Source organism: Roseateles sp. P5_E1, assembly GCF_054049335.1.
Window position 1 is genome coordinate 1 of sequence record NZ_JBFUMN010000033.1, and the last position, 54,503, is coordinate 54,503.

The following is a 54,503-nucleotide window of genomic DNA, read 5'->3' on the forward strand; positions in this document are numbered from 1 at the left end:
GCGCAGCTCGTGCATGTGGTGCTGGTGTGCGGTTCAGGGCCTCTTCTTTGGTGACTTTCTTCTGGCCCCGCAGAAGAAAGTTACCCGGCCGCCGGGACGGACTCCCGGCAATGCARCGAGCAACCACGCTCTCAGCCAAGCAACCAACAACAGCGCGCAGCAGCACCATCAATGCGCCCCCTGCAACTCGGCAGCATCCGTACCCATATAAGCCTCCAACACCGCCGGATGCTTCGACACCGTCGCGTAATCACCTTCGGCCAGAACAGCGCCACGAGCCAACACCGTAATCCGGTCCGCGATGCTCGCCACCACCTTCATGTTGTGCTCCACCATCAGCACGGTCCGGCCCTCCGCCACGCGCTTGATCAACGCCGTCACACGGTCCACGTCCTCGTGCCCCATGCCCTGCGTCGGTTCGTCCAGCAGCATCAGCTGCGGCTCCATCGCCATCGTCGTGGCGATCTCCAACGCACGCTTGCGGCCATAAGGCAGGTCGGCGGCCTTCACCGCGGCCATGTCGCGCAGGTCCACCAGCTCCAGCAACGACAGCACCTTGGCGTCCAGCATCTTCAGGCCCGTCAGCCCTTTCCAAAAATGGAAGCTCGTGCCGGTGAAGCGCTGCAGGCCGATGCGCACGTTCTCCAGCACCGTGAGATGCGGGAAGACGGCGGAGATCTGGAACGACCGGATGACACCGCGCCGCGCGATCTGCGCCGAGGTCTCGCCAGTGATGTCGGTGCCGGCGAAGACGATGCGCCCACGCGTCGGCGTCAGGAACTTGGTCAGCAAGTTGAAGCAGGTCGTCTTGCCCGCGCCGTTGGGGCCTAGCAGCGCATGAATGTGGCCACGATGCACCTGCAGGTTCACGGCGTCCACGGCCGTGAAGCCTTTGAACTCCTTGGTCAGGTCCTGGGTCTCGAGGATGTATTCGCTCATGGACTTCCGGGTTAGCTGCGCGACTCTAGGCCTTCAAGCATGACGCTGGCTTACGGGCATTCACGGGGTCTGGTCCGCGGAGAGGAAACGCTCGATCAAGCCAATCTGCTCGGGTGTGTTCAAGGCCGGTGCATGGCCGCAGCCGGGGATCAGCGCGACCGCAGCACGCGGGCCGCGCTCGCGCATGGCCTGCGCCGTTTCCGCGGTCAACAGCGTCGAGTCCTCGCCGCGCAGGCAGAGCACGGGCAGGTCGAGCTGGTCCCAAGCAGCCCACAGCTCGTAGTCGTCGGGATGGTGATCGAACTGCTGCACCAGGGCTGGGTCGTAGTGCGTTGTCACGCGGCCATCGGGCAGGCGGCGCAGCGAGGTTTCGGTGAGATGGCGCCATTGCGTGTCGGACAGATCACCAAAGCTCGCGTAGATCTCTCTGAAATAGACCTCCAGCTCAGTCACCGTTGCAAAGCTGGGCGGCTGCCCGGCGTAGGCTTTGATGCGTGTCAGCGCCGAGGCTGCCAGCTCGGGGCCGTTGTCGTTCAGCACAAGGCGCTTGATGCGGCCGCGCAGCTGGGTGGCTGCGCCGAGCGTGCCGATGGCGCCACCCATGGACGTGCCCACCCAATGCACCTTCTGCAAGCCCAACTGATCCAGCAGCGCTTCGGCTTGTTCGACATAGAACTCCAGGCAGTATTCGCGGGCCGGGTCCACCGCCCATTGCGAAAGACCACGACCCAGGGTGTCGGGGCAAACGACGTGCCAGCGGGCGCTCAGGGCGGCGGCGAGGTCGTCGAAGTCGCGACTGCTGCGCGCGAGGCCGTGCCAGGCAACGACGGTGTGCGAGCTTGCGTCACCCCACTCGGTGACGTGCATCTCGCGACCCAGGCAGTTGACGTAGCGCGATCTCATTTTTTGGCTCTCCCATGCGTCCACGCCGCCAGCCGCAGCCGCCCGACGATGCCGCCGGGGAAGTGGTAGACGGCCAGTACGAAGAGCAGGCCCAGCCACAGCAGCCAGCGGTCGGGCGAAATCAGCGTGCTCAAGACCGGCACGCCGTCGACCAGCGAGCCTGCTGCCTTCAGCAGCGCCTGCAGATAGTTCTGCGCGACGATGAAGAGCACGCTGCCGATGACCGCACCGTAGACCGTGCCCATGCCGCCGATGACGACGATGAGCAGCAGGTCCAGCATGATCTCCATGCTCATGGCCGTCTCGGGGCCGGTGTAGCGCAGCCACAGCGCCAGCAACGCGCCGCCGCAGCAGGCCAGCAGCGCGGCGATGACGTTGGCGCCGGTGCGGTAGACGACCGTGCGGTAGCCGATCGCCTCGGCGCGGAACTCGTTCTCGCGGATGGCCTGCAGCACGCGGCCGAAGGGCGAGTTGACGATGCGCAGCAGCAGCGCGATGAGGGCGGCGACGGCGACGAAGAGCAGGTAGTAGGTCAGCAGGCGGCCGTCGAGCATGACGCCCAGCACGGGCTCTTCCATGAACTCGGTCGAGGGCCGCAGCGCTGAAGGCAGTTGGAAGTTCAGGCCGTCCTCGCCGCCGGTGAAGTCGCTCAGCTGCGAGGCCAGCGTCATGAAGGCCGAGGCGACGGCCAGCGTGATCATGGCGAAGAAGATGGCCTTCACGCGCAGGCTGGCCAGTCCCATCGCCAGCGCCAGCACGGTGCTCAATACGAGCGCAGCGAGGAAGCCGATGCCTAGCGACGTCCAATCCGCACCCAGCCGCGCTGATGCGATGGCGATGCCATAGGCGCCGATGCCGACGAACATCGTGTGCGCGAAGCTGACGATGCCGGTGTAGCCCAGCAGCAGGTCGTAGCTGGCGACAAGCAGCACGAATACGAGGATCTTGGCCGCGACGTTGAGCGCCTGCGTGCCCGGGAAGATGAAGGGCGCACCGAGCAGGCCGACGAAGCAGGCGATCAACAGCGCGCCGAGGATGCGGCTGCGCGGCAGGTCGTGTGAAAGCAGAGAACGAAAAACGGATGTCATCGGAAACCCCTCGCTTCGTTGCGCGTGATCAACGATGCGAACGCCGAATGAAAAACCAAGCGACTGCCGTGGAACTGGCTTCGCCAGGCCACTGGCAGTGCCCCCTTGAGGGGGAGCGCGAAGCGCAACGGGGGTGGGCTCATTTCGCTCCCACGGGGTAGAGGCCCTGCGGGCGCCACAGCAGGATGGCCACCATCAGCCCGATGTTGGAGAACAGGGCCGCCTTGGGAGCGATGAAGCCAACGTAGTTGGCGACGAGCCCGACGAGCAGCGCGCCGATCAGGCAGCCCACCGTGGACCCCAGGCCGCCGATGATGATGACGATGAAGATGAGCAGGTTGACCTGCGCGCCGATCTGCGGCGTGACGCCCTGCTGCACCAGGCCCCACAGCACGCCGCCCAGGCCCGCGAGCGCGGAGCCGGCGACGAACACGCCGACGAAGAGGCGTTTGATGCGATAGCCCAGCGCCTCGACCATCTCGCGGTCCTGCACGCCGGCGCGGATCAGCAGGCCGATCTTGGTGCGGTTCAGCACGAGCAGCAGCGCGATGAGCACGGCGAGGCCGATGAGCATGGACAGCACGCGGAACTTCTCGACCGCCACATCACCGAACAGGAAGATGCCGCGCAGTGCGTCGGGCATGGGCAGCGGGATCAGCTGGGCGCCCCAGGTCGCCTTGATCAGCTCCTCGCCAATGATCATGCCGCCCATGGTGATGAGGATCTGCTTCAGGTGCTGGCCATAGACCGGCCGCACCAGCACGCGCTCGAAGACGATACCCACCGCTGCCGCGATGGCCATGCCGGCTGCGCATGCAGCTGCGAGGGCAGCGAGGTTGGCGAGTACGTCGGGGCTGGTGGCCCAAGGAGCCATTGCGGCGAGCACGGTGGTGGCCGTGAAGGCGCCCAGCGCGATGAAGACACCGTGGCCGAAGTTGAGGACGTCCATCAGGCCGAAGACCAGGGTCAGGCCGGAGGCGATGACGAAGATGATGAGGCCCATGGCGATGCCGGCCAGGGTCAGGTTGAGCCAGGTGCTGGGGCTGCCGGTGAGTGGTAGGGCGAGCAGCATGATGGCTGCGAGGAGCGCGAGGGGTCGGGGGTCGAGCTTCATGCTTGTGGGTTGCTCTTGCGGAGAGCGGCACCGCTCGCTGCATTGCCGGGAGTCCGTCCCGGCGGCCGGGTAACTTTCTTCTGCGGGGCCAGAAGAAAGTCACCAAAGAAGAGGCCCTGAACCGCACACGGGCGCGGCGCCGCCATGAGCGGCGCGCGAAAACGCGCACTTTCATTTCGGGCAGACGCGACCCGCTGCGCTCTCGCTGCTGTCCCTGTGACGAGCACCATCCATCGCCCCTTCACGCCGGTTAACGCCGGCTGCACGCCGGGCTCATCAACAAATGCGAATGCAACGTCGCTGGGGCGACGCCGAAGCGGGTGAGTGGCGGGGCGTTGGGGTTCGCTGCGCTCACCCCAACCTACGCAAGACGACCGAGTCGTCCCGCCATCGCGTCGCCCSAGCGACGCTGTATTCGGTATTTCTGGTGAGCACGGCGTGCAGCCGCGCGTTAGGCGGCCCGTCGTGGCGATGGATGGTTCTGGTGACAAGGACAGCAGCGAGAGCGCAGCGGTTCGCGTCTTCCCACTCACCAAGCGGCTGTTGCACGGCGCAGCTCGTGCATGTGGTGCTGGTGTGCGGTTCAGGGCCTCTTCTTTGGTGACTTTCTTCTGGCCCCGCAGAAGAAAGTTACCCGGCCGCCGGGACGGACTCCCGGCAATGCAGCGAGCAGGCGCGCTCTCCGCAATAGCAACCAAAAAGGAAGCCGCACTCATTGATGCGCCCCCAACGACAACCCCAGCAACCTTTGCTGCAGCGCCGAATCCTCGATCAACTCCCGCATCAAACCGCGATGCACGATCCTTCCGTCATCCATCACCGCGACCGAATCGCCCAACTCAGCGGCGACTCGAAAGTTCTGCTCCACCAGCAACACCGTCGTCTGCGAGCTCTTCTTCAGCTCCCGCAACGCCGTGATCAGGTTCTGCACGATGGCCGGCGCCAGCCCCTTGCTGGGCTCGTCGATGACGAGCAACTCGCGCGGCTCGATCATGGCGCGGGCAATCGCCAGCATCTGCTTCTGCCCACCCGACAACTTGCCCGCCGGGTGCTGCCAGAACGTCTTCAGCGCCGGGAACAAGCCAAACAGCCAGTCCAGCCGTTGAGCATCCAAATCCGCCAACCGCTTGGCCGAACGGGCCGCCAGCAGCAGGTTCTCCGCCACGCTCAGCTCGCCAAAGATGCCCATCGTCTCCGGCACATAGGCGATGCCGCGCGACGCAATGTCCGGCGTCGCCAGCTTGGTGATGTCCTCGCCCTTGAAGTGCACCGAGCCCGCGCTCGCCGTCCACAGCCCCATCAAGGTCCGCAGCGTGCTCGTCTTGCCGGCGCCGTTGCGACCTAACAGCATGGTCACCTGACCAGCCGGCACGGCGAGATCCACGCCATGCAGGATGTGATACGCCCCGACGTGGGTATGAACCCCGTGCAACTCCAGAAGGTTCATGCCGCCACCCCGAGGTAAGCCTCTTGCACGATGGGCGAGGCAATCACTGTCGCCGGGTCGCCATCGGCCACCAGCTTGCCCTGGTGCAACACGATGATGCGGTCGGCCAGCTCGCGCACGACGTCCATCTTGTGCTCCACCAGCAGCAGCGTGTGCTTCTTCTCGGCCTTCAGCGCGCGGATCAGATCGAGCACCACGGGCACCTCGTCCACGCTCATGCCGGCGGTCGGTTCGTCGAAGAGATAGACCTTGGGGTCCAGCGCGATCAGCATGGCCACCTCGAGCTTGCGCTGGTCGCCATGCGGCAGGCTGGCGGCGAGGTCGTCCGCACGTGAACCCAGCCGCACGCGGTCGAGGATGGCGCGCGCCTCGGCTATCAACTCCTTGTGCGACAGCCACACCGACAGCATGTGCAAGCCTTTGCCATGTCGCGCCTGCACAGCCAGGCGCACGTTCTCCAGCACGGTCAAGTGCGCGAACAGCTGTGTCAGCTGGAACGCCCGGCCCAGGCCGCGCCGCGTGCGCACCGGCGCCGGCAGCTTGGTCAGGTTCTCGCCATCCAGCCAGACCTCGCCACTGCTCGCGGGCAGCTGACCCGAGATCAGATTGAAGTAGGTCGTCTTGCCCGCACCGTTCGGTCCGACGATGGCCGTCAATGTGCCGGGCTGGAAGGCGCACGACACGCCGTCGACGGCCACGTGGCCACCGAAGCGGATCGTCAGGTTCTTGGTTTCGAGCACAGGCCGTCCGCGTTCAACGCTTGTTGCGGATGGGCACGGCCATTTCTTCGGGTTTGATTTCCCTGACCAGCTCCGGCACGCCCCACGGGAACGCCGGGTCCACCTTGATCTTGAAGTGGTACATCGACTGCATCGCCTGGTGGTCTTCGGCGCGGAAGGTCATCTTGCCCTTGGGCGTCTCGAAGCTCATGCCTTCCATCGTCTTGATGAGCTTGTTGGTCGCCGTGTCGCCGCCCGTCTTCTTCAGCGCTTCCACCAGCGCAATCGCCGCGCTCATGCCGCCGGCCGTGAAGAAGTCGGGCGGGTTCTTGAACTGCTTGTAGTGGTTGGCCACCAGCCACTCGTTGACCGGGTTCTTCGGGATGCCGAAGTAGTAGTACGTCGCGCCCTCCATGCCCGGGAACTGCTTGTAGGCGGTCATGGCCGGCAGGATGTTGCCGCCCGAGCCCACGCCAATGCCGTAGCGCTTTTGCAGGTCCAGGGCCGCCAGCGCGCCGAAGGGCGGCGTGGCGCCGGCCCACACGACGGCAATGACCTTGGGGCCTTGCTTGTCCTTCAGTGCGTCCACCAGGCGCTGGATACCGGCGGTGAAGTCGGTCGTCGCCGTGGGCAGGTATTCCTCGTGGACGATCTTGGCCTTCTTCAGCGCTTCCTTGTAGGCCTTCACGGCGTCGCGGCCGAAGGCGTAGTCCTGGGCCAGGATGCCGATGTTGAGACCCTGGATGTCCGAGGCGACGGCGTTGCCGATGGCGTCTTGCGACGAGTTGCGGCCGGTACGGAAGATGTACTTGTTCCACTTGTCGCCGGTGATGGAGTCGGCCACGGCCGGCTCCACCAGCAGGATCTTCTTGTATTCCTCGGCGACGGGCAGCATGGCCAGGGCCACGCCGCTGGACGAGGGCCCGACGGCGATGTCGGCCTTGTCGTCGCCATAGGCCGCGGCCAGCAGGCTCTTGCCCACGTCGGGCTTGCCCTGGTCGTCCTTCTCAATGACGACGAGCTTCTTGCCTGCGACGGTCATGGTGCCGCCGGTGGCGTAGTCCAGGCCCATCATGAAGCCGGTCTGCGTCTGCTTGCCGTAGGCCTCGAGCGGGCCGGTCTTGCTGTAGACGTGGGCGATGCGGATTTCGTTGCCGGCCGCGAGAGTGATGCCGGGCAGGGCGACCGCGAGGGCGGCGGCGGTGAGGGCAAAGCGGCGCGTGGTGTGACGCATGGGGCTTGTCTCCTGAAGTTCGGGTCTGCTCTGTCGGCAGACGGTGTCTTCCCTTTTTGCAAGGGCCGTGCCCGGCGGGGAAGGGGTCGCCGGCGGCGGATTTCGTGCGGGTTGTCCCGAGGTTTTTCGCCTCGGACGTGGTGCTGAGTGTCCGGGAGTTAGGCGATGCCTGAAATATGGACGAACGCCACCCTAGCGTGGCGCGCGTTGCCACCGCCTCGCGACCTTTTGAGCAAGCGTCRAAAGCACGACCACGACCAGCGCAGTGGGGAAATAGAGGATCCAGGCCAGGCCGCTTTCACGCGCGGGCACCCACCACAGTACCCACGCCTGGACGGCGAACAGCAGTGTCGTCAACAGCGACAAAGGCAGCCATGCGGCGCGGCGGTACGGCGGGTACGACGCTGCGACTGCCACTACGAGAAGCTGCGGAGCGGCCATGTAAAGCCAATTCATAGGCAGCAACGGCCACAATTCGGCATGGCCGCTCCAGATCGCACGTCCCAGGACGAGTGCCAGCGGAGCAAGCAGCGCGGCCGTGGCGCTCTTGATGAAGCCGGGCGTGTTCATTCGGCCTCGCGATGCTGCTCCAGCTCCGGCCACCTCGCCAGCCTTTCGTACAGCGACGCCCGCGAGATCTGCAGCAGCCGGGCCGCCGCCATGCGGTTGCCGCCAGTGGCCTGCAGCGCGCGGGCGATGGCGTCGCGTTCCAGGGCTTCGATCAGCTCGGGCAGAGGCGCAACGGCCTGGGCCGTGGTCATGACCGGGGCGGCGGGCTGAGGTACCGGCGCGGGCGCGGAGGTCGGCAACGCCGAGCCGCCCTGGAAAGTGGCCGCCGTCAGCTGCATGTCGTCGCTCATGAGGCTGACCTGCTCCAGCGTGTTGCGCAGCTCGCGGATGTTGCCGGGCCAAGCCTGCTGCATCAGCCATTCGATGGCGTCGGGGCTCAACAGCTTCTGTGGCATGCCGCTGCGGCGGGCGATGTCCTCACCCAGGGCTTCGGCCAGCGCCTCGATGTCATCCAGGCGCTCCCTCAACGCCGGCACGCGGATGGGCAGCACGTTGAGGCGGTAGTAAAGGTCGGCACGGAACTGCCCGGTGGCGACCATGGTCGCGAGGTCGCGGCTGGTGGCGGCAATCACTCTCACGTCCACACGCAGCACCGTGTTGCTACCCAGAGGCTCCACCTCCTGCTCCTGCAGCACGCGCAGCAGCTTCGATTGAAGTGCCAGCGGCATGTCGCCGATCTCGTCGAGGAACAGCGTGCCGCCGTCGGCGAGCTTGAACTTGCCGTCGCGGCCCTTGCGGTCGGCGCCCGTGTAGGCACCGGGCGCGACGCCGAAGAACTCGGCCTCCAGCAGCGTCTCGGGCACGGCGGCGATGTTGACGCCCACCAGCGGCCGGTGCGCGCGGCGCGACGCCGAGTGGATGGCGTGGGCCATCAGCTCCTTGCCGGTGCCGGTCTCGCCGAGCAGCAGCACCGTCGAGTCGGTCTGCGCCACGCGGCGGGCCTGGCGCTTGACCTCCAGCGCTGCGGGGCTGGTGCCGATGAAGCTGGCAATCGTGTACTTGGGCCGGCGCTGCGCGGCGAGCTGGCGGCGCGTGTCCTCCAGTTCCTGCTGCATCCGCGCGAACTTCTGGATCAGCGGCTGCATGGTCGTCTCGGGGTGATCCAGCAGCACCAGGCCCAGCGCGCCGATGACCTCGCCGGCGTCGTTGCGCAGCGGCAGGCGGCTGACGAGGAAGGTGCCGGCCTTGTTGGTCAGCAGATCCACTAGCACCGGTTTGCCGGTCTCCAGCACCTGCAGCATCTGCGTGTTGGGGACCACGTCCTCCACGCGCTTGCCGACGAACTCGTGTTCGTCGTTGAACCCCAGCGCCGGCAGGAAGCGCTTGTAGCCGTCGCTGATCCAGACGACGCGATGGTTGCGGTCGACAACCATCATCCCTTCGGTCGACCGGGCCAGCACGTCGAACATCGACTGCGCGGCCAGGCGCAACAGCCCGTCGACGTCCTGCGGGATGCCAGCGGGCGCGGGTGTCTGGTTTTTGGACAGGGGCATGACGGCGGGAATGTAGCGCGGTGGCGCTGGTAGGTGCCATGACATGCTGGGTGCGGTCTGATGCGGTGGGTTGCGTTTGCGAAGCGTGCCGCTGATCGCTGCATTGCCGGGAGTCCGTCCCGGCGGCCGGGTAACTTTCTTCTGCGGGGCCAGAAGAAAGTCACCAAAGAAGAGGCCCTGAACCGCACACGAGCGCGACGCCGCCATCAGTGGCGCGCGAAAACAACCACCGACATTGCGACAAGAAGCGAGCCGCTGCGCTCTCGCACACGACTTGTCACCCGCGCAGCTCATCGCATCAGCGGCCCGTTCGACGCGCGGCTGCACGCCGGGCTCATCAAAACAGCCCAATGCAGCGTCGCTCGGGCGACGCGGCTGTTCGGTATKTYYTGATGAGCCCGGCGTGCAGCCGGCGTTAACTGGCTTGACGGTCCGATCGCTGGCGCTCTTCACAAGTCGTGTGCGAGAGCGCAGCGGCTCGCTTCGTGGTGTGGCCCGGTTCGAGCAAAGCGAGCGCCTGATCCCGCTCGAGTGCGGATTGCATTGAGCGCTCCTCTTTTGGTGACTTTGCTCTGGCGCGTCAGAGAAAAGTTACCCGCCCTCGCGGGGCGGACTCCCGCGGCACTGCAACGAGTCGAAAGGCTCGTCGCAAGAGCAACCCAGCCCACCCCCTTCAGAACTTCAAGGTGCCACCCAACGTGAACGTGCGCGGCGGGCCGTAGTAGGCGTTCAGCACGCTGAGCGCGGCGATGTTGTAGCCGTCGGTCTTGTAGGCCTTGTTGGTCAGGTTGCTGCCTTGCAGGAAGAAGCTCAGCTTGGTGTCCTTCTCCCAGATCAGGCCGGCGTTGACCAACGTGTAGGCATCCTGTGCGAGCGCTTCGGACAGGTCGGTCGTCGGGTAGACCTTGCTGCGGTGGGTGACGCCCAGCCGCGAGCGCAGCGTGCCCATGGCCAGCTTTGCGTTGTGCTCGATGTTCAGGCCCGCTTGGTATTTGGGCGTGTTGGTGAACTTCTTCTGGTCGGCCACGTTGACGCCGCGGTCGATGTATTCGTCGTACTTGGCGTCCAGCGTGGCCAGGTTGCCGCTGATGCGCCAGGCGGGGGTCGGCATCCACAGGAACTCGACCTCGGCGCCCTGCACGGTCGCCTTGCCGGCATTGGTGAAGTCGCCGAAGAAGCCGGGCTGGCCGTTGGCCTGGGTGTAGCTCGTGAACACCGAGAGCTGCACGTTCTTGTACTTGTTGTGGAACAGGGCCGTGTTCAGCTCCAGGCGGCCGCCGTCCAGGATCATCTTGGCGCCCAGTTCCAGCGAGTCGAGCTTCTCGTCGGCGAAGGGCCTGCCCGAAGACGGGAAGGCCACGGTGTTGGCGCGGATGTTGTAGCCGCCGCTCTTGAAGCCGCGCGAGGCTGTCGTGTAGAGCTTGATCTCCTTGCTGGCCCTGTATTCAAGGGACAGGCGCGGTGAGGTGTTGCTGACCGAGAGGCTCTTGTCGAAATTGGCCGGCACGGCGATGGGCGTGCCGCTGAACTGATCGTTGGCGAAGGCCTGGTTCAGCACGACGGCGCGCTTGTCCTCCTTGGTGTAGCGCAGTCCCGTGCTGACGCTGAAGGCCGGGCTCAGGCGCCAGCTCCAGTCGCCGAAGACGGCCTTGCCCTCGGTGTAGACCAGGCCGTTGGTCGTACCGAATGAGAGGTTGAAGAAATTGTTGCGCACCGTGCCGCCGGCGCGTCCGTCGAAGTAGTAGACACCGACAACGCCCGAGCTGTTCTGGCCTTCGTAGATGGCCTGCAGCTCATGGCTCTGCGAGCTGTCGTGGTACTCGGCGCGCACGTCGGCTGTTCTGTTGGGCAGGCCGTCGAAGTCGATGGAGGTGTTGGTGTCGGACGCGCGATGCGCCAGGATGTACTTCAGGCTCCAGGCCTCGCTGGCGCCCCAGTTCAACGTCAGTGATTCGCCCTCGCTGCTGGTGCCGTTGGCATTGGGCATGCCTGTCGCGATGTCGTAGCGGCCCGGGGTGGGCGGTGTCTTGGCGGGGTCGAAGGCGCTGACGTTCAGGCGCTGGAAGCCGCGCATGTGCGAGTCGTCGCGTGTGCGGTCCACCGAAACCTGGGCGTTGAAGCTCGAGCCGGTCGGGAACCACCCGGCCGAGATGCGGCCGCTCGTCGTGTTCTGGTCGCTGACCGGGCTGCCATCGGTCAGGTTCTTGCCGTAGCCGTCGCGGTTCAGGCTGGCGCCGGCGACACGGAAACGGATCTGGCCGTCATTGACGGCCGTGCCCACGCCGCCCTTGGCCGTCACCTGGCCATAGTTGCCGACCGCCAGCGTCACCGAGCCCTCGGTCGTCGTGGGGAGCGGCTTGGACACGTACTTCACCGCGCCGCCAATCGTGTTCTTGCCGTACAGCGTGCCCTGCGGGCCGCGCAGCACCTCCACGCGCTGCACGTCGTACACATCCAGCAGCGCGCCCTGCGGTCGGGCGATGTAGACGTCGTCGAAATAGATGCCCACGCCGGGGTCCACACCCCACAGCGGGTCGGCCTGGCCGACGCCGCGGATGAAGGTCGTGATGGTCGTGTTGCTGCCGCGTGCGGCGTAGATGGTCAGGTTGGGCACCTGGCCCTGCAGGTCGCCGAGATCCTTGATGGCCAGCTTGTCGAGTTGGTCGGCGGTCAGCGCCGTGACCGCCACCGGCACGTCCTGCAGCGACTCCTCCCGCTTGCGCGCCGTGACCTTGACGACCTCCAGCGTCGTCACCGCCGGCTCGGCTGCGCTTTGTGCGGCTGCCGGCAGAGCGATCGTGGCGCCGAGTGTGGCGAGGATGGCGAAATGCAGCGGCGAGGGCGCCGGCAGGCGTCGGGTCATGGCTTGTCTCCTGGTTGTTGTGTTCGGAACCAGGAGAGAAAGCGCAAAAGCCATGCCCGCGCCAAGTCGGGGCGAGTTACAGGCAAACCCTTGCGAGCTAACCCGCGAATTTGCCGTCCGTGGCGCTGAGGCCGTCCGGATTCCAGTCGTTTGCCGGCGCGGACGGTGTCCAGTTTGCAGACAACGACCCTTGGGGCTGCAAGGGACGAAACCCGCAGCTATCCTGCGCCGCTTGCCCCAAATCCCTCGGAGACGACCCATGCTCAAACGCCTGCTTCCCGCCGCCATCGCCATTGGTTTCAGTGCCACCACAGCCTTCGCCGCCGGCCCGCAGCTCAAGGGCCAGGCGCCGGGCTGGTACCGCATGCAGCTTGGCGATTTCGAGGTCACGGCCCTGTCCGACGGCACGCTGGACCTGCCCGTCGACAAGCTGCTGCAGCAGCCCGTGCCCAACACGGTCAAGGCCCTGCAGCACGCCTACCTCGGCGTGCCGCTGGAGACATCCTTCAACGCCTACCTGATCAACACCGGGGCCAAGATCGTCCTCGTCGATACCGGCGCCGCTGGCCTGTACGGCCCGACGTTGGGCCGCGTACTGGCCAATCTCAAGGCTGCGGGCTATGCGCCTGAGCAGGTCGACGAAGTGGTCATCACGCATATGCACGGCGACCACATCGGCGGCACGGCTGTCGACGGCAAGGCCAACTTTCCCAACGCGACGCTGCGCGTGGACAAGCGCGACGCCGACTTCTGGCTGGCACCCGAACAGGTCGCCAAGGGCGACGGTGCCAAGGCCATCGCGGCCAACGTGAAGGCGTATGCCGACGCGGGCCGCTTCAAGCCCTTCGACGGCAGTGCCGGTGGCGTCGAGATCGTCCCCGGCGTGAAGGCCTACCCGGCCTACGGCCACACGCCCGGCCACAGCAACTATGTCGCCGAGAGCAAGGGCCAGAAGATCATGTTCTGGGGCGACCTGATGCACGTCGCCGCGGTGCAGTTCCCGGAGCCGGCCGTGACCATGAGCTTCGACTCCGACCCCAAGGCCGCCGCGCCCGCCCGCGAGAAGGCCTATGCGGCTGCGGCCAAAGACGGCTACTACGTGGCGGTCACGCACGTGTCATTCCCCGGCATCGGCAAGCTGCGCGCCGACGGCAAGGGCTACGACTGGCTGCCGGTGAACTACTCGGCAAATCGTTAGAGCCTGCACCAGCACCGGCGCGCGGGTCAGGTAGTTCTCGCGCCAGCCGGCGGCCCCTCGATCGCGAGCCAGGCCAGCCGCGCCGCATCTCTGGCGGCCAGCGGCTGCTGCAACCCGCCCAACTCCACGCGCGCGCCGCGTCGGCCAGACGCAGCAGGACTCGATCAGGGCAGGCGCGCGACATGAGCCGCATGGTGCCCCAAATGAAACGGCTTGCGGCCTCAGCGAGGGTGGCGGCGCTTCCCAACGAAGCCCGCCAGCACCAGCAGGCCGGCCGCCATCAGCGCAGGCGACGGCAGCTCGGGCACCGGGGCCGACCAGGCGCTCAGGTAATTGAAGCCCGACGATGACATGACCTGCAGGTCGGCCAGCGCGAGCGGGTTGCCGGCGGCATCGAGGGCCCCTTGGATACCGTTCCAGGCGAAGGTGTGACTGAAGTCGGCGTAGGAGTTTCCCTCGGCATATAGCGCGGCGAAGCCACAACCGCGGCAACTCACGCCACCCTGCGCCGAGGCGCCCACCGAGGCCTCCATGGTCAGCACCGTCGGCACGCCGTTGCCGACCGTCGCCACGAAGCTCCTGAGGCCAGTAGCCACCGCGCTGCGGTCGATCAGGCCGTTGCTGTTGTATTCGCTTTCGCTGCGGCCGTCGGAGAGGTTGCCCAGCGAGACATGCCAGCGCATGTCGGTGACCGTGCCGTAGCCCGACAGGCCCTGGGCGAACTGGCCCATGCTGGAGATGCTGCCGGTGACATTGATCCCGAAGGTCAAGGTCAGCGGTGCGCCGACCGCCAGCCCGGGCACGGAGAAGGTCAGGCCGTCGCTGAAGCTGGCACCGGCGTAAGCGGTGCCGCGGCCGAGGATGCGCGCAAACCAGGCGTCGCCGGGCGACAGGAACAGCCCGTTGCCGGTGCCGGTGGCCTGCAGTTGAATGCCCCCCGCCACCACCTGCGCCCAGCTGCTGGCGCCCCCGCCGGCATCGGCCGTACCCACCTGGGCATGTCTGCCGACGCCGACGCTGGCAGTGGCCGTTCCGCTGGCCCGCGTGTCGCGCTGCTGGTCGCTCGACCCCAACACGACCGGGGCGAGTTCGTTGACCGAGGCCTGGCCCAGCGCTTGGGCGTTGACCTCGGCGGTGGCGGTGTAGGCGGCCAGGCAGGCCGGTGCGAGTCCGATGCTCAACGTGAGCGCGGCAACCCAGGGCAGGACACGGTTCATGAGGGGCTCCAGCCAGGTGAGGAGAAAGCCAGTCTAGCCGCGGCAGCGTCAGCGGAGCGTTATGCGGCGCGGCCGGCGGCCACCCGTTCAGGTACCCAGCAGCTCGCCGATGGGCTGCAGCCCCTCCACCCGGTCGCACACCGCCTTGACGCTGGCCAGGATGGGCACGGCGAGCAGCAGGCCCCACACGCCCCACAGCCAGCCGAAGGCCAGCACGCCGATGAACACGACGACCGCGTTCATGCGGCTGCTGCGGCTGCTCAAATACGGCATCAGCAGATTGCCCGACAGCGTGTGCACGCCCAGCGCGATGCCCGACACCAGCAGCGCCATGTCCACGTTGCCGAACTGCACGAAGCTCATCAGGCCCGCGCTGGTGGTCAGCACGGCGGCGCCGAGGTAGGGCACGAAGTCCAGCACGAAGGCCACCACGCCCCAGACGGCCGCGTGCTCCAGGCCCACGAGCAGGAAGGCCAGCCAGATGGTCAGGCCCACCACGGCGCTGGTGAACACCTGCACCAGCAGGTAGCGCTGGATCTGCGCACCGATCTCGTCCAGGGTCTGGACCGTCAGGCGCCGTTTGGCGAATGTCGGGCCGGCCAGGTGCACCAGCTTGCGCCGGAAGGTGTCGCCCGATGCCAGCAGGAAGAAGGCGATGAACACCACCACCATCACCGCGCCCACCGAGGCCAGCAGGCCCAGCGTGCCGGTCCAGAGATAGTCATGCAGGTTGAAACGCGGCCGCTCGACGACGACGCGTGTGACGCCGCGCGAGCTTGCTGTTGCCGGTCCCGGCGCGCCGGCCTCGGCCGCCTGCTCCAGCTGGGTGGCCGCCTTCTGCATCTGGACCAGGGCACTGCTCGATCCGGGCCGGTGGGCCGCCACGGCCGCGCGCACTTTCTCGGTGGCCGCGGGCAGTGATTCGAGCAGCTTGCCGGCGTCGTCGGAGAGCGCATACCCCGTCCAACCAACAGCGCCCACCAGGCTCAGCAGCAGCATGGCTGCGGCCACCGCGCGCGGCAGCCGCAGCCGCTGGAGCTGTTCGACCACCGGTGCCAGTGCATAACTCAGCATCAGGCCGAGCAACAACGGCACGAAGACCGCAGCGGCCACATGCAGGGTGAACAGCACGGCCACCAGCGCCAGCAGCGCCAGCGAGAAGCTGCGCACGTCCACCGGCATGTGCAGGCGCAACGGTTCGCTGGTGGGCGGTGCAGGGTCGGTGCTGTTGGGAAGGGCGCTCATGACGGAGCAGCGTACGCGCTGTTACACCCACCCGTGCTCGCTCTTGCACGCTTCACGGCGCCGTCCGACACGGGGGCGTTGTGGCGGCCGACAAGGCGTTGCGGCGCTGGTGGCCGACCCTGTGACATGCGCCTTTTTACCCAACAGTTTGCGCGCCAGACCGCCCGCGTGCTGCACAACCCCTGGGGCTTCGCCTGGCAGACGCTCAAATCCTTCCGCGCCAACCAGGGCCTGCTGCTGGCCGGTGCGGTGGCCTATTACGCGCTGCTGTCCATCGTGCCGCTGATGATCCTCAGCGTCATCGCGCTGTCGCACTGGGTCGACCCCGCGCGGCTGCTGCAGACGGTGGGCCGCTACCTGGAATGGCTGGTGCCGGGGCAGTCGGCCGCCGTGGTGGCCGAGCTGGCGCGCTTCCTGGCCCACCGCGAGGTGATGGGCTGGGTGCTGCTGGTCAGCATGCTGTTCTTCAGCTCGCTGGCCTTCTCCGTGCTGGAGAGCGCAATGTCGGCCATCTTTCATCACCGGCGCAAGCTCAACCAGCGGCATTTCCTGATCTCGGCGCTGATCCCCTATGTCTATATCCTCTGCCTGAGCGTGGGCCTGCTGCTGGTGACGCTAGTGGCCGGCCGCTTCCAGGCCCTGGGTCAGCGCGAGGTGGAGCTCCTGGGCTTCAGCTGGTCGCTGGACGGGGTGTCCGGCGTCATGCTTTATCTGCTGGGGTTTGCCGGCGAGGTTTTCGTGCTGGCCTCGGTCTACATGGTCATGCCGGGCGGGCGGCCGTCGCTGCCGTTGGCGCTGATCGGTGCACTGGCCGCCGCCCTGCTGTGGGAGCTGTCGCGCCATGTGCTGGTCTGGTACTTCGGCACGCTGTCGCAGATCGGCACCGTCTACGGCTCCCTGACCACGGCCATCGCCGTGCTGTTGAGCCTGGAGGTCGCGGCCACGCTGCTGCTGTATGGAGCCCAGGTCATTGCGGAGTTCGAGCGGCTGGGCGAGACCTGATCATCCTTGCGATGGTGGTCAGGTTGATGACCGCAATAACCACCTCCAGCGCCGTGCCGCCGATGGAGCCTGCGATCAGGTTGTTGGCGATCCACAGCCCGGTGCCACACAGCATCAGCAGCCGCATCGGAATGCCCTGCAGCGTGAAGAGGGCAATCGTGCCCAGGCAGGACGCCGTCAGCGGCAGCCAGTCGCTGGGCCTGTGGGCCAGGCCCAAGCCAAAACCGAGGTTGGCCGCCACGATGACGACGGCCACCCACACCGAACGCGTATGCAGCGACAACAGCGAACGCAGCATGGACAGAGATGAACTCACCACCGCCGTCGGGTTGCCCAGCAGCGCGAAGTGGGCGACATAGGCAATGCACTCGCCCGTCATGAACCACTTGAAGCGGCGGTCATCGGTCTGCAAGAAGCAGCCGACGCCGAGCACAAAGGCGACATAGCCGAAGAGTTGAGCGGGCGAGAACCAGTCGGCGATGGGCATGCGGGCGGGGACGCGGAGGTCGTCGACCCCCGAGAACTAGGGAGGCGCGGCGGTGGGCCGGAGATTGTCCCGCTGACGCCAGGAAAGCCCATCTTCGTGCATGGCAGGGCGCATTCCAGGCGGTTATGCCGCCCGCTTGAATTGGCAGGGCATTGCCGGACTAACCCGCTGGTCGCTGCACAGTGGTTTTGCAGACCATGCGACCCGCCCTCAGTTCACGCGACGCCGTCGCCCCGCCCATGACCAAGAAGACGCTGCTTGCCGGCCTGGCAATAACTGGTTTGCTGATCGGTGCAACGGCCCGCGCCGAATTGCAGCCGCGTGCCAACGGCGCCATGGTCTACGACACGCAGACCAACCTGACCTGGCTGGCCGATGCCACCACCGGCGGGCTGCGCACGCAGGCCGACGCGCTGCAATGGGCGGCTTCCTTGAGCTTTGGCGGCTTCGACGACTGGCGCCTGCCGGTGGTGGCGCCGGTCAATGGCAGCGCGCTGCAGCTGGACTATTCAGAGGACGGCTCCACCGACATCGGCATCAACAACAACGGTGCAAACAGCGAGCTGGGCCACCTCTTCTACGCCAGCCTGGGCAACACGGCCGCCGGGCCCACGCAGACCGGCTCGTTCAGCGGCCTCGTCGATCCGAACAGCCCGGTCGGGCCGGTGTTCTGGACGGGCACGGCCTCCGAACCCGGCTGGGCCTTGAGCTTCTTCATGGGCATGGGTCTGCAGGACCAGCTCGCCACCGACACCCTGGCCCAGGCCTGGGCCGTGCGCGTCGGCGACGTGGCCCCGGTGCCCGAGCCCGCCAGCGTGCTGCTGATGCTCGCCGGCCTGCTGGCCATCGCGGCACGCCGCCGTCAGGGCTGAGGAGGCCGCCATGAAAGCACTTGCTCTCTTCGCCCTGTGCCTTGGCCTGGCCACCACGGCCCATGCCGGCTACACGCCCACGCCCAACGACTGGGCCTGCACCAACAAGGTCGGTGGCACCTGGACCCATGGCCGCGCCCCTTCGGGCTGCGACGCCAACGCCTTCGGTCCGGACAGCTTCGTGCGCGGCAACTACCCCGGCACCATCTTCAACGACGCGTCCGCCAGCCTCACCGACGAGCGCAAGCGCTACATGCAGGCGATGTACCCGGTCATCCGTGACGCGAGCGACCGCTACCTGCGCTCGCGCAAGCCGGCGGTGTCGGCGCGCGAGCTGGAAGCCTTCCAGCGCGGCACCTACGCAACGCTGCGCCAGGAGACCTTCTGGTCGCACTACCGCGACGCGCAGACCGCCGCCGGCCAGCCCTATGCGCTGAAGATGATGCGCGGCGACAGTGGCCACGGCCACGGAATGATGCAGGTCGACGACCGCTATCACTTCGTCCAGCTCCAGGAAGGCAAGGGCTGGAACATGATGCAGAACTTCACCTACGCGATCGACATCTACTACGCGGCGTGGGAGGCCGCACCGGCTTCCTGCATGGGTGGCGTGACGACGCCGACGGGCACGACGGCACAGGTCGACGAGTACTGGCGCGGCCGCGCGCGCTCGGCCTGGTCGGCCTACAACGGCGGCCCCACCAAGGTCTGCCGCTGGCAGAACGGGTCGGATGTCAACGTGGCCAAGGACAACGGCTACCGCGATAACTACGACGCGAAGCTCTGGCTGGTCGACATCACCGACCTCAGCAAGGCCGCTGGCATCGACGTGGCCTGCCTGATGGACAACGGCCCCAGCTGCCCCGTGCCGGTGGGCGGCAACGTCGAGCCCGGCAAGCTGCTGCAGGTCGGCGCCGCCGCCTGCGTGCTGGCCGGCAACAACACGCTTGAGTGCGTGGACGACGTGCGCGACGCCGCGTGCCTGGCCGGCCGAGCCAGCTTCGACGAAGGCAGCATCACGCAGGTGTATGTCGCGCAGACGGCCAGCTACGCCCGCATCGACCATAACCGCCACCAGCTCTGCCGCGCCCAGGTGCCCGGCCTGCAGTCGCTGGCCAGCGCGATCGCCACGCTGCAGCCGCTGGACCTGCGCTCGGCGCCGGGCGGCATGGTGCTGGGCCAGGCGGCGGCGGGCAGCTATCAGGTGCTGGATTTCATGGTCAGCGGCGCGCAGCAGCAGAAGCGCCTGTATCGCATCCGTGCCGACATCAATGGCGCGCTGACCGATGGCTGGGTCGACGCGGGCGATGCCGCGACGCATGCCACGCTGGCGGTGGGTGCCGCGCCAGCCGGCCCCGGCGCCATCGCTTATGCGGGGGACTGGGTCAAGGTCGTGCCCAACCTCAACATGCGCGCCACGCCGGGCGGTGCTCTGCTGGTTGCCATTCCCGCCAACACCGCCGTGCAGGTCAAGGAGGTGTTCGGCACCGCGTCGGCCAACAACCTCTACTACCGCGTCGAGTACACGCACAACGACGGCGTGCTGCGCGAGGGCTGGATCTTTGCCGGCAACCTCTATCCGGCGTCTACGCTGGCCAGTTGGGCGCTGCCGACCGTCGCGCCGTCTGCACAGAAGCACGCCCATTGCCCCAATGGCACGCGCTACGACAACCATCTGCGCCAGTGCATGAGCACCAGCTCCACCTACGGCCCCTTCACGGCCGCAGCGGTGCAGGCTTGTGTTGACGGTTCAGGCGGCGCGGTCTGCACGGCCAACCGTGCGACGGTCGTCGACGGCGTGGCGCTGGCGATGCCGATCTGGAGCAAGGCTCTGGCCGCCGCAGCCGCCGGCAATGGCGACTGCCCGCGGGGCGCGGCGCGCTCCATGGCGCACCGCTTCCATTGCACCGAGACCGTGACCCGCAACGGCGCCGCCGAGACCGACGTCTACGGCCCCTTCGGCACGGCCCTCGTCAACGCCTGCCTGGTGCGTTCCGGCAACGCCGCCTATTGCCGGACCAACCGCTGGCCGGCCGCGGCCTTCCTCGCGCTGCAGCCCTGAGTGGCGATGAAGGCACTGCTTGCGCTGGCCGCCGCCGCGGCCGTGGTGGCCGGGCTGTGGTGGACGCAGCGGGGCGACGCCGTGCCGGTCGCCGCCACCGCCCGGCCCGCTTCGCCTGGGGCGCTGGCGCAAGCCCCTTCCGCCAGCGCCTCGTCGCCGGCCGGGCCGCTGCCGGCTGCCACAGCCGCTGTCGAGCCCGCCGCGGTTGCATCGCTCGGCAGCGCGCCGCCGGCGCAGGCGCTGCGCACGCTGGTCCGCTGCCACGCCGCCGACAGCTGCCGCCTGACCCGCGGCGAAGGCCTGGACGAGCACTTCGAGGTAGTGCGCCTGCTGCTCGAGCAACTGGACCGCCTCACCGCCCATGGCAGCCCCGCCGACCAGGCCGCGTGGGCGCGCGAGCTGCTGGCTTTTCCCGACGGTCATGTGCAGGCCGCGGCGCTGGCGCTCGCCGCTCGGCTGCCACCGTCGGCCGAGACTGCGGCGGCTGCCGTTGCGGCACTGGGCCGAACCTATGACGCCGTGCTGCTTGCCAAGGCCTATCCGGTTCTGCAGCAGTGGCAGCAGCTCGGCCTGTCCAGCGGCTACGACGACATGTTCGTTGGCCTCGTCCACACCGGCGGCTGGCAGGCCGCGCAGTCGGTGGCCGAGAACGTCGGGCCCTTCCTGAACGCCGGCAACGTGGGGCGCTTCGAGCAAGTGGCGCGGCAGCTGCAGCCCGGCGCGCGCCAGCAGGCGCTGCTGCGCTCGCTGCGCGACTATCAGCTGCAGCATGCGGGTGGCTGAGCGAACCCGCCGTCGTTGACGCGCTGGCCGCTGCGCTGAGCGACACACCCGAAGTCGCCACTGCCGCCGCCCAGTCCCTCACGGAGCTGAAGGACCCGCGCTCCGGCGAACGTCTGCTAGCCCATGCCGCCTCGCCCCGCCTCCACGCTCGGCAAGCTGCGCGCCACGGCCGCCGCCACCGCGCTGCGCGCCGCCATGGACGACGACTACTGGCAGGTGCGCCTGCGCGCCGCCCGGGCGCTGGGCCGCATTGCCGACGCGCAGGCCCTGCCCGTGCTGAGCCAGGCTCTCATCCACCCGGCCGGCAACCTGCGCAAGGAGGCGGCCATCGCGCTGGGCGACATCGGCGACGCGGCGGCCGTGCCCGCCCTGCAGGCCGCCGCCGCCGACCCCGATCCCGAGGTCCGCAAGGCCGTGCGCCTGTCGCTGCAGCGCCTGGGTGCGCCGGCCGGGGTGGGCCGATGAGCGATCTCCCGCAAGCCGTCGAACTGACGCCCGCCGCGCTGCGCTTGCGCTGGCCCGACGGCGCGGCCGAGCTGCCAGCCGCCCGGCTGCGCGCCGTCTGCCGCTGCGGCGGCTGCCGTGCTCGCGCCGAGCGCGGCGAGCCCGCACCCGCACCGGCCGAGCTGGCCGATGCCGTGCCGGTGGGCCGCTACGCCCTGAACCTCATCTTCAGCGACGGCCACGACCGCGGCATCTACCCCTGGACCTGGCTGAGGGAGCTGGGGCCTGTCAACGCCGCGGCGTAGGAACCCGTCCGCCGCGGAAGGCGGCCCCGTCCGACAGTACCCGCGCGCCGCAATTCCATACTCGGCCCATGCGCTTTGAAGACTATTACCGGGTCATGGGTGTCGCCGCCGATGCCGATGCGGCTGCCATCAAGCAGGCCTACCGGCGTCAGGCGCGGCTGCTTCACCCCGACGTGAACCAGTCCGCCGATGCGCATGCGTCCATGGCCCGCATCAACGAGGCCTACGACGTGCTGGCCGACCCGCAGCGCCGCGTCGCCTATGACGGCGTGCGCCGGCGGCACCAGGCGCTGCAGCAGGCCACCACTGGCGCCGGCAAACCCGCCGAGCCCGAGCTCCCCAGCGACTGGCAGCAGGGCTTCACCTATGAAGGCGCAGCGACTGCGGGGCGCGGTGGCCAGGGCTTCAGCGACTTCTTCACCAGCATGTTCGGCCGCGATGCCAAGCCCGAGCCGCCGGACGCCAAGCCCGAACGTGGGACCGATGAGCACGTCAAGCTGGTGATCGACGCCTCAGACGCCATCGACGGCGCCGTGCGCTCGGTCAACGTGCGTGGCCTGGCGCCGGACGAGCAGGGCCACCGTGCCGTCGTCGTGCGCAACGTGCAGGTCCGCATCCCCAAGGGCATACGCGCGGGCCAGCACATCCGCCTGCCGGCACAGGGCTCGGCGGGCCGTGGCGGCGGCGCGAGCGGCGACCTGTACCTGGAGATCCAGTTCAAGGACGTCGCCCGTGAGAAGAGCCGTGACGTACATGAACAGCTGCCGCTGACGCCCTGGGAGGCCGCGCTGGGCGGCGACGTGAGCGCCGCCACGCCTGCCGGCACGGTCAGCGTGACCGTGCCACCGGACACACCGCATGGCAAGCGCCTGCGCTTGAAGGGTCGCGGTCTGGCAGGTGAGCCGGCAGGCGACATGGTGTTGGAGGTCGAGGTCGTGCTGCCGCCCTCCACGCTGCCGGGCGCGCGTGCCGCCTACGAGGTCATGGCCGCTGCCGTCGGTCGTGACTTCCACCCCCGCGCAGAAGGCGAGCCATGAACGACGGTGATGTGCTGGTCGGCGTGGTCATCGACGAGCAGACGCTGACGCTCGAAGAGCTGGCCTGCGCCTGCGGCGTCAGCGTTGACTGGCTGAGCCAGCGGCTGGATGCCGGCCTGCTGGGCTGCCACAGTGGCGACGGCGAAAGCCGGCGCTTCGCCAGCCCGCATCTGCACCGCGCCGGCCGGCTGCTGGCCATCGAACAGGACTTCGACGCCAACCAGGAACTTGCGGCGCTGGTGGTGGACCTGATCGAGGAGATCCACCGGCTCAGGGCGGGCGGATAGAACGATCAAGCCTCCTGCGACGGGAACAGTTCCGTCCGGCCGTCGGCGTGCCGCGCAAAGCGGCCGGCCTCGTCGCCATGCACGGGCGCCGGGTCGCTCCAGGGCCAGCCGCCGAACTCGGTGCGGCGGTAGTCCTCGAAGGCCTGGCGCAGCTCCTGCTGCGTGTTCATGACGAAGGGGCCGTATTGGGCGACGGGCTCGCCGATGGGGCGGCCCTGCAGCATCAGCAGCTCGGCTGCTGTTTCTCCGCCATTGACGAGCGTGACCGCGGCGCCGGCTCGCAGCTCGATCGCGTGCCGCGTGGCCACGGCATGGCCATCGACGGTGATCCGTGCGCCGGCAAAGAAGTAGAGCTTGCGGCGCGTGTCCGCACCCGTCGCAGGCGGCAGCACCCACTGCGCACCCGGCGCCAGGCGCAGGGTCCAGATGGCCACGTCTGCCTGCTGGCGCGAGGCCCAGGAATCAGGCGGCGGCGCCAGCGGCTGGGTCACCCCGGCGGGCGTTGGCAGGGCACCGGCGATGCAGACGACGTCGGTCGCGTGCCCGGCGTCGTCGACGAAGCGGTGCCGCGGGATCTCCTGCGACCAGAACATCGTGAAGTGCGGCGCCACCATCTTGCTGGCGGCCGGCAGGTTGAGCCAGATCTGGAACAGCTCCAGCGGGTTGGGCTTGTCCGTGTGCAGCAGCGGGAACATCTCCGCGTGCACGATGCCCTGGCCAGCGGTGAGCCACTGCACGTCGCCGCCCCCGAATCGCGCGCCGGCGCCCAGCGAGTCGGCGTGATCGATGCGGCCCTGGCGCACGATCGTCACCGTCTCGAAGCCGCGGTGCGGGTGGGCCGGGAAGCCGGGCACCTGCTCGCCGTGATACATGCTCCAGCCGCCCTGCCCTGAGAAGTCCGAGCCGATCTGTCGCCCCTTCAGCAGCGCCGCGTCCGGCCCGTAGCGGCCATTGCCGGGTGGGTAGGCGTCGTCGTGGTGGACGCAGAACAGGAAGGGGTCGAGCGTCTCCCAGGGCATGCCCAGCGGCGAGATGGAGACGATGGCGGGTGGCGAGGCGGCGGTGGTCATGGCGGCATCCTGAAGGGCGCCAGCCTAGCGCGTGTCGAGTGAGCTTGAAGAAGCGCGGGCTTCTCTACATTGGCGGCCGGCCACGCTGGCAGCCACCAGGCTTTCGACGCGGCCATCCGCTGGGGGTGTTGGCACGACCGCAAGGCGCGCGCCGACTGAGAGAGTCCCTTTGAACCTGATTGAGGTAATCCTCGCGCAGGGAAGCATGTTCAGGGGCCTGCCGGCTTTCACTTTCTTGCGCCGGCACCGCCGCCCCGAACGCTTGCCGACCTGCCATCTGCATGAGTTGCACATGGCACATCCATCGTTCTCACATTTGCGTCGTTTCCGGCTTTCGTTCCTGTCGCTTGCGCTCCTGGCCAGCGGCACGGCGTGGGCGCAGCAGGCACCAGCCGGCACATGATTGCCGAGATCCAGGTCATCCCGCGGCCAGCCGGCACGGCGGACGACCGCTACAAGCATGTCGACGCCGCCATCGCCGTCATTCAGGCCTCCGGCCTGCACTACGAGGTACACGCCATGGGCACGGTCGTCGAAGGCCCGCCCGAGAAGATCTGGCCACTGCTGCAAGCCGTCCACGAGGCCACCCTTGAAGCCGGCGCCGAGCGCACGCTGAGCATCATCAAGGTCTCCAGCGCGGCCCAGGCCGGCGGGCCTCGCGTCGACGACCTGGTTCGCAAGTTCCGCAAGTAAGGCAACCCGAGCGCGCGGTACCGCCGAGCGCTCGGGGGAGACGCCTGCTGACCGGCAGCAACCGACCCTAAGCGGAAGTATCAACTGGCCCAATGAGCGGCCACAAACCTGACGTTTAACCTTGGCGTTCAGCTGCCGCCAAAGACGGCCGGCTTGAACAACGGGCTAGGCACACTGCACATGCGACTACGACACCGAGCGGTGATCGGCCTGGACAACATTGATGAGGCCCAGATGCATTGCGACCCGAATCAGAAGCGCGACCAATGCAGCTAACGCCAAAGCCAGGATAAACGCGCGTCCCTCATAGATCCTCTCGTAGGGAAGAATGATGCCTCGGGCTGAGGCGATCTGATACACGACTTGTCCGTCGTGCCACACATGCACCTGCTCTTGCTGGTCGATCAGGCGTTGCATTTCGTTTGGCTGGCAAGTCGGGTTCCGTCCGCCGCATACGAGACTTACTTCACCGCCTGACTGTGTCTTGAATGTTGTTCGCGTCGCGCCGAGATGTGCCCATTGGGCCCGTTGCGCGATCGCTGACTCCTCCTTCAGAGAGGATCGGTCTGGCAACCACGGTCCCCAGGCCACCGTAGCCAAAACTAGCACCAACAACGCAACGAGCGCAGTCGAAGAACGCCTCATTGGCCTAACCTGGTATCGAGCGACGAACTGTGCGGCATAACACCGCGACCCTTGCTGTAACCGGGCGGCCGGACCATCGCGTTGGTCGTTGCTGCATCGCCGTTTTCCACGTGTTTTCGTTCGTCCATACAGCACTCAATTTCCCGTCAAAGGCGCGCCGGTTGCATGGCGTCCACTGGCGCGCCCGAAAGCGGCCGCTGGCCCGCTTCCGCTCCTTGCCGTTCTCTGTCGACGCCTCACACCTCAGTCGGCGCTGGCCCCTGACAGAGGACGCCGGTATCCAAACTCAAGTTCGCGCTCGTGGCAAATGAAGAGTACCGCCTCGGCTACGTTGTGAAGGACGATCGCGTCGTCGCGCCCAGGTACAAAGACGTCTAACCAACTCTGCCGCAACGCCTCGGCCTCGATCACACATACCTCGTCACGCCCATAGACGACTTGGACAGTTCCAGTGACCGGAAATCGCGCGTTGATCCAAGCCGTTGCCACTGAGTCGCTCTGAATCTGGTGGCGCTCAAATCCCAGAACGCGATCTTCCCGAAGCCCGTACCGGCTAGGGCTTACGTATTGACAGGCGAACTCGTAGGCATGGGCTGCCTTCTCGGCACCGAGCCACCGCGCCGCTATGCCGGCGTCCTCATATTCGCGCTTCAAATACGCATCACGACCCGGAGATGTTCGCATCAGCTTGATTTTGCCCTGGCCCCAAGCAGTTCGATAGCCAGCCGGAAAGCTGCCGCTGACCAGCGACCGTTCATGGCCGCAAGCCGACCTTTCCCACCTACTCGCTCCCCTTCACTCCCTTCTCCTCGCTCGCCTCGGCCTTCGCCACCTTCGCCGGCCACGCCCCACCCACGCTGAACGCAGCCCAGGCCCAGCCCACCCAGCGCAGCAGCGACACGGCCAGCCACAGCGCCCAGGCCAGCATGGCCGCGCGGTAGAGCCAGACCGGCGCACTCAGTACCCACGCGCCGGCCGTGTGCTCGGTGAAACGGTCGCTCGTCCAGTTCAGCAGCGTGCTGCTCGACCCCGGCCCGGCGACGAGCAGCTCCGGGTAGCCCAGCAGGCCGGTGCGCAGCACCTCCAGCAGCGCGCCCACGGCCGCCAGCGTCAACAGCACGAGCAGGACCTGTACGGCGATGCGCATGCCGCGCCGGCCGAGCTGGCCCCAGCGGCGGCGGGCCTCCAGCGCGCCGAACCAGCCGGCCAGTACGGCCAGCGCGCTCAGCGACACCGGCGCCACGCCCAGCGCCAGCACGATCCAGGCCGGCCGGCCCATCAGCCCCGGCAGGCCGCGCGGCGCCAGCCAGGCCAGCACGAGGACGACGCCGAGGGCGCCCCAGATCAGCACGGCCGGCCCGATCAGCGGGCCGCCCACGGCGAGCACGATGCGGCCCTCTGGCACGTTCAATGTCAGCGCGTCGTTGACGCCGGGCAGGCCCAGGGCGAGGCCCTCGTGGCGCCACAGCACCCCCATGCCGGCGGGCTCGCGCCAATGGATGTCGACCAGCTGCGGGCCTGGCGTCAGCGGCAGGCTGAGCACGCTGTCGCGTGGCTGCAGGGCCAGCTTCTGGCCGTTGATCTGCACGTCCAGCAGTTCGGCGCCGGCCGGCAGCTTCAGCGCGTGCGTGCCGCCGAGGCTGGTGCGCAGGCGCATGGACAACTCGACGTCGCTGCTGCGCTCGCCGGGCTTGATGGTGGTGCGCACATCGTCCAGCGTCAACGTCTGGCCGCCCACGCCGGCGGGCTTGGCGATGGCGAGTTTCAGTGTCTCGCCGGGCCAGGGCCGCCACTCGGGCAGCCAGTCGCCGCCCTGCTGCAGCGCCGTCGCCGGCAGGCCGCTGGCGTCCACGTGCCACTGGGCCGATGCGGCCAGCGTCCAGCGCTCGACCTGGTGAGGCTCCTTGCCTGCCACCAGCGTCAGCGCCTCGCCCGGTGGCAGGCTGCTGGCCACCTCGACGGTGTCCTCGCCGCCGAGCTGCAGGCTGGCCACGCCGCCGTCCACCGTCACGCGTGCGTCACTGACCGCCTCGCCCGGCAGCAGCGCCCAGCGCACGCGCAGCGGTGCCCGGCTCGCGGCCAGGCGCTCGATGCGCGTGTGCACCTGCCAGCGCAGGCCCAGCGCCAGGCGACGGTCCACGCGTACCAGCGGCGGCAGCGCGTCGCGCTGGGTGCCGGCGTCCTCRGCACGCCGGCTGCCGGCCACGGCCTCGCGGCTCAGCGTGATCGCGCCCGTGCTCTGGCCATTCGGGTCCAGGCCCGCCAGCGTCCAGCCCTTGAGTTCGGTCTGCAGCGTGCGCGGCGGCAGCGGCAGCGCGATGTCCAGGCCGCTGGCGCTGCCGACATCGGCGGCGAGCACGACCTGGTGCACGCCGGCCGGCACGGCGATCAGCAGGCGGCCCTCGTCGTCGCGTCGCGTTGCGGCGGGCTGGCCGTCCAGCAGCACGCTGCCCGGCTGCCAACCCGTGCCCTGGCCGGGCAGCGGCACGGCCACCAGCGCCAGCGCGTGGATCTCGGCGCGCAGCTGCACCGCCGAGCCCGACGCACTGATGAGCAACCGCGCCAGCTCGGCGCAGCGTGGCAGRCAGTCGGGCGGCGCGGCGATCTTGCCGCGCAACGCCTGCAGCTGCTCGTCGCTGGGCCACGGTGCCGAGGTAGAAGCCTGGGCTTCGCTCGGTTGGGGCGCTAGCGCCAGCGCCAGCGCCAGCAACAGGGCTGCGGCCGCCACACCGCCGGCCCGCTGCAAGGACGGCAGGCGCGGCAGCTTCCAGCCCGCCACGGCGGCCAGCGCCAGCGCGAGCAGCGCCACGCCGGCGAGCTTGAGCAGCGCCGTCGCCCAGGGCGGCAGCAGCCACAGGTTCAGCGTCTCCTCGGGCGTGACAGGGCCGCTCCAGCTGAGCCGATGGGCGCGCCAGCTCCAGGTCGGCAGGCCAGGGCCGGTCTGCACGCGCGCGCCGGGGTCGACGCGGCTGAGGTCGCTGCTGGCGTACGCGTCCTTGCGGACCTTGCCGCCCGAGACGACGACGGACTCCAGCCGCTGTTCGGCAGCGGGCATTCTTCGATCAGGCGGCGCAGGGGCGGCCACCTGGAATTCGGGCGGCGGCACCACCTTCTCCTCGATGATCTGCACCTCGCTTGGTGCTGCCACCTCCTTGGCCATGCCCCAGGCCATGCCGTTGTGCTCCAGGCTCGGATAGATTGCCTGGCGCAGCTCGGCCACCGCGAACACCAGCAACACCAGCGCCAGCATGGCGGCCACCGCCAATCGGCCACGCGCGAACGCGGCCCGCGCCCGCCCCGCCGGCAGCACGCGCGCCAGCGCCGTCAGCGCCAGCAGGCCGAACCACAGCGCCGCCGGCGGGCTGCCGGGCGTGTGCCAGGTCAGCGCAAGCGCCGCGCCCAGCAGCAGGCCCGTGCGCCAGCCCAGCAGCCGGTAGGCGGCCAGCGCCGCCAGCAGCACGAAGAAGAAATCCCACAGCGTCCACATCGACACCCAGGCACCGTCGGCGCGGCTGGGGCCTTGCGCGTGCAGCAGGCGCCAGCCGGGCGGCAGCTGCAGCGTGGCGCTCAGGCTGTCCACGCTCGCGCTCCAGCCGCTGGCGGGCAGGGCGCCGTTGCGCGGCCAGCGGCTGTCGGCCTCGATGCGGGCGTTGCGCTGGCGCACCTCGAAGCCGGCGGGGCCGTCGGCGGCCAGGCGGGTGATGGGCTGGTCCTGCCCGCCCAGCGCCGCGCGGCCGAGCTGGCCGGGCGCGGGCATGGCCAGGCGCGAGCTGGCCGACAGCTGGCCCTCGAACCTGTCACTGGCCGTCAGGCCTTGGCCGTCGAAGTCCAGCCACAGCCGGCGCGCCAGCGTCAGCGTGTCGGGCGCGGGCTTGGCGTTGCCGCGCTGCAGCTCGGTCAGTTTCAGCGTCTCGCCGGGCTTCAAGCGAAAGGCCGGCAGCGCGCGCCAGGCCTCGGGCATCTCGACCTGGCGCGGGTCCACGCTGGCCGGGCCTTCGGGGCGGATCAGCCGCAGCGCGGGTTGGGCCTTGACGACCCAGACCTCTTCGTCCGCTGCCGTGCCGGGCAGCGTCAGCGCCTGCACCGGCGCGCTCAGCCGCGCGCGCAACTCGACATGCCAGTTGCCGGGCCGCGCCTGCACGACGAGGCGGCCGTCATCCGCCAGGCGGGCCGGCAACGGGCTGTCCAACTGCATGGCGCGCAGTCCCGGCAGCAGGGCCAGCGGCAGCTCCACGGCGCGGGCACGGCCGGACACGCGCAGCTCGAAGACGGTCGTCACCGTCAGCGGCAGGTCGTCGTCGACGAGACGCGTGGTCTGCACGCTGACGCTGTCGCTGGCCTCGGCCGGGCTGGCGACGGCGCGCAGCCACAGCCGGCCTTCGCCGTCCGGCGCGCGGGCCTGCGTGGCGCCATCGCTGGTCACGACGATGGCCGCCAGGCCGGCCGGCACGGCGAGGTTCTGCGGCATCTCCGTCCAGACGATGCGGCCTTCGACGACATGCACGCCCGGCGCCAGCCAGACGGCGGGGTGCTCGTCGGCCTCGACGACGGCCAGCGCCGTGCCGCCGGCCTTCACGTCTTGCGGCCACGCGCCGGCCTCACCGGGCAGGGCCACGCGCGCCGGAGCGCCGAAGACCCGCACCTCCAGCCTGAAGGTCGCGTCACGCGGCCCGGCACCGAGCTGCAGCCGGCCCGGCCATACGCAGACGGCCGGCTCGGCGGCATCCATGGGTGTCGGGCAGCCCAGTGGCGGCTGGCCTTGCTGAGCCCAGGGCAGCCAGTCGCGCGTGGTGGCGGGCAGCTCGGCGGTGGTGAGCGGGGCGGCCTGGGCCGAGATGGCGGCGAGCGCCAGCAGCGCGGCGCGGATCGAACGTGCGAACGGAACATTCAGTGGCATGAGCCCTCCCTGGGTTCAGGGCCGCATGCTCGCAGAAGTACCGGTGTGTTCGACCTAGGGTGTGCGAGGCCGTTGCCGCAGCCGCGTGGCCGGGCTGCGGGCTTGGCTCAGGGCTTCACCCGCACGATGCGGCCATGCGCTTCCAGTACGAGATAGAGCAGCCCGTCCGGCCCCTCGCGCACGTCGCGCATGCGGCCGGCGTCGGGGAAGAGGCGTTCCTGCTCGGCGGGCCGGTTGTCGGCATCGAGCTTCACGCGCTCCAGGTGGCCGAACTTCAGCGAGCCGATGAAGAAGCTGTTCTGCCAGGCCGGGCCGTACTTGGCGCTCTTGAGCCGCACGAGGCCGGCGGGCGCGATGGACGGCACCCACTTCACGATGGGCTGCTCCATGCCGGCCTTGGCCGCGATGCCGTCGCCGATCTTGCCGCCGCCGTAGTTCTCGCCGTAGGTGATGACGGGCCAGCCGTAGTTGAGCTTGGGCGTGATGAGGTTGAGCTCGTCACCCCCTTGCGGGCCATGCTCGTGTTCCCACAGCCGGCCTTGCGCGTCCAGCGTCAGGCCCTGCGAGTTGCGGTGGCCATAGCTCCAGATCTCCGGCAGGGCGCCGGGCGTGTTCACGAAGGGGTTGTCGGCCGGCACGCTGCCGTCCTTGCCGACGCGCACGATCTTTCCGAGGTGGTTGTCCAGCGTCTGCGCGCTCTGCATCTGGCTGAAGCGCTCGCCCAGGCTCAGCATCAGCTTGCCGTCCGGCATCTCGACGATGCGGCAGCCGAAGTGGTGCTTGCTCTCGACCTTGGGCTTCTGGCTGAAGATGACCTTGACGTCGGTCAGGCGCTTGAGGTCGTCGCTCAGGCGCGCGCGCGCCAGGGCCGTGCTGTTGGTCTTCCTGTCGGCGCCGGGTTCGGCGTAGCAGAAGTAGATCGTCCGGTTGCGGGCGAAGTCACTGTCCAGCTGCACATCCAGCAGGCCGCCCTGGCCGACGGCGTCCACAGCCGGCACGCCCGCGATGGGGGCGCTGGGCTTGCCGCCGGGTTGGGCCGTGCGCATGGCGCCATCGCGTTCGGTGATGAGGAGCTGGCCGCCAGGCAGGAAGGCGACCGCCCAGGGGGTCTTGAGGCCTTCGACGACGGTTTCGAGTTCTGGGGCGGCCTGGGCGAGGGTGCAGCTCAGGGCCGCAACAAGGGGGACAAGGCGCTTGCTCATCGGCTCTGTGGGGCTGGAAGGAAAAGCACATCATCGCAGCGCCCTGCTCGCCTCACTGCCCATGAATGGCATGCCCCGCCGGCACGCTGCTTGCCAGTCCTCCACTGTGAAGATGCAGCGCTATGCCAACCGCGAGGGTGACTCGGGCGTGGTGGCCTTTGCCACTGGCCCGGCGGGCATTGCCGTGCAGTTCACCAACGGCTCGATCTATGTCTACGACGTGGAGCACCCGGGGCGCGAGGTCGTGTCGGACATGAAGCGGCTGGCCCTTGCCGGCCGCGGGCTGTCGACCTACATCAGCCAGCACGTGCGCGACAACTACGCCAAGAAGCTGCGCTGAGCCGGGTTCAGCGGCGCATCACGACCAGCAGCCCATCGACGGCTTCGTCGCTTTCCTTGCGGATGGCGCAACGTGTCGATGATTCGACGGTGAAGCCATGGGCGGCAGCCAGGCGCTGCAGATAGGGCAGCGAATGGGCGTAGCGCCGCTTGGTGCCGAGGGCGAAGTCACCGCTTTCGCAAGCCTCGACCGAAAAGGCGAACAACCCGCCCGCGCGCAGCGCGGCCGCGGTGGCGGCGAACACGGCTTGCAGGTCGCCGATGTAGACGAACACGTCGGCGGCAATGGCGATGTCGAAGCGCTGCGGCGGCCCCTGCAGCGCCGCGACGATGTCGCCCTGCACCAGTTCGTCATACAGGCCCAGCTCGCGCGCCTTGGCCAGCATCAGGCCGGACAGGTCCACGCCGGTCAGCCTTCGGCTCACCGGGCGCAGCAGCGGCCCGCACAGGCCGGTGCCGCAGCCGAGGTCGATGACCTCGCCACCGCTGGGTGGATCGGCGCGCTGCAGTTCCGCGACCAGCAACTCGGGTGTGCGGTAGCCGAGGGTCTTGACGAGGTGGTCGTCGAAGTTGTGGGCATACATGTCGAACAAGGCCTCGACATAGCCGGCGGGCGCCGTGGGCGGCGCGGGTTCGATGCCGAGAGCGGCCAGGGCATAGCGGATCTGGTCGGCGTCCTTGCCCAGGGGCAGGGCCTGCTGGAAGGCTTCGATGGCTTGCGAGCGGCGGTGCAGGGTCAACAGGCATTCGGCGCGGCCGATCAGCGCCTCGGCGTAGCTGGGCTGCAGGGCCAGGGCGGCGTCGAAGCTGGCCAGCGCTTCGACGGGCCGCTCCAGCGCGCGCAGGCTGGTGCCGCGGTTGCGCAGCGCCTTGGCGTCTTCAGGGCGCACCGCAAGAGCGCGCTCGAAGGCCTGCACGGCCTCCTGGTGGCGGCCCAGGCTGCCCAGGGTGTTGCCCAGGTTGTTCAGCGCCGGCGCGCTGCCGGGGCGCTGGGCCAGGGCGCGGTGCAGCAGGTCCAGCGCCTCGTCGAAGCGGTCGGTCTGGCCGCAAATGACGCCCAGCAAGTGCAGCGCGTCGAAATGCCTCGGTGCCGTGCGCAGCACGCGGCGGTACAGCAGCTCGGCCTCGGTGAGCCGGCCTTGCTGGTGCAGGGCCAGGCCCTTGTCGAAGTCAGAGGGCATCCGTCGTCCTTCAGTCATCCCACAAGCTGCTGACGAGGGTGAGGCCCACAGCGAACAGATCCACCGCCAGACCTGCGCCGGTGAGCCTGGCGTCGGCCGGCCAGACGTCGAGGCGCTCCGTGCGCGAGCGCTCGCGCGCCATCGCGACAAGGGCGTCTGCCACAGCGGTTGCGGGCGCATCATGAGCGAATGGCGCCTTGGCGTAGTTCTGCAACGCCTTCTCCACGGCCTCCGGGTCCAGCAGCGACAGCGCCGAGCGGCAGTGCGAACAACTGTCTTCCCTGCGCAGGTCCACCGGCGCGCCGCAGTTGCTGCAATTGATGACACCAACCTTTTTGGCGATGTCGGCGATCTCGGGCTTGGTGAGCTGGCGCACGAAGCCCTTCTCGATCATGAAGGACGAGAAGCTGCTGAAGCGGCCGTGGCGGTTGTCGCAGCGGTGGGTGATGTAGCGGCCGCTGCGGACGACGTCGAAGCCTTGTGCGAGGCCGCCGCGGCATTGCGGGCAGCGCAGCCGGCCGGCGAGCGGCGTATGCGGCGCGTCGCGGTGCCGATGCATCTCCTTGAACATCGTGGCCACCGCGGCGGGCGCCAGCTTGAGGTTCTCCATGCTGTCGAACCAGATGCCCTGGCAGCCGAAGCAGAAGTCGATCTCCACCCGGCTGTCGTACTGGCCGGGCAGCTCATGCACCTGCATGGCGTCGTTGCAGGAGGGGCAGGGGCGGGATGAGGGCGTAGGCATCGTTGAAGTGAGTGGGATTGCCGCTGGCGCATTTTGGTGCCTGAGCTGGCGTCACTGACGCGGCCGCAGCGTGACTTGCAACCGAGGGATGTCGCCGTCTCGCTCGAACTGCTGCAATGCGCGCCTTTTGCTAGCCTCCCGGCCGACATCCATGTCCCAGCTTCGTCCGATCCGTCTCAGCGTCCTGCCGGCCGCGTTGTCCCTCACCCTGTTCGCGGGCGCCTGCGGCGCTGCGCCCATCCTCGAGGTCAATCCCGGCCTGTGGACGTCCGAAAGCGAGATCTGGATCAACGGCCAGTCCATCAAGCCCGGGGTCCAGGCGCTGCGGGCCAAGCTGCGCGGTCGCCTGACCGATGCGCAGAAGGCGGAGATGGACCGCCAGCAGGCCGCCGAGAAGCAGGCCTGCCTGAGTCCGCAGCAAGCGAAGATCGACCTGGCCGCCTATCTGGAGTCGGCCCTCAGCGGCAGCGGTCCCTGGAAATGCGAGCTGAGCGCCACCAAGATGAACACCAGCGAGGCGACGGGCAAATACGTCTGCCGCACCGGCGGCGGCGGGCTGACGCAGGGCAGTTTCGCGGCCACCTATGGCCCGAGCAGCTACCGCATCGAACTCAAGGGTCGGGGTAATGCGGTCGATGGCCGCAACGGCAATGCGGTGGGCAGCGAAGAAATGGACCAGCGCATGCTGTCCACCGGCCGCTGGCTGGGCTCGTCCTGCTGACGAGCCTCAGCCATCCAGCCTTTGTTGGAACACCAGCCCCGCGTGCTCGCGCAGCGCGTGGAACCTGATCTTGGGCCAGTTGCTCTCGATGGCGCGCAGCTCGGGCGCGTACTCCACCAGCACCGTGGGCGCGTCGACCGCGTCATAGGCCATGCGGTGATCGTTGGCGTCGATGAAGCGCTTCAGCTCCGCCGGGTCGTCGCAGGTCACCCAGCGTGCCACCTGGAAGCGGCTCGGCATGATGCGGGCCTTGCAGCCGTATTCATGCTCCAGCCGGTGCGCGACGACTTCGAACTGCAGCTGGCCGACGGCGCCCAGCAGCAGCACGCTGCCGGCGATGGGGCGGAAGACCTGGATGGCGCCCTCTTCGCCGAGCTGGGTCAGGCCGGCGCGCAACTGCTTGGTCTTCAATGGGTCAGCCACTTCGACGGCGCGGAACATTTCCGGCGCGAAGAAGGGCAGGCCGGTGTACTGCAGCGCCTCGCCTTCGGTGATGGTGTCGCCTAGCTGCAGCACGCCGTGGTTGGGAATGCCGATGATGTCGCCGGCAAAGGCCTCATCCAGCAGCTCGCGGCGCTGCGACAGGAAGCTCACCACCGTGTTGGGCCGCAGCTCCTTGCCGGAGCGCACGACCTTGAGCCGCATGCCGCGCTCGAAGTGACCCGAGGCCACGCGCAGGAAGGCGATGCGGTCGCGGTGGGCCGGGTCCATATTGGCCTGGATCTTGAACACCACGCCGGTGAACTTGGGCTCATCGGGCTGCACCGTGCGCTGCATGGCGACGCGCGAGTCCGGTGCGGGGGCCAGCTCGACGAGGGCGTCCAGCACCTCCTGCACGCCGAAGTTGTTGACGGCCGAGCCGAAGAACATCGGCGTCTGCTTGCCGGTCAGGAACTCCTCGCGGTTGAACGCGGGGGCCGCCTCGCGCACCAGTTCGATCTCGCCTTTGGCCTGGTCGTACTGCATGCCGAAGCGCTCGGCATAGGCGGGGTTGTCCAGGCCTTCCAGCACTTCCTCGGTGCCGGCGGCGCGGTCCTCGCCGGGAGCGAACACGCGCATGCGCTGCTGGCGCAGGTCCATCACGCCGTGGAACTGCTTGCCCATGCCGACCGGCCAGGTGAACGGCACGACCGTCATGCCCAGTTCGGCCTCGATCTCGTCCATCAGCGCCAGCGGGTCTTTCACCTCGCGGTCCATCTTGTTGACGAAGGTCAGGATGGGTGTGTTGCGGGCGCGGCAGACCTGCAGCAGGCGGCGGGTCTGCGGCTCCACGCCGTTGGCGGCGTCGATGACCATCAGCGCCGCGTCCACGGCGGTCAGCACGCGGTAGGTGTCCTCGGAGAAGTCCTGGTGGCCCGGGGTGTCCAGCAGGTTGATGACGCAGTCGCGGTATTCCATCTGCATGACGGAGGACGCTACCGAGATGCCACGCTGCTTTTCGATCTCCATCCAGTCCGACGTCGCATGCCGGGTGGCCTTGCGCGCCTTCACCGAGCCGGCGATCTGGATGGCGCCGGAGAACAGCAGCAGCTTCTCCGTCAGCGTGGTCTTGCCGGCGTCGGGGTGGCTGATGATGGCGAAGGTGCGGCGGCGGCGGACTTCCGTCTCGATGCGGCTGGCGGTGGTTTCGGACATGGAGTTCTGGAAGCAGGCTAGCCCGGGATTATCCGTGGGCCTCTTGCTTGAGACCCTCCCCAGCTACATGCCCTTGAACCGCCCCCGGTGCGCACGGCTCACAGGCAGCGCCTGGGCCAGCCCGCGCAGGTGCACCCACAGCTCGCCGTCGTCGCGCCGCTCGATGCGCTCGATGGCCCGCGCGTTGACCACCGAACCGCGGTGGATCTGCCAGAAAAGTTGCGGGTCCAGCTCCTTTTGCAGCTCGCCCAGCGAGGTGCGCAGCAGCAGCTGTTCACCGCCCTGGCTCAGCGCCCGCGTGTGGCGCAGCTCCGAGCGCAGCGCGGCGAGGTGGTCCACGTCCAGCAGCTTCATCGTGTTGCCGGTCCAGGCCTGCAGGAAGCGCAGATCCGACCGCTGGGGTTGAGCCGCCTGCAGCCGCTGTACCGTGGCCGCCAGCCGGGCGGGCGTGACGGGCTTGTGCAGGTAATCCACCGCCGCGCGCTCGAAGGCAGCCAGCGCGTGCTCGGCATGCGCCGTGACGAAGACCAGGCGGGTGGCCGGCGGCGCGAGCTGGGCCAGGCCGAGGCCGTCGATGCCGGGCATGCGGATGTCGAGGAAGGCGATGTCGGGGCGCAGCTCGTCCAGCAGCCGGCGCGCCTCGGTGCCGTTGCGGGCCTGGGCGACGATCTCCAGCTCGGGCCAGGCCTCTCCCAGCAGTTGCTGCAGCTCTTCAAGCAGCTGGGGTTCGTCGTCGGCGATCAGCGCAGTCGTCATGGCATCGGCAGGATGAGCGTGGCCTCGGTCAGGCCGTCAGCGTTGGTGGCGAGGCTCAGGCCGGCGCGGTCGCCGTGCAGGGCTTGCAGGCGCTGGCGCAGGTTGACCAGGGCCAGGCCGTGGCCTGCGGTCGCGTCTGCCGTCAGCGCGCAACCGTTGTTGATGACCTTGAGCCGCAACTGCCCGTCGGCCCGTTCGGCTTGCAACAGCACCTGCCCGCCGCTCTCGCTGGGCTCGATACCGTGCTGGATGGCGTTCTCCACCAGCGGCTGCAGCATCAGCGGTGGCAGGGGCAGGTCGTGCAGCTCGGGGTCGACCTCGACGCGGTAGCTCAGCCGCTCGCCCAGCCGCAGTGCCATGATGGCCAGGTAGTGCTCGACGATCTGGCACTCCTGGCCCAGCGTCGAGTCCTCGGCCTGGCGCACCCGCTCCAGCGTGGTCTCCAGCAGGCCGCTGACGGCGTCCAGCAGGGGCAGCGCGCGCTCCGAGCCCTGGCGCACGAAGCTGCGCAGCGTGGCCAGCGTGTTGAACAGGAAATGCGGCTCGATCTGCGCCTGCAGCATCTGCAGCTCGGCGCGCAACCGGGCGCGCTCCTGTTCCACGCGCTGCACGGCGCGTTGGCGGCGCAGGCCTTGCAGCAGCGGCAGGCCCAGCAGCAGGGCGCAGAAGCTGAAGTGCAGCCAGGCACGGGTGATGCGGTCATTGCCGCTCAGCAGCTCGCGCGTCAGGCCCTGCTCGGCGGACCAACCGGACATCGCGCCCAGCAGCAGGGCCAGGAACAGCAGGCCAGGCAAGGCGCCGTGGTGCTCGGGCCGCATCCGCCGGGCAACCAGGCCGCACAGGCCATCGGTGATGGCGTGGCCCAGCCACAAGCCCAGGGACAGCGCCCAGGCGCCGTGATCGCGCAACCAGGGCGCCGCCAGTGCAAACAGCGCGACGCCGGCCAGCAGCGGGCCGGGCCGTTGCCAGCCCAGCCTTTCCTCTCTCAGGGCCTGGGCCAGCTCGCCGCCCAGCGTGCGCGCGGTGCGGCTCAAGGCGGGGTCAGGTTGCCGGCCTGGCGCGGCAACACCTGGATGGGGCCCTGGCCGGTCGTCGGCGTGCTGGCGGGCACGACGTCCAGCTGGAACTGCGTGGCCTGCAACTGGCCGGTACCTTCCAGCAGGAAGCCGAAGCTCAGCGTCGTTGCGTCGGCGGGAATGTCCAGTACGACCTGCGCGGTCTGCCAGCCGAAGCTGCCGCGCAGCGGCCGGTCGTTCATGTTGTCGAACGCGGTGCCGGGCCGCTGGCCGCTGTCGGCGCGCATCCACAGGCCGGCCCACGCAGCGATCTGGTCGCCGTGGACCTGGGCGGTCAGGCGCACACGCTTGCCGGCATAGTCGGCGCTGCCGATCTGCTGCATCAGTGTCGAGAAGCCCTCGGTGTCTGGCTTGCACTCGATGTTGAAGACCTTGGCGCTAGGCGCGCCGTTGGCCGGCACCACCGAGCCTTCGCAGGTCTTGGCGCTGCCGGTCTGCAGCCAACCCGAAGGCAGGCCTGTGGGCTTGGCAAGGGCCGTGGCGAGCACGCCCACCCCGATGGCGGCAACGATGGCTGAGGCTTTCATCAATCAATCTCCCGTGACGGACACGAATCGGTCCGCACGCAGACTAGGTGGGTGAGGCCCGACTCGCCGGGCAACGGGGCGAACGGTCGCCGGGCGCGCGGCAAGGCGTCAAAAGTCGACATCAACGGATACCGCTCGTCTGGAAAACATGGAGCGCGGATTGCCGCTGAATTATCGTGGGCGGGTTTTGCAAGACGAGAGCACGATGGATAAACAGGTTGACATGAAGCGGGTGCAGGAGCTGGTGGCCGACCTGCGCGAGCCCAACCAGGCGCATTACTTCGCCGACCTGCTGCTTTGCGCCGCCGTGGGGTGGGTGGCCTTGGTCGTCGCCGTGCTGCCGGGGGCGCCGCTGCTGCGCACGCTCGCCTTCGTCGCGGCGGTGCTGCTGCTCTACCGCACGCTGGCCTTCATCCACGAGATCTTCCACCAGCAGGGCATGAAGGCTTTTCGCCTGACCTGGCATGCGGTCTCCGGCGTGCCGCTGCTCATCCCCTTCATGCTCTATCTGCCCATCCACCAGGGCCACCACAACAAGGCGACCTATGGCACCCGTGAGGACGGCGAGTACGACCAGTTCCAGGGTCGCGCCGGCCTGGCCAGCGCCAAGCTGTTTGCGCTGAACTTCGCGCTGCCGCTGGCGCTGTGGGTGCGCTTCGCCGTCCTGACGCCGTTGGCCGCCGTGCTGCCGCCCATCCGCGAAAAGATGATCCCGGAGTTCGTCCACATGGCCCTGCGTATGCCGTTTCGTGCGCCGGCCATCAAGGAAAGCGCCCGCGCCGAGGCGATGGCGGTCGAGTGGTGGTGCTGCGCCTGGGGCTGGGCGCTGGTGGCCATCGGCGTCTTTGCGGGCTGGGTGTGGGTGGCGGCCTGGGCGCTGCTCGTCGTGCTGATTGCGACGCTGAACACCATCCGCGCGATGGGCGGCACGCATCTCTACGTCGAGGAGCTTGAAGGCCGCGATGCGCGCGGCCAGTTGCTGGACTCGCTGAACGTCGACTCCAACGGCCCGATCTCGGTGCTGCTCTGCCCCGTGGGCCTGCGCTTCCACGCGCTGCACCACGTGGCGCCCTACCTGCCCTATCACGCGCTGCCGACGGCCAACCGCCGGCTGATGGAGCAGCTGCCGGCCGACTCTGAATACCACCAGGTGAGGGTGGGCTCCGTCGCCGAGGGCATCGGCCGACTGCGGCAGGCGACGCGGGCGGTCAGGCCTGCGGCAGGAAAGGTTTGACGACGCCGAGCAGGCGCTCCACGTAGGCTTCCTTCTCGCCGACCGGCGCTGCGTAATGCAACGCGCTGCGCGCGGCGTCCAGCCCGGCGCGCGAGGCCATGACCCACGCGGCCAGGTATTGCGAGGCCAGGCAGCCGCCGGCCGTGGCGATGGGGCCGCGGGCATGAAAGGGCTCCTCGACGACGCGCACGCCGGCCTCGACGACCCAGGGCTTGGTGGTCGAGTCGGTGCAGGCGGGCATGTCCGCCAGCAGCCCGAGGCGGGCCATCAGCAGCGTGCCCGAGCACTGGCCGCCGATGAGCTGGCGCACCGGGTCGAGCTGCAGCCGGTCCAGCAGCGCGCTGTCGTTGGCGATGGTGCGGGTGTGGATGCCGCTGCCAAACAGCACGACGTCGGCCTCGTTGGCGAACTCCAGCGGCTGCTGGGCCGTGACGACCACGCCGTTCATCGACGTCACCTGCGCGTTCGGGCTGGTGATGGCGGCCGACCAGCCCTGGGCATAGAGCCGGTTGATCAGGCCCAGCGCGATGAAGCTGTCGAGCTCGTTGAAGCCGTCGAATGTGAGGACGGCGACTTTCATCACTCCTCCAGCAGGCTCCGGAGCATCCATGCGGTTTGCTCGTGCACTGTCAGTCGCTGCGTCAGCAGGTCGGCGCTCGGCTCATCACTGGCCTTGTCGACCAGCGGGAACAGCGCGCGCGCCGTGCGGGCGACGGCCTCGTGGCCCTGCATCAGCACCTCGACCATCTTCATGGCCTTGGGCGGCGTGGCGGGCGCGTCGGGCAGGCCGCTGAGCTTGGCGAACTGGGCATAGCTGCCGGGCGCCGGGAAGCCCAGCGAGCGGATGCGCTCGGCGATGGGGTCGACCGCATTCCACAGCTCGGTGTACTGGGCCATGAACATCGCATGCAGGCTGTTGAACATCGGGCCCGTGACGTTCCAGTGGAAGTTGTGCGTCGTCAGGTAGAGCGTGTAGGTCTCGGCCAGCAGCTTGGACAGGCCGGCGGCAACCGCGGCGCGGTCTTTCTCGCTGATGCCGATGCTGATGGACGGGGCGGCGGACTTCTTGGCCATGCGGGGGGGCTCCAAAACGGTACGGGGTGAGCCTAACGGATTCGGCCCACCCCGGGGTCAACGGGGTCGTGACGTCAGCTTGCGGGCCGAGCGCAGGGCCGCTCCCAAGCCGGCCCGCCTTGGGCGATGTGCTTGCGGCTCGATGCGGCGAGCATCGCCGTCCCCGCGGGGGACCGGTCAGCCACGCTCGCGTTCAGCGATGCGGGGCTGGACGAGGGGCTCACTGGATGTCAAAGCGGTCCAGTTCCATGACCTTGGTCCAGGCGGCGACAAAGTCCTTGACGAACCTGGCCCTGCCGTCGGCGCTGGCATAGACCTCGGCATAGGCGCGCAGCACGGAGTTGCTGCCGAAGATGAGGTCGGCGCGCGTGCCGGTGTACTTGACGGCACCGCTCTTGCGGTCGCGGCCTTCGAAAATCTCGGCGCTGGCGTCCGTCGGCTTCCAGACCGTGCCCATGTCGAGCAGCTTGACGAAGAAGTCGTTGCTCAGCGTGCCGGGCTTGTCGGTCAGCACGCCATGACTGCCGTCGTCGGCATTGCTACCGAGCACGCGCAGGCCCCCAACCAGCGCGGTCAGCTCGGGCGCGGTCAGCGTCAGCAACTGGGCGCGGTCGATCAGCAGGGCCTCGGTGGACGCACCCAGATTGCCCTTGCTGTAGTTGCGGAAACCGTCGGCCAGGGGTTCCAGCACGGCGAAGGATTCGACGTCGGTTTGTTCCTGGGTGGCATCGACACGGCCCGGCGTGAAGGGCACGTCCACCGTCACCCCGGCAGCCTTGGCGGCCTGCTCGACGCCGACGACGCCGGCCAGCACGATGACGTCGGCGAGTGACGCCTTGCCCGAGGCCTTCTGGATCTCGGCCAGCTTGGGCAGGGCCTTCACGGCGACCTTGTTGACGGCCCAGTCCTTCTGCGGCGCGAGTGCCAGGCGGGCGCCGTTGGCGCCGCCGCGCTTGTCGCCACCGCGGAAGGTCGAGGCCGAGGCCCAGGCGACGGCGACGAGGTCAGCGACGGACAGGCCCGAGGCGGCGATCCTGGCCTTCAGGTCGGCGATGTCGCCGGGGGTGGGGTGATGGCTGGGCGCGGGCAGCGGGTCCTGCCAGATCAGGTCTTCCTTGGGCACCTCGGGGCCGAGGTAGCGCGCCTTGGGGCCCATGTCGCGGTGGGTCAGCTTGAACCAGGCGCGGGCGAAGGCGTTGGCAAAGGCCTGCGGGTCGTCGCGGAAGCGCTGGGAGATCTTGCCGAACTCGGGGTCGAAGCGCAGCGTCAGGTCGGTCGTCAGCATGGTGGGCTTGTGGAACTTGCCCGGGACGTGAGCGTCGGGGATGTCCTCGGGCGCGTTCTTGGCCACCCATTGCTTGGCGCCGGCCGGCGAGGTGGTGGCCTCCCACTCGTACTTGAACAGGTTGTCGAAGAAGTGGTTGCTCCACTGCGCGGGGGTCTGGGTCCAGGTGACTTCCAGGCCGCTGGAGATGGTGTCCTTGCCATGGCCGCCGCCGAAGCCGCTGGTCCAGCCCAGGCCCTGGGACTCGATGCCGGCACCCTCGGGCTCAAGGCCCTTGTGGTGCTCGGGTGCCGCGCCATGGGCCTTGCCGAAGGTGTGGCCGCCGGCGATCAGCGCGACGGTCTCCTCGTCGTCCATGGCCATGCGGCCGAAGGTGGCGCGGATGTCCTTGGCCGCGGCCAGGTAGTCGCCGTTGGCATTGGGGCCTTCGGGGTTCACATAGATCAGGCCCATATGGGTCGCGCCGACGCTGGCAACGAGGTTGCGGTCGCCCTCGAAGCGCTTGTCATCGGCCAGCCACTTGGTTTCGGCGCCCCAGGCCACGTCCATGTCGGGTTCCCAGACGTCCTCGCGGCCGCCGGCGAAGCCCAGCGTGCGAAAGCCCATGGACTCCAGCGCCACATTGCCGGCCAGGATGAAGAGGTCGGCCCAGGAGATGGCCTGGCCGTATTTCTGTTTGATGGGCCAGAGCAGGCGGCGGCTCTTGTCGATGTTGACGTTGTCGGGCCAGGAGTTGAGCGGCGCGAAGCGCTGCTGGCCACGCCCGCCGCCGCCGCGGCCGTCGGTGGTGCGGTAGGTGCCGGCCGCGTGCCAGGCCATGCGGATCATCTGCGGGCCATAGTGGCCGAAGTCGGCCGGCCACCAGTCCTGGCTGTCGGTCATCAGCTTGACGAGGTCGGCCTTGAGCGCCGGGTAGTCGAGCTTGGCGAAGGCCTCGGCGTAATTGAACGCGTCACCGAGAGGGTCGGACTTGCTCGAATGCTGGTTCAGCAGGTCGACGCGCAGCTGGTTGGGCCACCAGTCCCGGTTCGTCGTGCCGCTGCCGGCGGCGTGGTGGAAGGGGCACTTGCCTTCGCTCTTGGAGGTCGGGTCGCTCATGTCTGCTCCTGGTGTCTGGGGGGAGACCGAAGCTTAATGATGACTATTGAGTTTTGGATTTGAATAGAACTAATCTACCAATAGCCAAAATCATCATCAAGCGCCGCGCGGGCGGCGCCCGATGTTGCACCGTCTCGCCCTAAACGCCCAGCCGCGCCAGCTCGCTCTCCACCAGCGCCAGCCACACGCGCAGGCGCTGGCGCTCCAGCAAGCCGAGCTTGGCGCCCTCGCCGCTGGACGCGGTTCGGGCCGACCAGAAACTCGCATCCGCCGCGTCGATCTTGCGCAGCACCGCGTCTTGCAGATGCTTGAGCGGCATGGTGCGGGCGCCCAGCCCTTGAGCGCGGGCGAGCTGGCCGGAGCGCTCCAGCTGCGAGAAGTCGTCGCCGCGCAACTGGTTGAGCACCAGCACATAGCGCAGCCGGTCGCCGAAGCGGTCAAGCAGGCGGGCCAGCAGGTCCACCGAGTCGCGTCCGGCGTCCATCACATGCCAGTACTGCACGGCCACGCCGGCCTCGGCCGCCAGCTCCAGCACGCCGGACTCGTCCATCCAGCGCGCCAGCGGCTCGTGCGTCTGCGCGGCCAGATCCACCAGCACGCGCCGGCCGGGCTCGGCCAGGGCACTCTCGACGATAGCGTCCAGCGCCGCGAAGTTGTCCACCAGCGCCGGCGAGGCGTAGTCGGCATAAAAGCGCAGCAGGGCGCCGTGCGAGCGGTCGGTGTCGAAGCCGGTGAAGGGGATGCCGCGGTCGATCATGTATTGCGCCAGCAGGCGCGACAGCAGCGACTTGCCGACGCCGCCCTTTTCACCGCCAACGAAATGGATGGCGCCAGCCGTGGTGTCAGCGGGAAGGGTGCTCATGGTGAAGGCGGATGTGAAGATGATGCGCAGTAGAACATTGTGCGGCGCAACATGGCTGTTTCAGGCCGTCACTGCGACAGCCGGGTCACACCGTCCAGCTGGCAGGCATAGATGGCATTGCGCAGCGCCGCAGTGGCCTCGTAGCGCGTGAAGCTGCGCCGCCAGGCGAGCACGACGCGTCGCGTCGGAATGGGCTCACTGAAGGGCACGAAGCGCAGGTGCCGGCTCGGCTCGCGCGGCACGCTGAGTGCGGGCACGACGGTCACGCCCATGCCCGAGGCGACCATGTGCTTGATCGTCTCCAGCGACGAGCCCTCGAAGCTGCGCCGTATGCCCTCGGCATCGCTGGAGAAGCGCGCGAACTCCGGGCAGACCTCCAGCACGTGGTCGCGAAAGCAGTGGCCGGTGCCCAGCAGCAGCATGGTCTCGCGCTTGAGTTCCTCGGCGCTGATGGTCTCGCGCGTGGCCAGCGGGTGCACGGCCGGCAGCGCGACGACAAAGGGCTCGTCATAGAGCTGGGCAGTGGCCAGGCCCGCCTCGGGGAAGGGCTCGGCCATGATGGCGCAGTCCAGCTCGCCGGTGCGCAGCATCTCCAGCAGCTTCACCGTGAAGTTCTCCTGCAGCATCAGTGGCATCTGTGGGTAGAGCTCGATGGTGTGCTTGACCAGCTCGGGCAGCAGATAGGGGCCGATGGTGTAGATGATCCCGAGGCGCAGGGCGCCGGCCAGCGGGTCCTTGCCGCGCTTGGCGATCTCCTTGATGGCGCCGGCCTGGTCCAGCACCGACTGCGCCTGCCGCACGATCTCGTCACCCAGCAGCGTGACCGACACCTCGTTGCCGCCGCGCTCGAAGATCTTCAGGTCCAGCTCTTCTTCCAGTTTCTTGATGGCCACCGACAGCGTCGGCTGCGACACGTGGCAGGCCTCGGCCGCGCGGCCGAAATGCCGCTCGCGGGCGACGGCGACGATGTAGCGCAACTCTGTGAGGGTCATACAGGCCTTGCCCCGGCAGCTGACCGCTCGCCATTGCTCGAAATGCTTGTCACATCAAAACCTCATGTCTTTGTCGGCGCTCACCACTCCGATCCGAAGCGCTGCATGGCCGCTGGTCTGGCGCTTCGAGCCGCTGGGGGTGTTGCTCCGCCTCGTGGGCACAAGCCCACATTCGTCGTCGCGCCTACCCAGCGGCCCGCCTCGCCAGTCTCTCGGCCATGCTCAGCCACCGGAGCAAGGCCCGAACGCTACACTGCGGCCGCCTCGGGGGTGGCCCCAGGGTTTTCACTGAGAGGTGGCCATGATTGACCGCAAGCCCATGACCCTGCCGCGCCTGGCGCAGATGCATGCCAGCGGCGAGAAGATCGCCATGCTGACCTGCTACGACGCGGCCTTCGCCAGCCTGCTCGATGAAGCCGGTGTCGACATCCTGCTGATCGGCGATTCCCTGGGCAATGTGCTGCAGGGCCGCGGCTCCACGGCGCCGGTCAGCCTGGAGGACATGGTCTATCACACCTTCTGCGTGTCACGCGGCCACAAGTGGGCCTGGATCATTGCCGACCTGCCTTTCGACAGCTATCACGTCAGCAAGGAAGAGGCCTGGAAAAGCGCTGCGGCCTTGGTGAAAGCCGGTGCCCATATGGTCAAGCTCGAGGGTGGCGGCTGGACGGCCGAGACCGTGCGCTTCATCAGCGAGCGCGGCATCCCGGTCTGCGCTCACCTGGGCTTCACGCCGCAGACGGTGAACGCTTTAGGCGGCTTCAAGGTCCAGGGCCGCGACGAGGCCGGCGCGGCGCGCATGAAGCGCGAGTCGCGGGAACTGGTGGACGCGGGCGCGGCCATGCTGCTGTACGAGATGGTGCCGGCCGCTCTGGCCGCCGAGATCACCGCCGAGTCCCCGGTGCCCGTCATCGGCATCGGCGCGGGTGTGGGCACCTCGGGCCAGGTGCTGGTGCTGCATGACATGCTCAACATCACGCCGGGCAGGAAGCCGCGCTTCGTCAAGGACTTCATGGCCGGCAAGGACTCGGTGCTGGCCGCCGTGAAAGGCTATGTGGACGAGGTGAAGGCCAAGACTTTCCCGGAGAACGAAGTTCATGGGTTCTAAGACGCCGGAACACAGCCACAGAGGCACGGAGACACAGAGGAAAACGTCAATGTCTGCGATATCTCTGTGCCTCTGTGCCTCTGTGGCTTTGTTTGCTTCAGGCTGTTAGCAACATGCAAGTCATCCACACCATCGCCGAACTGCGCGACGCCCTCGCCATCCACCGCCAGCGGGGCTTCGTGCCGACGATGGGCAACCTGCACGACGGCCACTTGCAGCTCGTCAGACAGGCGCGCGAGCTGGTCGGCCCGGCGGGCGCCGTCGTCGCCAGCATCTTCGTCAACCGGCTGCAGTTCGCGCCACACGAGGATTTCGACACTTACCCGCGCACGCTGGAGCGCGACTGCGCGCTGCTCGAAGGCGCGGGCTGCGACATCGTTTTCGCGCCGTCGGAGAAGGAGCTCTACCCCGAGCCGCAGGGCTACAAGGTGCAGCCGCCGACCGAACTGGCCGACATCCTCGAAGGCCATTTCCGCCCCGGCTTCTTCACGGGGGTTTGCACCGTCGTGCACAAGCTCTTCAACATCGTGCAGCCGACGCTGGCGGTGTTCGGCAAGAAGGACTACCAGCAGCTGATGGTGCTGCGCCGCATGACGGCGCAGATGGCCCTGCCCATCGAGATCCACGGTGGCGAGACGCGCCGCAGCGAGCAAGGCCTGGCGCTGTCTTCGCGCAACGGCTACCTGAGCGAGGCCGAGAAGACCGAGGCGCTGCGGCTGTCCCGAACGCTGAAAGAGCTGATCGCCCGCTGGCACGCCGGAGAGCGCGACTTGGACGGGATGGAAGCCCAGGCGCTGCAGTCGCTGCGCGATGCGGGCTGGGCGCCAGACTATCTGACGCTGCGCCGGCAGCACGATCTTGGGGCAGCGGTGGAAGGTCAGCCGCTGGTCGCGTTAGGAGCTGCGAAACTAAGCAGCACCCGTTTGATCGATAACCTTGAAACTTGAAATGACAAAGATTCGACTGCGCCGCCGCCCGCTGCTGGCCCTGGCCGCCGCTTCCCTTGTGCTGACCATGGCCGCCTGCGGTGGCGGTGGCGGCAGCAGCGGTGACCCTGTCACCCCGCCGCCGCCCTCGACGCCGGTCACCCTGACCGTCACGCACAAGGTCAAGATCACGACCTCCATGGGCGACATCGAGCTGGGCCTGGACCACAATCACGCGCCCATCAGCGTGGACAACTTCCTGAAGTATGTGAACGACGGCTTCTACAAGGGCACGGTCTTCCACCGCGTCATCAGGGATTTCGTCATCCAGGGCGGCGGTGTCACGCGCGGGCCGGACGGCCTGCGGGACAAGACGCCGACCTACGCGGCCATCAAGCTGGAAAGCCAGAACGGCCTGTCCAACCTGCGCGGCACGCTGGCCATGGCCCGCACCTCGGTGCCCGACAGCGCCACCAGCCAGTTCTACATCAACACCGTGGACAACACGAGCCTGAACTACGCCAGTGCCGCCAACCCTGGCTATGCCGTGTTCGGCCAGGTGACGGCGGGCATGGACATCGTGGACAAGATCCGTGCGGTCAACACCAATGCCTCGGACGTGCCGCTCGTCGACATCACCATCACCGATGCCAAGGTGATTCCGTAACAAGCTGCGTCCGCTGTCGTCCAGACGGCGGGCCGCTTCGTTAGGCAGGCCCCTTCACCTCGCGGGTGTCCTGCCATGTTCAAACGTCTCGCCACCTTGTTGCTGGTCACCGGCTCGGCCACCCTGTTCAGCGCCTGCGGCGGCGGTGTCGAGATCGAAGTGGGCGGCGGAGGCGGAGGCGGAGGGGGCGGCACCCAATACCCGCGCCCCAATCCCAACCCGAATCCGCCCACGCAGTCATGCAGCCCCGCAGGCCTGGCCGCGTCCGCCGCGAGCCAATGGGGCACGGTCTGCATGCTGACGAGCAGCGGCGAGATCGTCGTTGAGCTCTACGACACCTACGCGCCGCTGACGGTGGCCAACTTCTACAAATACGTCTCGGCGGGCTTCTACACGAGCACGCTGATCCACCGCGTCGACCGCGACTTCGTCGTCCAAGGCGGTGGCTACACAAGCGGCATGGTCACCAAGACGCCGCTGTATGCGCCGATCAAGCTGGAAAGCAACAACGACCTGTCCAACCTGCGCGGCACCATCGCCATGGCCCGCCGCAGCGATGCGGACTCGGCGACCAGCCAGTTCTTCTTCAACGTGAAGGACAACACCAGCCTGGATTACCAGAGCGCTGCCAACCCGGGCTATGCCGTCTTCGGTCGCATCATCTCCGGCCTCAACACGCTGGACGCGATCAACGTCGTGCCGACCTACACCTACAGCTCGACCGACATCGAGCCGCGCACCGAGGTGCTGGTCTACTGGGCCCAAAGGTTGAAGTAAGGTCTGAAGTAGGCCCGTCCGTCCTGGCGGCTCGCCATTCGTCAGCGCGGCTTGCCGTTCGTCATCGGGCCCGGGCAGCCCGGCCTGGACATGGCCAACATGCCTCCATCACAACCTTGATGGAGAAGACGCCATGACCCGCAAGACCTCGTGGATCGGCCTGTTCGGCGCCGCCGTGGGCATCGCCACCGCCCTTTGGGTGAGCAACACTCAGGCCGCGACGACCGAGTTCCGTGACTTGCGCGTGGACCTGGTCGGCCAGGGCCGGCCGGTCGTCATGATCCCTGGCCTGAACAGCGCGGCCAGCACCTGGACGGAGACCTGCGCTGCCCTGCAGCCCGGCGTGCAATGCCACATCGTGCAGCTGCCCGGCTTTGCCGGCGCGCCTGCGGTGGTGACGGACAACTTCCTGGCCGGCATGCGCGACCGCCTGCTGGCCTACCTGGACGACCGCAAGCTCGACCGACCTGTCGTCATGGGCCACAGCCTGGGCGGCGTGCTGGCCCTGCAGATGGCGGCCGAGAAGCCCGGCCGCATCGAGCGCCTCGTCATCGTCGACTCCCTGCCCTTCCTGGCCGGCCTGCGCGGCATGACGCCCGAAGCTGCGCGCGGCATGGCGGCTGGCATGCGCCAGCAGATGCTGGCCGGCTCCAAGGAGCAATGGGAGGCCGGCACCCGCCAGGGCGCGGGTGGCATGAGCCGCAACCCGGCCAACGCCGAGCGCATCGTCGGTTGGGGCCTGGCCAGCGACCGTGCGACAACGGCTCAGGCCATGTCCGAGCTGTGGGGCGACGACCTGCGCCCGCTGCTGCCCCGCATCACTGCGCCGACGCTGGTGCTGGGCGCCTGGGCCGCCTACGAGCCCATGGGCTCGACGCTGGAGAGCACGAAGAAGATCTTCGAGGCCCAGTACGCCGGCCTGAACGGCGCCAAGGTGTCCATGAGCCAGCGCGGCTATCACTTCCTCATGTGGGACGATGCCGACTGGCTGGTTGGCGAGGTCAAGGGCTTCCTGGCCGCCGGCAAGTAAATCGAGAGGGCTGAGGGGCATGGACACGCGCAAGCGGATGGGGGTGCAGGCGCTGCTGTGGGGCGGCTATGTGGCCATCTCGCTCGCGATGGTGTCGAGCTTCCAGCCGCTCAACGCCTCCTTCGTCTTTGTGATGGGCTGCGTCGGTGGCGGCTTGTGGGCGGCCAGCGAGGGCTTGCGCGCCCTGGCCCTGCGCCGCGCCTGGCTGGACCGTTCGCCACCCGCCCTGCTGCTGCGCCTGGCCCTGTTGCCGCCGCTGTTCGCCCTGGCAGTGCAGGTCGTGCTCTTCGCCATCAACTGGGCCGGGATCTCGCTCGGCCTGCTGCGCTTCCCACCCAATGTGCCGCAAGGCTGGCTGGTGCTGCTGAGCTACACGGTCAACACCACCATCATGCTGTGGCTGTGGATGGCCGTCTGGATGGGCCTGCAGATGCTGCACCGCTGGCGTGTCGGCGAGGTCGCCAAATGGCAGGCCGAGGCCGCCGCGCGCGAGCTGGAGCTGCAGGTGCTGCGCGCCCAGATCAACCCGCATTTCCTGTTCAACGCACTGAACAACCTGCGTGCCCTCATCAACGAAGATCCGTCCCGTGCCCGCGAGATGCTGAGCCGCCTGTCCAACACGCTGCGCCACACGCTGCAGCACAGCGCCAAGGAACGCGTGCCGCTGGCCGACGAGCTGGCCGTCGTGCGCGACTACATCGCGCTGGAGCAGCTGCACCATGAGGAGAGGCTGCGCGTGGACTGGCAGGTCGACCCGGCCACGGCGGGCGCCAGCGTGCCGCCCATGCTGCTGCAGCTGCTGGTGGAGAACGCGATCAAGCATGGCATCGCGCGCACGGCCGGTGGTGGTGTCGTGGACATCCATATCGGGCGCGACGGCGGCAAGCTGAGCATTGCCGTCGACAACCCAGGCCAATGGAAGCCGGGGTCGACGGACAGCACCGGCCTGGGCCTGGCCAACTTGCGCGAGCGCCTCGCGCGCGCTGGCGGCGACGGCGCGGGCTGCCGCATCGCGGCGGCCGACGGCCGCGTCAACGTCACCGWGGAACTGAACGCATGAGGATCTACATCGTCGAGGACTCGCGCCTGGCCCGCCAGGAGCTGCGCACGCTGCTGGCGGCCATCCCCGATGCCGACATCGTCGGCGAGGCCGCCGAGCTGGCGCCGGCGCGCGAGGCCATCGACACGCTGCAACCGGAGCTGCTGCTGCTCGACGTGGAACTGCCCGGCGCCACCGGCTTCGACCTGCTCGACCAACTCGAACACATGCCGCTCGTCGTCTTCACGACGGCCTATGACCAGCATGCGCTGGCCGCCTTCGAGCGCAATGCACTGGACTATTTGCTCAAGCCCATAGCCGCCGACCGTCTGGAAGCGGCGCTTGCCAAGGCCCGCGATCGCCTGCGTCCCGCGCCCGTCGCAGCACCGGCGACAACGCTCAAGGGCGTCGACGACATGGTCTTCCTGCGCGATGGCGAGCGCTGCTGGTTCGTGCGCCTGGGCGAAGTGGCCGGCTTCGAGGCCTGCGGCAACTATGCCCAGGCCTGGTTCGACGGTCAGCGTCCTCTGATCAACCGCACTCTCACCAGCCTGGAAGAGAAGCTTGACCCCCAGCTCTTCTTCCGCGCCAGCCGCAGCCATCTGATCAACCTGCGCTGGATCCAGGGCATCCAGCCCTGGAGCAACGACGGCTATCGCGTCACGCTGCGCGATGGGCATCAGGTCGAGGTGTCGAGGCGGCAGGCCAGGCTGCTGCGCGAGAGGCTGGAGCTGTAGCGGCTGTCAGCGCACGGCCTGTCCCAGGCGTTGCGCAGTTCGTCGCATGCCGCGGTCACCTGCGGCGGACATTGGCGACGATCCGCCTTCCTCAACACCTGACCCCACAACTCGAATGAACCGTCTCACAAGCTCTCTCCTCGCCCTGGCTTGCGCCGCCCTGCTCAGTGCCTGCGTCTTCGCACCGCCGGCCGGCTCATCCAATGCGTTTGATGCCGACGCCATGGCCAAGAACACCGAACGCGCCGTGGCTGCCTGTGGCGCCGGCAACGTGAAGGAAGTCAACGCGAAGAGCTTCGTCTGTAAGTAAGGCCTCCCACCTTCTCAGGCCTTCAGAAACTCCGCCTTTGTTCCGAGCCAGCGCGCGACCTGACGTCGCGCCGCCTCGGGATGCTCATCCAGCAGCCTGGGCGCCAACGCGCGCGCGGCGACCAGCAGGGGTGCGTCCTCCTGCAGATCGGCAAAGCGCAACAGCTCAGCGCCGCTCTGGCGCGAGCCCATGAACTCGCCCGGGCCGCGGATGTCCAGGTCGCGCCGCGCGATCTCGAAGCCGTCGGTCGTCTCCGCCATGGCCTTGAGCCGTGACTTGCCCGTGTCGGACAGCGGCGGGCTGTAGATCAGCACGCACACGCTCGCCTTGGCGCCGCGCCCGACGCGGCCGCGCAGCTGGTGCAGCTGCGCCAGGCCGAAGCGCTCGGCATGCTCGATGACCATAAGGCTGGCATTGGGCACGTCCACACCGACCTCGATGACGGTGGTGGCCACCAGCACGCGCATTGCACCCGCGGAGAACTGCGCCATGACGGCCGCCTTCTCGCCCGCGGCCATGCGGCCGTGCAGCAGGCCCACGCTGCAGCCCGGCAGCTCCCCGCTCAGCTCGGCGTGGGTCTCGGTGGCATTGCGCAGGTCCACCGCCTCGCTCTCCTCCACCAGCGGGCAGACCCAGTACACCTGGGCGCCGTCCGCCACCGCCATGCGGATCTTGTCGACCACGTCGTGGCGCTTGGACTCGGTGAACAACTTGGTCACGATGGGGCTGCGGCCGGGCGGCAGCTCGTCGATGGTGGAAACATCGAGGTCGGCGAAATAGGTCATCGCCAGAGTGCGGGGGATCGGTGTCGCGCTCATCATGAGCAGGTGGGGCTCCAGGTCCATCGCCTTGAGCTTGTTGCGCAAGGCCAGCCGCTGCGCCACGCCAAAGCGATGCTGCTCGTCAATGATGGCCAGGCCCAGCCGGGCGAACTTCACCTTGTCCTCGATGACGGCATGCGTGCCGATGACGAGCTGGGCCTCGCCCGAGCCGGCGGCATCGAGCATCTTCTGCCGCGCCTTGCCCTTCACGCTGCCGGTGATCCACGCGACCTTCAGGCCCAGCGGCTCCAGCCACTGCACCAGCTTGCGGAAATGCTGCTCGGCCAGGATCTCGGTGGGTGCCATCAGCGCGCACTGCCAGCCCGCGTCGATGGCCACGGCCGCGGCCAAGGCGGCGACGACGGTCTTGCCTGAACCGACGTCGCCTTGTAGCAGCCGGTGCGTCGGCTGTGGCCGGGCCAGGTCCTGCGCAATCTCCTCGGACACGCGCTGCTGAGCGCCGGTCAGCTGGAAGGGCAGGGCCGCGAGCAGCTTCTCGTGCAGGCCACCAGGGTGGGCGCGCAGGGCCGGCGCCGCCAGCAGTGCACGTTCGCGCTGCGCCTGCAGCTGAGACAACTGCTGAGCCAGCAGCTCCTCGAACTTGAGCCGCTGCCAGGCCGGGTGGCTGTGGTCTTCCAGCGCAGCCAGCGAGGCGCTGGGTGGCGGGTGGTGCAGGTAGTGCAGTGCGTCCTTCAAGCCCGGCAGCCCCTGCGGTACGACGCCGGCCGGCAGCAGCTCGCGCAGGTCCGCACGCGCCAGGCCCGAGGCCACGGCCTTGCGCAAATAGGCCTGCGGCAGTTGCGCCGAAGCCGGATAGACAGGGGTCAATGATTGGGCCAGCGGCGTGTCCTCGTCGACGACCTTGACGACGGGGTGCACCATTTCGCGGCCGAAGAAGCCGACGCGTGCCTCGCCGCGCACGCGCAGCCGGGTGGCCGCCGACATCTGCTTTTGCTGCGAGGGGTAGAAGTGCAGGAAGCGCAGCAGCAGCGTGCCGGAGTCGTCCTTCACGCGCACCAGCAGCTGGCGGCGGCTGCGCAGCTCCACCTGGCAGTCGACGACGACGCCCTCCACCTGCGCCGGCTCGTTCTCGCGCAGCGCGGCAATGGGGATCAGCTGGGTCTCGTCCTCATAGCGCATCGGCAGGTGAAGAGCCAGGTCGATGTCGCGCAGCAGGCCGAGCTTTTCCATCGCTTTCTGCGGTGCGGACTTGGCTGGCTCGGGCATGCCGGCATTTTGCGTTCGTAAAGCAGCGCGCCGACCGCCCGGCGTCGGGAGCCTCGAACCCCTCATTCGAGCGGACGAAGCCAACGCCATGCCCTCCTTTTGCATCACAATCCGGCCCGACAAAAACAGCCCGGATCGGGGCCAGGGAGGGTCTGCAATGCAGAAGTTGACGCTGCGCGTGCGCGCTTTGGGAATGGGAATGCTGGCTGCCGCCGTGCTCACGGCCTGCGGTGGTGGCGGTGGCGACAGCACGCCTCCCCCGCCGCCGGCACCCACCGTCATTCCGGAAAACCTGGCCATCACCGCCCCGGCCACGTCCGATTCGGCCACTGCCGTGGCGTTCGGCAATTCGGCCGGTACGCTCACCGGCCTCAAGTTCCAGTGGGACTTCGGCGACGGCAGCACCAGCACGGATGCCGCACCCAGCCACAGCTTTGCCAGCGGTGGCGAGTTCGATGTGGTGCTCAAGGTCACCAACGAGGCCGGCAGCAGCCGCGAGACGCGCACCAAGGTCGCGATCACC

Annotated in this window: 53 protein-coding genes (1 of these 53 running past the window's edge); 23 read left to right on the plus strand and 30 right to left on the minus strand. The window is 68.4% G+C overall.

Annotated elements, in window-relative coordinates; genetic code table 11:
* Positions 1-168: 168 nt before the first annotated feature.
* From ACXJKJ_RS20810 to ACXJKJ_RS20855, 10 genes are all read right to left on the minus strand, one after another.
* Entirely contained in the window at positions 169-939 is a 771-nt protein-coding gene (locus tag ACXJKJ_RS20810) for an ABC transporter ATP-binding protein (protein WP_457392059.1), read from the minus strand.
* 60 nt (positions 940-999) lie between these two features.
* Positions 1,000-1,842: an alpha/beta fold hydrolase gene (locus tag ACXJKJ_RS20815; RefSeq protein ID WP_056200971.1), complete on the minus strand. Its 843-nt coding sequence runs from the start codon at positions 1,840-1,842 to the stop codon at positions 1,000-1,002.
* Entirely contained in the window at positions 1,839-2,930 is a 1,092-nt protein-coding gene (locus tag ACXJKJ_RS20820; protein WP_457392061.1) for a branched-chain amino acid ABC transporter permease, read from the minus strand. Before ACXJKJ_RS20820 ends, ACXJKJ_RS20815 begins: the two co-directional genes overlap by 4 nt.
* Positions 2,931-3,069: 139 nt before the next feature.
* Positions 3,070-4,044: a branched-chain amino acid ABC transporter permease gene (locus ACXJKJ_RS20825; RefSeq protein ID WP_457392063.1), complete on the minus strand. Its 975-nt coding sequence runs from the start codon at positions 4,042-4,044 to the stop codon at positions 3,070-3,072.
* 712 nt (positions 4,045-4,756) lie between these two features.
* Positions 4,757-5,491, minus strand: coding sequence for an ABC transporter ATP-binding protein (locus ACXJKJ_RS20830; protein ID WP_457392066.1), 735 nt, complete (start codon positions 5,489-5,491; stop codon positions 4,757-4,759).
* Positions 5,488-6,231 (minus strand): ABC transporter ATP-binding protein, encoded by a 744-nt coding sequence (locus ACXJKJ_RS20835; RefSeq protein WP_457392069.1) that lies wholly within the window; start codon positions 6,229-6,231, stop codon positions 5,488-5,490. The genes ACXJKJ_RS20830 and ACXJKJ_RS20835 overlap by 4 nt, the downstream gene beginning before the upstream one ends.
* 13 nt (positions 6,232-6,244) lie before the next feature.
* Complete coding sequence (locus tag ACXJKJ_RS20840; RefSeq protein WP_457392072.1) at positions 6,245-7,444, minus strand: substrate-binding domain-containing protein; 1,200 nt, start codon at positions 7,442-7,444, stop codon at positions 6,245-6,247.
* A 192-nt stretch (positions 7,445-7,636) separates the two neighbouring features.
* A complete protein-coding gene (locus tag ACXJKJ_RS20845) occupies positions 7,637-8,014 on the minus strand; it encodes a hypothetical protein (RefSeq protein ID WP_457392075.1) in 378 nt (125 codons plus the stop codon).
* Positions 8,011-9,507, minus strand: a complete 1,497-nt coding sequence (locus tag ACXJKJ_RS20850) for a sigma-54 interaction domain-containing protein (protein WP_457392078.1) — start codon at positions 9,505-9,507, stop codon at positions 8,011-8,013. Before ACXJKJ_RS20850 ends, ACXJKJ_RS20845 begins: the two co-directional genes overlap by 4 nt.
* A gap of 673 nt (positions 9,508-10,180) precedes the next feature.
* Positions 10,181-12,370 carry a TonB-dependent receptor gene (locus ACXJKJ_RS20855; RefSeq protein WP_457392081.1) on the minus strand — a complete coding sequence of 730 codons (2,190 nt, stop codon included), beginning with the start codon at positions 12,368-12,370 and terminating at the stop codon, positions 10,181-10,183.
* A gap of 259 nt (positions 12,371-12,629) precedes the next feature.
* On the opposite strand from ACXJKJ_RS20855, the gene ACXJKJ_RS20860 reads away from it, so the two are divergent.
* Positions 12,630-13,568 carry an MBL fold metallo-hydrolase gene (locus tag ACXJKJ_RS20860; protein ID WP_056200928.1) on the plus strand — a complete coding sequence of 313 codons (939 nt, stop codon included), beginning with the start codon at positions 12,630-12,632 and terminating at the stop codon, positions 13,566-13,568.
* Positions 13,569-13,789: 221 nt separating this feature from the next.
* Here ACXJKJ_RS20860 and ACXJKJ_RS20865 read toward each other — a convergent pair whose 3' ends face one another.
* Positions 13,790-14,785 (minus strand): hypothetical protein, encoded by a 996-nt coding sequence (locus ACXJKJ_RS20865; protein WP_457392084.1) that lies wholly within the window; start codon positions 14,783-14,785, stop codon positions 13,790-13,792.
* Between the two features lie 87 nt (positions 14,786-14,872).
* Complete coding sequence (locus ACXJKJ_RS20870; protein ID WP_457392087.1) at positions 14,873-16,030, minus strand: AI-2E family transporter; 1,158 nt, start codon at positions 16,028-16,030, stop codon at positions 14,873-14,875.
* A gap of 126 nt (positions 16,031-16,156) precedes the next feature.
* Between ACXJKJ_RS20870 and ACXJKJ_RS20875 the strand changes: the two genes are divergently transcribed.
* Positions 16,157-17,032 carry a YihY/virulence factor BrkB family protein gene (locus ACXJKJ_RS20875; protein WP_056200922.1) on the plus strand — a complete coding sequence of 292 codons (876 nt, stop codon included), beginning with the start codon at positions 16,157-16,159 and terminating at the stop codon, positions 17,030-17,032.
* On the opposite strand, the gene ACXJKJ_RS20880 is transcribed toward ACXJKJ_RS20875, so the two are convergent.
* Complete coding sequence (locus tag ACXJKJ_RS20880; RefSeq protein WP_056200917.1) at positions 16,998-17,519, minus strand: YgjV family protein; 522 nt, start codon at positions 17,517-17,519, stop codon at positions 16,998-17,000. The two genes, ACXJKJ_RS20875 and ACXJKJ_RS20880, sit on opposite strands and share 35 nt — an antisense overlap.
* A 239-nt stretch (positions 17,520-17,758) precedes the next feature.
* On the opposite strand from ACXJKJ_RS20880, the gene ACXJKJ_RS20885 reads away from it, so the two are divergent.
* From ACXJKJ_RS20885 to ACXJKJ_RS20915, 7 genes are all read left to right on the plus strand, one after another.
* Positions 17,759-18,391: a PEP-CTERM sorting domain-containing protein gene (locus ACXJKJ_RS20885; protein ID WP_457392090.1), complete on the plus strand. Its 633-nt coding sequence runs from the start codon at positions 17,759-17,761 to the stop codon at positions 18,389-18,391.
* Between the two features lie 10 nt (positions 18,392-18,401).
* The gene (locus ACXJKJ_RS20890) at positions 18,402-20,453 is read left to right on the plus strand and encodes a hypothetical protein (RefSeq protein WP_457392093.1); all 2,052 of its coding nucleotides are present in this window, start codon (positions 18,402-18,404) and stop codon (positions 20,451-20,453) included.
* Between the two features lie 6 nt (positions 20,454-20,459).
* The gene (locus ACXJKJ_RS20895) at positions 20,460-21,236 is read left to right on the plus strand and encodes a hypothetical protein (RefSeq protein WP_457392096.1); all 777 of its coding nucleotides are present in this window, start codon (positions 20,460-20,462) and stop codon (positions 21,234-21,236) included.
* Positions 21,237-21,359: 123 nt separating this feature from the next.
* A complete protein-coding gene (locus tag ACXJKJ_RS20900) occupies positions 21,360-21,701 on the plus strand; it encodes a HEAT repeat domain-containing protein (RefSeq protein ID WP_457392098.1) in 342 nt (113 codons plus the stop codon).
* Positions 21,698-21,985: a DUF971 domain-containing protein gene (locus ACXJKJ_RS20905; RefSeq protein ID WP_457392101.1), complete on the plus strand. Its 288-nt coding sequence runs from the start codon at positions 21,698-21,700 to the stop codon at positions 21,983-21,985. The genes ACXJKJ_RS20900 and ACXJKJ_RS20905 overlap by 4 nt, the downstream gene beginning before the upstream one ends.
* A gap of 68 nt (positions 21,986-22,053) precedes the next feature.
* Positions 22,054-23,022 (plus strand): DnaJ C-terminal domain-containing protein, encoded by a 969-nt coding sequence (locus ACXJKJ_RS20910; RefSeq protein ID WP_457392104.1) that lies wholly within the window; start codon positions 22,054-22,056, stop codon positions 23,020-23,022.
* Positions 23,019-23,309 carry a MerR family transcriptional regulator gene (locus ACXJKJ_RS20915; RefSeq protein WP_457321279.1) on the plus strand — a complete coding sequence of 97 codons (291 nt, stop codon included), beginning with the start codon at positions 23,019-23,021 and terminating at the stop codon, positions 23,307-23,309. Before ACXJKJ_RS20910 ends, ACXJKJ_RS20915 begins: the two co-directional genes overlap by 4 nt.
* Before the next feature lie 5 nt (positions 23,310-23,314).
* On the opposite strand, the gene ACXJKJ_RS20920 is transcribed toward ACXJKJ_RS20915, so the two are convergent.
* On the minus strand, positions 23,315-24,379 hold the full coding sequence (locus tag ACXJKJ_RS20920) for a pirin family protein (protein ID WP_457392107.1): 1,065 nt from the start codon (positions 24,377-24,379) through the stop codon (positions 23,315-23,317).
* A 169-nt stretch (positions 24,380-24,548) separates the two neighbouring features.
* Here ACXJKJ_RS20920 and ACXJKJ_RS20925 point away from each other — a divergent pair, with 169 nt between their 5' ends.
* Complete coding sequence (locus tag ACXJKJ_RS20925; RefSeq protein WP_457392110.1) at positions 24,549-24,782, plus strand: hypothetical protein; 234 nt, start codon at positions 24,549-24,551, stop codon at positions 24,780-24,782.
* Positions 24,779-25,072 carry a thiamine-binding protein gene (locus tag ACXJKJ_RS20930; protein ID WP_457392113.1) on the plus strand — a complete coding sequence of 98 codons (294 nt, stop codon included), beginning with the start codon at positions 24,779-24,781 and terminating at the stop codon, positions 25,070-25,072. The genes ACXJKJ_RS20925 and ACXJKJ_RS20930 overlap by 4 nt, the downstream gene beginning before the upstream one ends.
* Positions 25,073-25,258: 186 nt before the next feature.
* Here ACXJKJ_RS20930 and ACXJKJ_RS20935 read toward each other — a convergent pair whose 3' ends face one another.
* From ACXJKJ_RS20935 to ACXJKJ_RS20950, 4 genes are all read right to left on the minus strand, one after another.
* A complete protein-coding gene (locus ACXJKJ_RS20935) occupies positions 25,259-25,489 on the minus strand; it encodes a hypothetical protein (RefSeq protein WP_457392116.1) in 231 nt (76 codons plus the stop codon).
* Between the two features lie 471 nt (positions 25,490-25,960).
* On the minus strand, positions 25,961-26,371 hold the full coding sequence (locus ACXJKJ_RS20940) for a hypothetical protein (RefSeq protein WP_457392118.1): 411 nt from the start codon (positions 26,369-26,371) through the stop codon (positions 25,961-25,963).
* 127 nt (positions 26,372-26,498) lie between these two features.
* Positions 26,499-30,614, minus strand: coding sequence for a hypothetical protein (locus tag ACXJKJ_RS20945; protein ID WP_457392120.1), 4,116 nt, complete (start codon positions 30,612-30,614; stop codon positions 26,499-26,501).
* A gap of 107 nt (positions 30,615-30,721) precedes the next feature.
* On the minus strand, positions 30,722-31,816 hold the full coding sequence (locus ACXJKJ_RS20950) for a PQQ-dependent sugar dehydrogenase (protein WP_457392123.1): 1,095 nt from the start codon (positions 31,814-31,816) through the stop codon (positions 30,722-30,724).
* Between the two features lie 70 nt (positions 31,817-31,886).
* On the opposite strand from ACXJKJ_RS20950, the gene ACXJKJ_RS20955 reads away from it, so the two are divergent.
* Complete coding sequence (locus ACXJKJ_RS20955) at positions 31,887-32,156, plus strand: hypothetical protein (RefSeq protein WP_457321264.1); 270 nt, start codon at positions 31,887-31,889, stop codon at positions 32,154-32,156.
* A gap of 7 nt (positions 32,157-32,163) precedes the next feature.
* Here ACXJKJ_RS20955 and ACXJKJ_RS20960 read toward each other — a convergent pair whose 3' ends face one another.
* Positions 32,164-33,336, minus strand: coding sequence for a tetratricopeptide repeat protein (locus ACXJKJ_RS20960; protein WP_457392126.1), 1,173 nt, complete (start codon positions 33,334-33,336; stop codon positions 32,164-32,166).
* A 10-nt stretch (positions 33,337-33,346) separates the two neighbouring features.
* Positions 33,347-34,078, minus strand: coding sequence for a TFIIB-type zinc ribbon-containing protein (locus tag ACXJKJ_RS20965; RefSeq protein ID WP_457392129.1), 732 nt, complete (start codon positions 34,076-34,078; stop codon positions 33,347-33,349).
* 151 nt (positions 34,079-34,229) lie between these two features.
* Between ACXJKJ_RS20965 and ACXJKJ_RS20970 the strand changes: the two genes are divergently transcribed.
* Positions 34,230-34,799 carry a DUF3617 domain-containing protein gene (locus tag ACXJKJ_RS20970; RefSeq protein ID WP_457392132.1) on the plus strand — a complete coding sequence of 190 codons (570 nt, stop codon included), beginning with the start codon at positions 34,230-34,232 and terminating at the stop codon, positions 34,797-34,799.
* Positions 34,800-34,805: 6 nt separating this feature from the next.
* On the opposite strand, the gene ACXJKJ_RS20975 is transcribed toward ACXJKJ_RS20970, so the two are convergent.
* The 4 genes from ACXJKJ_RS20975 to ACXJKJ_RS20990 all read right to left on the minus strand — a co-directional run bounded on the left by ACXJKJ_RS20975 (position 34,806) and on the right by ACXJKJ_RS20990 (position 38,793).
* A complete protein-coding gene (locus ACXJKJ_RS20975) occupies positions 34,806-36,434 on the minus strand; it encodes a peptide chain release factor 3 (RefSeq protein ID WP_457392134.1) in 1,629 nt (542 codons plus the stop codon).
* Positions 36,435-36,497: 63 nt separating this feature from the next.
* A complete protein-coding gene (locus tag ACXJKJ_RS20980) occupies positions 36,498-37,190 on the minus strand; it encodes a LytR/AlgR family response regulator transcription factor (RefSeq protein ID WP_056200869.1) in 693 nt (230 codons plus the stop codon).
* Positions 37,187-38,224, minus strand: coding sequence for a sensor histidine kinase (locus tag ACXJKJ_RS20985; protein ID WP_457392137.1), 1,038 nt, complete (start codon positions 38,222-38,224; stop codon positions 37,187-37,189). Before ACXJKJ_RS20985 ends, ACXJKJ_RS20980 begins: the two co-directional genes overlap by 4 nt.
* The gene (locus ACXJKJ_RS20990; protein WP_056200862.1) at positions 38,221-38,793 is read right to left on the minus strand and encodes a hypothetical protein; all 573 of its coding nucleotides are present in this window, start codon (positions 38,791-38,793) and stop codon (positions 38,221-38,223) included. Before ACXJKJ_RS20990 ends, ACXJKJ_RS20985 begins: the two co-directional genes overlap by 4 nt.
* A gap of 205 nt (positions 38,794-38,998) precedes the next feature.
* Between ACXJKJ_RS20990 and ACXJKJ_RS20995 the strand changes: the two genes are divergently transcribed.
* The gene (locus tag ACXJKJ_RS20995; RefSeq protein ID WP_162247827.1) at positions 38,999-40,027 is read left to right on the plus strand and encodes a fatty acid desaturase family protein; all 1,029 of its coding nucleotides are present in this window, start codon (positions 38,999-39,001) and stop codon (positions 40,025-40,027) included.
* Here the strand turns inward: ACXJKJ_RS20995 and ACXJKJ_RS21000 are convergent.
* The 5 genes from ACXJKJ_RS21000 to ACXJKJ_RS21020 form a co-directional block, all read right to left on the minus strand.
* Positions 40,002-40,607, minus strand: coding sequence for an AraC family transcriptional regulator (locus ACXJKJ_RS21000; RefSeq protein WP_457352144.1), 606 nt, complete (start codon positions 40,605-40,607; stop codon positions 40,002-40,004). The genes ACXJKJ_RS20995 and ACXJKJ_RS21000 overlap by 26 nt on opposite strands.
* Complete coding sequence (locus ACXJKJ_RS21005; RefSeq protein ID WP_056200854.1) at positions 40,607-41,101, minus strand: Dps family protein; 495 nt, start codon at positions 41,099-41,101, stop codon at positions 40,607-40,609. The genes ACXJKJ_RS21000 and ACXJKJ_RS21005 overlap by 1 nt, the downstream gene beginning before the upstream one ends.
* Positions 41,102-41,321: 220 nt before the next feature.
* Entirely contained in the window at positions 41,322-43,484 is a 2,163-nt protein-coding gene (katG, locus tag ACXJKJ_RS21010) for a catalase/peroxidase HPI (RefSeq protein WP_457392138.1), read from the minus strand.
* A 139-nt stretch (positions 43,485-43,623) separates the two neighbouring features.
* Entirely contained in the window at positions 43,624-44,346 is a 723-nt protein-coding gene (locus ACXJKJ_RS21015) for a mobilization protein (protein ID WP_457392139.1), read from the minus strand.
* 68 nt (positions 44,347-44,414) lie between these two features.
* Positions 44,415-45,338 carry a hydrogen peroxide-inducible genes activator gene (locus tag ACXJKJ_RS21020; protein WP_457392141.1) on the minus strand — a complete coding sequence of 308 codons (924 nt, stop codon included), beginning with the start codon at positions 45,336-45,338 and terminating at the stop codon, positions 44,415-44,417.
* A gap of 301 nt (positions 45,339-45,639) precedes the next feature.
* Here ACXJKJ_RS21020 and panB point away from each other — a divergent pair, with 301 nt between their 5' ends.
* The 8 genes from panB (at position 45,640) to ACXJKJ_RS21060 (ending at position 51,932) form a co-directional block, all read left to right on the plus strand.
* Positions 45,640-46,446, plus strand: coding sequence for a 3-methyl-2-oxobutanoate hydroxymethyltransferase (gene panB, locus ACXJKJ_RS21025; protein WP_457392143.1), 807 nt, complete (start codon positions 45,640-45,642; stop codon positions 46,444-46,446).
* A gap of 113 nt (positions 46,447-46,559) precedes the next feature.
* Positions 46,560-47,393 (plus strand): pantoate--beta-alanine ligase, encoded by an 834-nt coding sequence (panC, locus tag ACXJKJ_RS21030; protein ID WP_457392145.1) that lies wholly within the window; start codon positions 46,560-46,562, stop codon positions 47,391-47,393.
* A 1-nt stretch (position 47,394) separates the two neighbouring features.
* Positions 47,395-48,039, plus strand: coding sequence for a peptidylprolyl isomerase (locus tag ACXJKJ_RS21035; protein ID WP_457352156.1), 645 nt, complete (start codon positions 47,395-47,397; stop codon positions 48,037-48,039).
* Between the two features lie 75 nt (positions 48,040-48,114).
* Positions 48,115-48,816, plus strand: coding sequence for a peptidylprolyl isomerase (locus tag ACXJKJ_RS21040; protein WP_056200835.1), 702 nt, complete (start codon positions 48,115-48,117; stop codon positions 48,814-48,816).
* Between the two features lie 133 nt (positions 48,817-48,949).
* Positions 48,950-49,846 carry an alpha/beta fold hydrolase gene (locus ACXJKJ_RS21045; protein WP_457392147.1) on the plus strand — a complete coding sequence of 299 codons (897 nt, stop codon included), beginning with the start codon at positions 48,950-48,952 and terminating at the stop codon, positions 49,844-49,846.
* A 19-nt stretch (positions 49,847-49,865) separates the two neighbouring features.
* Complete coding sequence (locus ACXJKJ_RS21050; RefSeq protein ID WP_457392149.1) at positions 49,866-50,906, plus strand: sensor histidine kinase; 1,041 nt, start codon at positions 49,866-49,868, stop codon at positions 50,904-50,906.
* Complete coding sequence (locus ACXJKJ_RS21055) at positions 50,903-51,622, plus strand: LytR/AlgR family response regulator transcription factor (RefSeq protein WP_457392151.1); 720 nt, start codon at positions 50,903-50,905, stop codon at positions 51,620-51,622. Before ACXJKJ_RS21050 ends, ACXJKJ_RS21055 begins: the two co-directional genes overlap by 4 nt.
* A gap of 115 nt (positions 51,623-51,737) precedes the next feature.
* On the plus strand, positions 51,738-51,932 hold the full coding sequence (locus ACXJKJ_RS21060) for a hypothetical protein (RefSeq protein WP_056200823.1): 195 nt from the start codon (positions 51,738-51,740) through the stop codon (positions 51,930-51,932).
* A 14-nt stretch (positions 51,933-51,946) separates the two neighbouring features.
* Here ACXJKJ_RS21060 and recG read toward each other — a convergent pair whose 3' ends face one another.
* On the minus strand, positions 51,947-53,980 hold the full coding sequence (recG, locus tag ACXJKJ_RS21065) for an ATP-dependent DNA helicase RecG (protein WP_457392154.1): 2,034 nt from the start codon (positions 53,978-53,980) through the stop codon (positions 51,947-51,949).
* Positions 53,981-54,137: 157 nt separating this feature from the next.
* On the opposite strand from recG, the gene ACXJKJ_RS21070 reads away from it, so the two are divergent.
* Positions 54,138-54,503, plus strand: the start of a protein-coding gene (locus ACXJKJ_RS21070; RefSeq protein WP_457392156.1) for a YCF48-related protein. It continues 2,010 nt past the right edge of the window; the window shows 366 of its 2,376 coding nt (coding positions 1-366); it begins with the start codon at positions 54,138-54,140; its stop codon lies beyond the right edge, outside the window.

What these genes read in the sequence shown, in the direction of transcription:
- ACXJKJ_RS20955 (WP_457321264.1), top strand. Translation starts at nt 31,887, where the DNA reads ATGCCCCGCCGGCACGCTGCTTGCCAGTCCTCCACTGTGAAGATGCAG.
- ACXJKJ_RS20830 (WP_457392066.1), bottom strand. Translation starts at nt 5,491, where the DNA reads ATGAACCTTCTGGAGTTGCACGGGGTTCATACCCACGTCGGGGCGTAT.
- ACXJKJ_RS20960 (WP_457392126.1), bottom strand. Translation starts at nt 33,336, where the DNA reads ATGCCCTCTGACTTCGACAAGGGCCTGGCCCTGCACCAGCAAGGCCGG.
- ACXJKJ_RS20825 (WP_457392063.1), bottom strand. Translation starts at nt 4,044, where the DNA reads ATGAAGCTCGACCCCCGACCCCTCGCGCTCCTCGCAGCCATCATGCTG.
- ACXJKJ_RS20855 (WP_457392081.1), bottom strand. Translation starts at nt 12,370, where the DNA reads ATGACCCGACGCCTGCCGGCGCCCTCGCCGCTGCATTTCGCCATCCTC.
- ACXJKJ_RS20915 (WP_457321279.1), top strand. Translation starts at nt 23,019, where the DNA reads ATGAACGACGGTGATGTGCTGGTCGGCGTGGTCATCGACGAGCAGACG.
- ACXJKJ_RS20930 (WP_457392113.1), top strand. Translation starts at nt 24,779, where the DNA reads ATGATTGCCGAGATCCAGGTCATCCCGCGGCCAGCCGGCACGGCGGAC.
- ACXJKJ_RS21005 (WP_056200854.1), bottom strand. Translation starts at nt 41,101, where the DNA reads ATGGCCAAGAAGTCCGCCGCCCCGTCCATCAGCATCGGCATCAGCGAG.
- katG (WP_457392138.1), bottom strand. Translation starts at nt 43,484, where the DNA reads ATGAGCGACCCGACCTCCAAGAGCGAAGGCAAGTGCCCCTTCCACCAC.
- panC (WP_457392145.1), top strand. Translation starts at nt 46,560, where the DNA reads ATGCAAGTCATCCACACCATCGCCGAACTGCGCGACGCCCTCGCCATC.
- ACXJKJ_RS20890 (WP_457392093.1), top strand. Translation starts at nt 18,402, where the DNA reads ATGAAAGCACTTGCTCTCTTCGCCCTGTGCCTTGGCCTGGCCACCACG.
- ACXJKJ_RS20910 (WP_457392104.1), top strand. Translation starts at nt 22,054, where the DNA reads ATGCGCTTTGAAGACTATTACCGGGTCATGGGTGTCGCCGCCGATGCC.
- ACXJKJ_RS20950 (WP_457392123.1), bottom strand. Translation starts at nt 31,816, where the DNA reads ATGAGCAAGCGCCTTGTCCCCCTTGTTGCGGCCCTGAGCTGCACCCTC.
- ACXJKJ_RS20920 (WP_457392107.1), bottom strand. Translation starts at nt 24,379, where the DNA reads ATGACCACCGCCGCCTCGCCACCCGCCATCGTCTCCATCTCGCCGCTG.
- ACXJKJ_RS20980 (WP_056200869.1), bottom strand. Translation starts at nt 37,190, where the DNA reads ATGACGACTGCGCTGATCGCCGACGACGAACCCCAGCTGCTTGAAGAG.
- panB (WP_457392143.1), top strand. Translation starts at nt 45,640, where the DNA reads ATGATTGACCGCAAGCCCATGACCCTGCCGCGCCTGGCGCAGATGCAT.
- ACXJKJ_RS20810 (WP_457392059.1), bottom strand. Translation starts at nt 939, where the DNA reads ATGAGCGAATACATCCTCGAGACCCAGGACCTGACCAAGGAGTTCAAA.
- ACXJKJ_RS20935 (WP_457392116.1), bottom strand. Translation starts at nt 25,489, where the DNA reads ATGCAACGCCTGATCGACCAGCAAGAGCAGGTGCATGTGTGGCACGAC.
- ACXJKJ_RS21040 (WP_056200835.1), top strand. Translation starts at nt 48,115, where the DNA reads ATGTTCAAACGTCTCGCCACCTTGTTGCTGGTCACCGGCTCGGCCACC.
- ACXJKJ_RS21020 (WP_457392141.1), bottom strand. Translation starts at nt 45,338, where the DNA reads ATGACCCTCACAGAGTTGCGCTACATCGTCGCCGTCGCCCGCGAGCGG.
- ACXJKJ_RS20990 (WP_056200862.1), bottom strand. Translation starts at nt 38,793, where the DNA reads ATGAAAGCCTCAGCCATCGTTGCCGCCATCGGGGTGGGCGTGCTCGCC.
- ACXJKJ_RS20850 (WP_457392078.1), bottom strand. Translation starts at nt 9,507, where the DNA reads ATGCCCCTGTCCAAAAACCAGACACCCGCGCCCGCTGGCATCCCGCAG.
- recG (WP_457392154.1), bottom strand. Translation starts at nt 53,980, where the DNA reads ATGCCCGAGCCAGCCAAGTCCGCACCGCAGAAAGCGATGGAAAAGCTC.
- ACXJKJ_RS20860 (WP_056200928.1), top strand. Translation starts at nt 12,630, where the DNA reads ATGCTCAAACGCCTGCTTCCCGCCGCCATCGCCATTGGTTTCAGTGCC.
- ACXJKJ_RS20870 (WP_457392087.1), bottom strand. Translation starts at nt 16,030, where the DNA reads ATGAGCGCCCTTCCCAACAGCACCGACCCTGCACCGCCCACCAGCGAA.
- ACXJKJ_RS21000 (WP_457352144.1), bottom strand. Translation starts at nt 40,607, where the DNA reads ATGAAAGTCGCCGTCCTCACATTCGACGGCTTCAACGAGCTCGACAGC.
- ACXJKJ_RS20995 (WP_162247827.1), top strand. Translation starts at nt 38,999, where the DNA reads ATGGATAAACAGGTTGACATGAAGCGGGTGCAGGAGCTGGTGGCCGAC.
- ACXJKJ_RS21060 (WP_056200823.1), top strand. Translation starts at nt 51,738, where the DNA reads ATGAACCGTCTCACAAGCTCTCTCCTCGCCCTGGCTTGCGCCGCCCTG.
- ACXJKJ_RS20820 (WP_457392061.1), bottom strand. Translation starts at nt 2,930, where the DNA reads ATGACATCCGTTTTTCGTTCTCTGCTTTCACACGACCTGCCGCGCAGC.
- ACXJKJ_RS20815 (WP_056200971.1), bottom strand. Translation starts at nt 1,842, where the DNA reads ATGAGATCGCGCTACGTCAACTGCCTGGGTCGCGAGATGCACGTCACC.
- ACXJKJ_RS20885 (WP_457392090.1), top strand. Translation starts at nt 17,759, where the DNA reads ATGACCAAGAAGACGCTGCTTGCCGGCCTGGCAATAACTGGTTTGCTG.
- ACXJKJ_RS20975 (WP_457392134.1), bottom strand. Translation starts at nt 36,434, where the DNA reads ATGTCCGAAACCACCGCCAGCCGCATCGAGACGGAAGTCCGCCGCCGC.
- ACXJKJ_RS20865 (WP_457392084.1), bottom strand. Translation starts at nt 14,785, where the DNA reads ATGAACCGTGTCCTGCCCTGGGTTGCCGCGCTCACGTTGAGCATCGGA.
- ACXJKJ_RS20970 (WP_457392132.1), top strand. Translation starts at nt 34,230, where the DNA reads ATGTCCCAGCTTCGTCCGATCCGTCTCAGCGTCCTGCCGGCCGCGTTG.
- ACXJKJ_RS21035 (WP_457352156.1), top strand. Translation starts at nt 47,395, where the DNA reads ATGACAAAGATTCGACTGCGCCGCCGCCCGCTGCTGGCCCTGGCCGCC.
- ACXJKJ_RS20840 (WP_457392072.1), bottom strand. Translation starts at nt 7,444, where the DNA reads ATGCGTCACACCACGCGCCGCTTTGCCCTCACCGCCGCCGCCCTCGCG.
- ACXJKJ_RS21015 (WP_457392139.1), bottom strand. Translation starts at nt 44,346, where the DNA reads ATGAGCACCCTTCCCGCTGACACCACGGCTGGCGCCATCCATTTCGTT.
- ACXJKJ_RS20875 (WP_056200922.1), top strand. Translation starts at nt 16,157, where the DNA reads ATGCGCCTTTTTACCCAACAGTTTGCGCGCCAGACCGCCCGCGTGCTG.
- ACXJKJ_RS20895 (WP_457392096.1), top strand. Translation starts at nt 20,460, where the DNA reads ATGAAGGCACTGCTTGCGCTGGCCGCCGCCGCGGCCGTGGTGGCCGGG.
- ACXJKJ_RS21055 (WP_457392151.1), top strand. Translation starts at nt 50,903, where the DNA reads ATGAGGATCTACATCGTCGAGGACTCGCGCCTGGCCCGCCAGGAGCTG.
- ACXJKJ_RS20900 (WP_457392098.1), top strand. Translation starts at nt 21,360, where the DNA reads ATGCCGCCTCGCCCCGCCTCCACGCTCGGCAAGCTGCGCGCCACGGCC.
- ACXJKJ_RS20905 (WP_457392101.1), top strand. Translation starts at nt 21,698, where the DNA reads ATGAGCGATCTCCCGCAAGCCGTCGAACTGACGCCCGCCGCGCTGCGC.
- ACXJKJ_RS20880 (WP_056200917.1), bottom strand. Translation starts at nt 17,519, where the DNA reads ATGCCCATCGCCGACTGGTTCTCGCCCGCTCAACTCTTCGGCTATGTC.
- ACXJKJ_RS21045 (WP_457392147.1), top strand. Translation starts at nt 48,950, where the DNA reads ATGACCCGCAAGACCTCGTGGATCGGCCTGTTCGGCGCCGCCGTGGGC.
- ACXJKJ_RS20965 (WP_457392129.1), bottom strand. Translation starts at nt 34,078, where the DNA reads ATGCCTACGCCCTCATCCCGCCCCTGCCCCTCCTGCAACGACGCCATG.